The sequence below is a fragment of the Pseudomonas sp. PDM24 genome, from assembly GCF_019218905.1.
Taxonomy (GTDB): domain Bacteria; phylum Pseudomonadota; class Gammaproteobacteria; order Pseudomonadales; family Pseudomonadaceae; genus Aquipseudomonas.
In genome coordinates this window covers 1-57,410 of sequence record NZ_JAHUWR010000003.1, presented here as the reverse complement: position 1 = coordinate 57,410, position 57,410 = coordinate 1, and the positions used below count along the sequence as shown (strand labels likewise).

The window sequence follows — 57,410 nt, the reverse complement described above, 5'->3', positions numbered from 1 at the left end:
TTCCACCACACGGTCGAGCTGCCCGGCGGGTAATAATTGGGAATCCAATAGAAGTTCCATTGCAGGACGCGGTCCAGGGCATGGGCGTAGCGCAGCATGTCAGCCTGGGTGGTGGCGCGAACCAGGCCGTTGACCAGCGTATCGACCGCCGGGTTCTTCAGCACCATGTAGTTGTTGGAACCGGGATCGTTGGCCGCCGCCGAGCCGAAATAGTTGTACAGCTCGTTGCCCGGCGAGGTGGTGACCGGGTAGCCGGTGACGATCATGTCGTAATCCCGGGACATCAGGCGGTTGACGTACTGGGACGCGTCGATGCGCCGAATATTCAGGTCGATGCCGATTTGTTTCAGGGTGCGCTTATAAGGCAACAGCAGTCGGTCCATGCCGTTCTGGCTGACCAGGAAAGTGAAGCTCAGCGGTTGGCCTTGGGTGTTGACCAATTGATCGCCATCGGGTTTCCACCCGGCTTGTTCGAGCAAACCCAGGGCTTGCAACTGTTTGTCGCGAATCACGCCGCTGCCGTCGGTTTTCGGTGCTTCGAAGACCTGGGTGAAGACTTCGTCGGGGATCTGCCCGCGCAGCGGTTCGAGAATCGCCCTTTCGCCTGCGTCGGGCAGTTCTCGGGCAGCGAGGTCGGTGTTGGAAAAGTAGCTCTGCTGGCGGATGTACATCTCGCGCATCATCTGCCGGTTGCTCCACTCGAAATCCCAGAGCATGGCCAGGGCCTGACGCACGCGACGGTCCTGGAACATCGGGTTTTGCAGGTTGAACACAAAGCCCTGAGCCGATTGCGGTGCCTCTTTGGCCAGGTGGGCCTTTTGCAGGCGACCGTCGCTCAGGGCCGGGCTTTCGTAGCCGATGGAGTAGGCGGTAGCGGAGAATTCGCGGTTGTAGTCGTAGGCGCCACCTCGCAGGACCTGGCGGGCGACATCGGTATCGCCGAAATACTCGATGCTGAAATGATCGAAGTTGTAGAGGCCACGGCTGACCGGTAAATCCTTGCCCCACCAGTCGGCGTTACGCTCGAAGGTGATGCTGCGCCCGGAGTCGACCTTGCTCACGCGGTACGGCCCGCTGCCCAGTGGCGGCTCGTAACCACCGCCGTTGGCAAAGTCGCGGGTTTTCCACCAGTGCTCGGGAAACACCGGCAAGGTCGCGAGGTCCAGGGGCAGGGTCCGGTTTTCGTTGCTCTTGAAGTCGAACCGAATGGTGAGTGGTGACTCTACTTCGACGCCTTTGACGTCGGCGAACTGCGTGCGATAGCGCAGGCTGCCCTGGGTCATCAGCAGGTCGAAGGTATAGCGCACGTCTTCGGCGGTGATCGGCTTGCCGTCGGCGAAACGGGCCTTCGGATTCAGGTAGAAACGCAGCGACAGTCCGTCGTCGGAACGCTCCATCTGTTGGGCGACCAGGCCGTAAACGGTATAGGGCTCATCCAGCGAACGCTGGGCCAGGGGCGAGTAGATCAAGCCGTCGATCTGCGTGACACCCGTGCCCTTGTCGATGTACGGCAGCATATGGTCGAAATGACCGATTTCCATCGCCGAGCGACGCATCGTGCCGCCCTTGGGCGCGCGCGGGTTGGTGTAGGCGAAATGGCTGAAGCCCGCGGGATACTTCGCCGGTTCACCGTACACGGTCAACGCATGTTGCGGTGCAGCATTCACACCAGCGGCACTTAATAGCAGCGCCACGGCAGTGAACAACAATGTGGGGAAAGCCAGTCGCATTGTCAGCCTTAGAGCCGGGTGGTGGATAACCACAATTTGTACGCTAGCGGCGCGTCCCTCGCCAGCCGTATCACGTAACGAAAACACAACGGCCCACCAAAAGGCGGGCCGTTGTGTAGCAAACTCAAAGCGCTGATCAGTCCTGACGACTGGTCACTTCCAGCAGGTGGTAACCGAACTGGGTCTTGACCGGGCCTTGCACCACGTTAATCGGCGCGCTGAAGACCACGGTGTCGAATTCCTTGACCATCTGGCCCGGGCCGAACGAACCCAGGTCACCGCCCTGACGGCTGGAAGGGCAGGAGGAGTTGGCTTTGGCGACTTCGGCGAAATCGGCGCCAGCCTCGATCTGGGCCTTGAGTTCGTTGCACTTTTCTTCGCTGGAAACCAGGATGTGACGGGCAGTGGCTTTGGCCATGGGAAAATACTCCATTCAATGTTCAATAAAATGCGGAGCCTACCGGATTCAGTGGGCTATTTCTTCCTCAAAGTTCCGTCTCTTTCATGCAGCGTTTTAAAGGCCGGCATTTCGCAAGCGTTCGGCATGTTGCACATACAGGGCAATCGGGTCGATACCCCGGCGGACCTGACCGGTTGTCTGGCCGAGGCTATCCAGATGATCCAGCGAATAATCCGAACGGATCACTTTGCCTAGATGGGAACTGAATCGACCGACCATGCCGTCATTCTGCTCGGCTTCGGTGGTGAAATAGTGGGAGAAGGCCCGCAGAAACCCGTGCAGCGGATTGAGTGCATGGAGTCCCTCATCGAGGATGTCCCCCTGCAAAATGCCGCTCCAGGAATAGTAGCGCACGCCATTGACCTGATCGCGCCCCTTGCCGCCCCAGGTTTTTGGCAACCCTTGCGGGTACTTGTCGTTAAAGGCGCCGACGCCTTCGGTGGTCAGTGCATTGAGCGCGGCAATGGCGTTTTGCGGCAGATGCCGGTTGCCACTGAGCAATGATAGGAAATCGGCGAACAGCGTGGCCACCGCTCCGGCAACGTGTTCCGGCAGGCGTCCGGGGATCAGCGCCTTACGCAGGAAGTCGGCCAGTTCCGAGCCATGATTCGGCCCGCTGACCGATGTCACCGAGGCGACCACCTCGGGTGCCAGCGCTCCTGCATACCGTGCCGCAAGCGCCCCCTGACTGTGACCGATCAGATTGACTTTGCTTGCACCGGTTCCCAGCAGTACCCGATCGATCTGCGCCAACAGTTGCTCGCCGCGGGTTTCATTGCTGTGGGTAGCCGACAGATGCGGGATGAAGACCCTGGCGCCGGCGCTTCTGAGGGCCAGTTTGACGTCATGGAACAATTCCAGGTTGCCGATGCGATCGAAGCCGAAGAGCCCGTGGACCAGCAGGATCGGATAGTGAGTGGTTGCATTCCGTAGCATGTAGATTCCTTTTTCGCAGTAGGTCAGGTGTGTGTTCAAGGGGGGCACTCTAAAGCACACCAGCTGCTCGGCGATGTATGAAAAAGCCGCTATAACCCGATGAAAACGGAATAGAAATAGTACGAAAGTTCGGATGAACATGAGGTCTTGGTCGGAATATCTGGACATCTTTTTAACGATGGTTGAACGCTTTCTCGCAATGACCTACTTGTGAAACGTCATTTTTCCGTGCAAGCCGACGCCTTTGCCCTGCATCACGAATCAGCATCGTGGGGTTCAATAGGCTTCGTTCGATGCCGACTTTCAAGGCGGCATTTATTCCAAGGACTGGAGCGTATGAATGACTATTTATGAAGCGGCAAACCTGAATGTTGTAGAGCAATACATGGCGGCACCTCGGCTGGACCAGGCGGAGAACGCCATGTTGGATCCGTCCGAAAGAAAGGCCATTGTCACTGTTGCGCCTTATCAGGCCATGGCCTGCGGAGACAAGCTGGTCTTGTCCTGGTCAGGTATCGATGCAGAGGGTGTGGCGTATCGGCATGAAGTGTCGCGGTTTGTCAGCGAAGCCCAGGTGGACAGGGTGATTGTCTTTGCTGTGTCGGACGTACACATCGCCGCACTGGACGGCGGGTCGCTCGAGGTTTACTACACGCTGTACAGTGCGCTTCATTGTGAGCCTTTGGAGTCCGGGCGTTTACAGTTGAGCGTCGGTGATGTCCGGCCGGATCTGTTGCCTGTGATTGTGAACGATGCGGTGGGCGGCACACTTGATCCCGACAGGGTCGCCGAGGGCGCCCGCGTTACGATCAGGCCGTATCCCCGGATGGCGGCTGGAGATCGGGTCTTGCTGTCCTGGGCCGGCGGTACACCACAATCAAGCTTCAATGACACATTGAAAATCGAATCCTTTGCAGTGGGTGGCGAACTGTCGTTCTGGGTAAGTCCCGAGTCTATTGCTCCCAACCTTGGTGCAACCATTACGATCAGCTATTGCGTCGAGAAAGAAGGCCAAGAGCCTCGCTTCTCGGAGCCTGCACAGTTGTTGATCGGCCCTCTGGAGCGAGGACCGCTATTGCCTCCCTCTGTGCTGGAGGCCGATGAGGGTTGGCTGGATCTGCAAGATGCGATCGATGGTGTCACCGTCGTGATCGACAATGCCCAGGCAGAAGAGGGTGAGCTGGTTTATCTGAAATGTGACGGGGAGCATTTCAATCATCGCGATGATCGTGAGATCTCAAGGGAAATGGCCGGTCAACCGCTGGTATTTATCGTTCCCTACAGGTTTTGGCGCGAACATCGGGATTTGACGGTCCGGGTAGCCTATTCGGTCGAACGTCTCGACGATGTGAGCCAACAGTCCGAAGTCACGTTGGTGCAAGTGCAGTCGTAACCGGTTTAAGGCAACCGCCTTCCAGTTTTCGCTTGGAGAACTGGAAGGCGGGCACCGGTCACTTCGGCTGTTGGGTGCAACGCTGAGCACGAAGTTGCTCGGCTGCCTGCTGCAACAACTGTTCTGTCCCGGTCCAGCCAAGGCAGCCATCCGTTACTGACACTCCGTAACGCAGCGACGGGCTCAGCGCTTGGCAACCTTCGAACAGATGGCTTTCGATCATCATGCCAATCAACGATCGATCACCCTGCAGGCGCTGTTCAAGCACGTCGTTGAACACCGCTGGCTGACGCAATGGGTCTTTACCGCTGTTGGCGTGGCTGCAATCGACCATGATCCGCGCCGGAATCTTGAGCCGGGTCAAATCGCTGTGCACTTGAGCGATGCTGTCACGGTCGTAGTTCGGCCCGCGATGGCCGCCACGCAATACCAGATGGGTATCGGCGTTGCCTGGTGTCTGGATAATCGCAGGATGTCCCTGGCTATCGACACCGAAATGGCGATGCGGATGGGCGGCCGAGCGCATGGCGTCGCTGGCGACAGCCACACCGCCGTCGGTGCCATTCTTGAACCCTACCGGCATGCTCAGGCCGCTGGCCATTTCCCGGTGGATCTGTGATTCGGTGGTACGGGCGCCAATCGCGACCCAGCTCAGCAGGTCGTCGAAGTAGCCGGCGGCCATCGGTTGCAGCAGTTCGGTGGCAACGGGTAAGCCCAGCTGGAGCATTTCGCGCATTAATTCGCGGGACAGCGTCAAACCGCCGGCCATGTCGTCGCTGCCATCCAGGTGCGGGTCGTAGGCCAAGCCTTTCCATCCCACCGTGGTGCGCGGTTTTTCGACGTAGGCGCGCATCACCAGCAGCATCTCATCGCTGACTTTGGCAGCCAGGCGGGCAAGGTGGGTGGCGTATTCGAGGGCGGAACGGGGATCGTGAATCGAGCACGGACCGACGATGACTAGCAGACGGGAGTCTTCACCGTTGAGGATCGCGCGAACCGCTTGACGGTGGGCGGCGACTTGTTGGGTCAGGGCGTTGCTGAGGGGTAACTGCTGTTTGAGTTGCAATGAGCTGGGCAGACGCAAGGTCAGCGCTTCATTGGCAGGGTTCAAGGTGGACAGCGGCAGAGCAGAGACGGACGAGTTCATATTCGGGCTTCCTGGGCTGGCGGCGGGTTCGTTCCCGCGCGCTCGGCCCTACTGGGGTGTTCGACAATTGGCCGGATTGGCTGCGTGTGTGTGCTTGCCACCTGTGGGTGACCGATCGGAGGCGGCAGGCTGTCCCGAGCGGAGGCTGGTAAATCGCCAGGCGGTAAAACTGTCGTGACGGTAATAAGTGGCGTAGTTCATGTCGTGAATCCTCAAATTGTCTGGTGTGACGCAAAAAATGTTCAGGGCTGAAAAAAACAAAACCCCCGGTCGGGAGGCCGACCGGGGGTTGAGAATTCTCTGGTGGCGACCCGTTTAAAGTGGGCGCCGTGTGGGTATCAGGCGCGCCAGTGGCTAAACCAATACCCAAAATAAAAGCTGACCGAAGCACAAACGTCATTCGCCCGGGCAGCCACAACCGAGCGCGGGGCGCTGGCGGTACGAAGCTGTGAGAGGGCGTTGAGCATGGTCTGTCTCCGATGAATGCGCCGAGCTTACTAGAGGCCGGTACGCGGATTCAATCAGAAAATGCTATCGATGATCATGGGCTTGTCTATCGCTTGAGTACGTCGGGGGTTGTGACACACTTTGCGCTGCGCCCAACAACCACAACGTCACAAGGACGAACCATGACGACACTGACCATTGCCGCCGCTCAATCGATCTCCATCGCCGGTGATCTTGCCGCCAATATGGCTAGGCATCGGCGCTTCATGCAGGTTGCTGCAGAGCAAGGCGTGCAATTGCTGGTGTTTCCGGAACTGTCGCTGACCGGATACGAACGCGGCCTGGCGGCGGAGCTGGCCATAGCGCCAGACGCCGGGGTGCTGCAACCGCTGCGCGATTTCGCGCGGGAAGTCGGTGTGACCAGTGTCGTTGGGATGCCGATTCGTCTGTCGGGCGATTCGCCGGTATTGATCGGAGCTCTGGTATTGGGCGCCGATGGTTCGCTTGGGGTTTACAGCAAGCAGCATCTGCACCCGGGCGAGGAGGTGGCGTTTGCTCCGGGAACGGGCGGTTCGACATTAAAGATAGGTACCGACACCGTCGCGCTGGCGGTCTGCGCCGATTTTTCTCACGCCAGTCACGCGGCAGCCGCGGCACGGCAGGGTGCTGATCTTTATGCCGCGGGCGTGTTGATCACAGAAAACGGTTACGCTCCGGATACCGCACTATTGCAAGGCTATGCTTGCACTCACTCGATGGCGGTTCTGATGGCCAATCATGGTGGCGCAACGGGTGGCTGGGAGTCGGCAGGGCGCAGTGCAATCTGGGCGGCGGACGGGACGTTGATTGTGGCGGCCCCGGGTACGGGGAACCTTATGGTTGTTGCTCGCCGCAATGCTGACGGCTGGAAAGGGCAAATCGTGGCTGTGGCGGAGGCTTGAATGGGTTTCGAATTGCGTCCGGCAACCCCGCGGGACCTGGACTTTGCCCGTGACCTGACTTGTCGAAATATGCTTCGCTACTACATTGAACATGAGCTGTTGTGGCTGGACGAGGCCTTCGATGTCGCCTGGGAGGGGCGGGAAAACTGGCTGATTGTGCGGGAGGACACGGTGATGGGTTACGTCAGCCTGAGCCGTGACGCCAGAGCCTTGTATATCCGCGAATTGCATGTGTCAGCAGCGTACCAGGGGCAGGGCGCCGGTTCCTGGGCGATCGATCAGGTATTCGCCATGGCATGCAAGGAGCGACGTCCGGCATTGCGTCTGACCGTCTTTGAAAATAATCCGGCAAAAAAGCTTTACGAAAGAAAAGGCCTGAAGGTGGTCGGCAAAGACCAGTGTTTCCTGAGAATGCAGCGTGATATCAATGGACTGCATCGCTGAAACACACTGGCGGCAAGCCTCGCAAGAAGATTTGACACTTTTTATATGCTGCTTTCCGCTAGGTCTGCCAGTTGCTTTTTGCTAAGGTGTCCGACAACCCAATAAGACCAATTCGCGAGGTGTCTGCTTGATTAGGGTGCTAGTAGTCGATGACCATGATCTCGTTCGTACAGGCATTACACGAATGCTGGCTGACATCGATGGCCTGCAAGTAGTCGGTCAGGCCGAGTCAGGGGAGGAATCCCTGCTCAAAGCGCGTGAGTTGAAACCCGATGTGGTGCTGATGGACGTCAAGATGCCCGGGATCGGCGGTCTCGAAGCCACGCGCAAATTACTGCGCAGTCATCCGGACATCAAAGTCGTCGCGGTCACCGTGTGCGAAGAAGATCCGTTTCCCACCCGGTTGTTACAGGCAGGTGCCGCAGGTTACCTGACCAAGGGCGCCGGATTGCCGGAAATGGTTCAGGCCATCCGCCTGGTGTTTGCCGGGCAACGCTATATCAGCCCGCAAATTGCCCAGCAACTGGCGATCAAGTCGTTCCAGCCAACCAATGATTCGCCCTTCGATGCCTTGTCGGAGCGGGAAATCCAGATTGCGTTGATGATTGTCGGTTGTCAGAAGGTGCAGATCATTTCCGACAAACTGTGCCTGTCGCCCAAAACAGTGAATACCTACCGTTACCGTATTTTCGAGAAGCTTTCGATCAGCAGCGATGTCGAATTGACGCTGCTGGCGGTTCGTCACGGCATGGTTGATGCCAGCCTCTGAAAATGACTGAAATCTTCGATCCAAGTGCTTTTCTGTCGACAGTCAGTGGTCGGCCGGGCGTCTATCGCATGTTCGACAGCGATGCGCGCCTGCTCTATGTAGGCAAAGCGAAAAATCTCAAGAAGCGTTTGGCGAGTTACTTTCGCAAAGCTGGTCTTGCCCCCAAGACTGCTGCGCTGGTAGGCCGTATTGCCCAAGTCGAAACCACCATCACGGCCAACGAAACCGAGGCCTTGCTGCTTGAGCAGACGCTCATCAAGGAATGGCGTCCGCCGTACAATATCCTGCTGCGCGACGACAAATCCTACCCTTATGTCTTTCTCTCGGATGGCCAGTTCCCACGCTTGAGCATTCATCGCGGGGCGAAAAAGGCCAAGGGCAAATATTTCGGCCCTTATCCCAGCGCGGGTGCGATTCGCGAAAGCCTGAGCCTGCTGCAAAAGGCGTTTTTCGTTCGTCAGTGTGAAGACAGCTTTTACAAGAACCGGGCTCGACCTTGTCTGCAATACCAGATCAAACGCTGCAAGGCGCCGTGTGTGGGGCTGGTGGAGCCCGAGGTGTATGCCGAAGATGTACGCCACTCGGTGATGTTTCTTGAAGGGCGCAGCAACGCTCTGGCGGACGAGTTGTCTGCGGCCATGGAGGAGGCGGCGGTCAACCTCGAATTCGAGCGCGCCGCCGAGCTGCGTGACCAGATCTCATTGCTGCGTCGGGTCCAGGACCAGCAGAGCATGGAAGGCGGGACAGGCGATGTCGATGTGATTGCGGCGTTCGTCAACCCAGGTGGCGCCTGCGTGCACTTGATCAGCGTGCGCGGTGGTCGGGTGTTGGGGAGCAAGAACTTCTTTCCGCAGGTGGGTATTGAGGAAGACGTTTCTGAAGTCATGGCAGCGTTTCTTGGCCAATACTTCATCAGCAGTCCAGAACGGGACTTGCCGAGCGAGCTGATCGTCAACGTGGTTCACGAAGATTTTCCGACCCTGATTGCAGCCATCGAAGAGCTGCGCGGTCGTGAATTGACCATCAGCCATCGAGTACGCGGCACCCGGGCGCGCTGGCAGCAATTGGCGGTCACCAATGCCGAGCAAGCGCTGGGCGCACGTTTGGCTAACCGGCAACACGTTGCGGCCCGTTTCGATGCCTTGGCCGAAGTGCTGAAACTGGACGAGCCACCGCAACGTCTTGAGTGCTACGACATCAGCCATTCCAGCGGCGAGGCCACTGTGGCGTCCTGCGTAGTGTTCGGCCCGGAAGGCCCGATCAAGTCCGACTACCGCCGCTATAACATTGAAGGCGTTACCCCGGGCGATGACTATGCCGCGATGCACCAGGCCTTGACCCGGCGCTTCAGTAAATTGAAGGAAGGCGAGGGCAAGTTGCCGGACATCCTGCTGGTCGACGGTGGCAAAGGCCAGCTATCCATGGCCCGTGACGTGCTTAACGAATTGGCCGTGCCAGACCTGATTCTCTTGGGTGTGGCCAAGGGCGCGACGCGCAAGGCCGGTTTTGAAACCCTGTACCTCAACGACGCGGCCCATGAATTCACCTTGCGCGGCGATTCCCCCGCGCTGCATTTGATCCAGCAGATACGCGACGAAGCGCACCGTTTTGCCATTACGGGGCATCGCGCACGTCGTGGCAAAACTCGCCGCACGTCTACACTTGAGGGCGTTGCAGGTGTCGGACCGACACGTCGGCGCGATTTGTTAAAACATTTTGGTGGATTGCAGGAGCTGTCTCGTGCCAGCATCGAAGAGATCGCCAAAGCACCCGGAATCAGCAAAAAGCTCGCAGAGTTGATTTATGCAAATCTGCACAGCGAGTAGAATGCCCAACTCACCTCGTAGCCAGTTGTGCCGATGAATATCCCTAATCTGATTACCGTTCTACGCGTCCTGCTCATCCCGATCTTCATTTTGCTGTTTTACTTGCCTTACCACTGGAGCTATCTGGCGTCTGCCTCGGTCTTCGCCTTTGCCGCCGCGACCGACTGGCTCGACGGGTATCTTGCCCGTCGTCTGGAACAAAGCACTCCTTTCGGGGCCTTCCTCGATCCTGTTGCAGACAAGCTGATGGTCGCCGTTGCGCTGGTTCTGCTGGTGCAAGAGCATGGCAACCTGTGGCTCACGCTACCGGCCGCCGTTATCATCGGTCGCGAAATTGTTGTCTCGGCACTGCGCGAGTGGATGGCCGAACTCGGTGCCCGCGCCCATGTAGCGGTGTCGAACCTGGGCAAATGGAAAACCGCCGCACAGATGCTGGCGCTGGTGATCCTGCTGGCCAATCCTTCGGACTTCAGCTTCTGGGTTCTGATGGGTTATGCCTTGTTGTTGGTGTCCGCTGGCCTGACGTTGTGGTCCATGGTCCAATACTTGCGGGCTGCCTGGCCGCATCTGAAGACGGACGTGGAAAAGAAATAAACTTTTTTTGAATCAAGGGGTTGACGGGGGATGTGGATTCTATAGAATGCGCCTCACCAAGACGCGGGAATAGCTCAGTTGGTAGAGCACGACCTTGCCAAGGTCGGGGTCGCGAGTTCGAGTCTCGTTTCCCGCTCCAAATATTGCGCTACAGAGTTCCACTGAATTCTGTAAGCGATTGAAATCAGGACCTTCGGGTCCTTTTTTCGTTCCGGCGGGAACCACTGAAATCCAGCACCATCCAGTGCGTTTAAGTCCAGGATTAAGTCCAGGGTTAAGTCCGGGATTCTGATGCGTACGGAGTTGGTTTGCTGCTGGAGCAGTTTGTGTAGCGAGATGAGTGTCCGGTCCTGACTCTGTTCAGGAGTTCGCGATGGCGCTCTCAGAAATGTCGATTCGGCACGCCCAAATCACTAGTATTGACTACATGCTCTGTGGCAGTGACGGCCTCACGCTCAATGTGACGGCCAGCGGTGGTGTACCCTATCCATATGCCCACACAGCAAGACCATGGTAAGGGGGGCATGCTTACGTCTGGCATGGTGGCGTGTGACTATGCTATAAATAAGTCACAAGTTGTCAACCACCTTTGGGGTGCGTAAGCTACAGGAATGAACCATCCACCAATTTCTTCGCCCGGCGCCCGGGGCCCAGCTGATCACGACATTCGAGACCAGATTGTCGCGGCGGCCAATGAGCACTTCAGCCAATACGGTTACAGCAAAACCACGGTTTCCGACTTGGCCAAAGCCATCGGGTTTTCCAAGGCTTACATCTACAAGTTCTTCGATTCCAAGCAAGCGATTGGTGAGGCTATTTGCTCAAGCTGCTTGGCACAAATCGTCGCAGCCGTGGAGCAGGCTATCAGCGAAGAGGGGATTTCTTCGACGGAACGCTTTCGTCGCTTGGTCAAGACGCTTATCACTACGGGCTTGGACCTGTTTTTCAACGACCGCAAGCTCTATGATATCGCTGCATTCGCCGCCTCGGAGCGTTGGCCCAGCTCGCTGGTGTATGACGCACGGATCAAGCAGTTTGTAGTGCAGGTTGTGCGCGAAGGGCGCGAAAGTGGAGAGTTTGAGCGCAAGACTCCCCTGGATGAAACCGTAGAAGCGATACACCTGACCCTTCGGCCTTTCGTCAATCCTCTGTTGCTCCAGCATAGCCTTGATCACGTCGAGGTCGCGCCGACGCTTACCTCGAACCTCATCCTGCGTAGCCTTATGCCCTGAGTGTGGCTGCAGTGATGCAGCCACACCAATCTAAATAACTTTTTTGCATTTGGTTTGCATCTGACCTTCTAGTTTCCATTTGCTCAAATTGTGACTATTGACACAAAAGGTCACATGAATAAATATGGCGCATCGGCTTTTGAGGGATTGCCATGAACATGCGTCGGCATCGACATTTTTCCGATTCCATTCCATTCCGATTCCGTCTTCGAGTACGCGTTCAGTGCACAGGGTGGGCGTTGATATGACGAGCTTTGCTCAGGTGCTGGCGCAATTTGATCCGGGCGTGCCGTTTGTTTCTCCGCCCAATTGGCAGCAGGGCCGGACGATTTTTGGCGGCCTGTCGGCGGCGTTGTCGTTGGAGGCGGTTCTGCGCGAGCGCCCGCAGGGCTTTCCTCCATTCAAGTCGGCGCAAGTGTCATTCATAGGTCCGGTCACGCAGCCCCAGGTGTTCAATACAAGCGTGTTGCGCCAAGGGCGATCCGTGACTTCGGTATCGGTCGACTGCAAGTCGGGCGATGAACTGGCGTTGCGCACGACCTTGCTGTTCGCTCAACCACGAGCCAGCAAAATTACCCATGAGGCGTGGGGATGCCCGTTGGTAGAGGGGCCGTCGCGGTACAGCACGCTGGAGCTGGACAACAGCTTTGCGCCTGCCTGCGCGTTCAACTTCGAGATGCGTCCCGCGGGCGGCTCACTGCCGGTATCCGGTGCGGAAAATCCCGAGTTGCTGATGTGGGTCCGTCACCTCGATGCCCAGGGGGTTGACCCGGCGGTGGCCCTGATCGCCCTCGCTGACAGTCTGCCGCCTGCCGCTATGACGTCCTTTATAGAACCTGCCGCCATCAGCTCGGCTTCCTGGACAATCGATCTGCCGCAGCCCGCCGTGGCCGGCGAATGGTTTCTCATCAGTTCCTTCAGCCAACAGGCCTTGGAGGGCTACTCGTTACAGGATATGGAGATCTGGGACGAAAGCGGTCGGCGGGTGCTTTGGGCGCGCCAGACCGTGGCGATTTTTGCCTAGTACAAAAACAAACTGTTCCACCACCTCTGCAATTGTTCCTCGAGTCCTAATAATGAAAAGAATCTTGCTCAAGACCCCCGTGAGTCTCGCCGTTGCGCTTGCATCATCCCAAGTGTTTGCCAGCGGCTTTGCGCTGAACGAACAAAGCATCAGCGGGATGGGGTCGGGATTCGCCGGCCGCTCCTCCTCGGCTGAAGATGCGAGCACCGTCTTCGGCAATCCGGCGGGCATGTCTCGCTTGAAGAAAGAGCAGGTCAGCCTCGGCGCTGCGACGCTGTTTGCCAAGAGCGATATCAGCCAGACACGCAGCACTTTCGGCGGCCAGGAAGACGGTGACATGGTGCCGACCACCACGGTGCCGATGGGTTACTACGTCAAGCCGGTGGATGAGCACTGGGCCGTCGGCGTTGGCTTTTATGTGCCGTTTGGTCTGATCACCGATTACGGCAGCGACTTTGCCGGGCGTTACTACGGCAACAAAAGCGAAGTGACGACGCTGACCTTCCAGCCCACCGTCAGCTATGCCTTCAACGACAAGGTGTCGATTGGGTTCGGTCCGACCATCAACCGGATCAGCGGTGAGATCTCCGGGATGGTGCCCAATCCTCTGAGCCCCGGCAGCAACGATGGGAAGCTGAAAAGCAACGGCGATGACACGGCGCTCGGCTTCAATGCCGGCATCCTGGTGCAGGCCACGGACCAGACCCGCCTGGGGCTGACTTATCACTCCAAGGTCAGTTATCACCTGGACGCCAAGTCCAAGCTCACTGGCGGGATTTTCAGTGTAGTGGGGGTCAGCGGGCGTAGCTATGACGCGTCGCTGGATGTGGACCTTCCGGAGTCGGTTGATCTCTCGCTCACCCATCAGCTCAATGATGACTGGACCCTTTATCTGGGAAGCACCTGGACACGCTGGAGTCGCTTCAAGGAGCTGACCATTGAGAACTCAGGCTTGCCTGCGCTGCTGAGCGGCGCGCTGGGTACTGTCAGAGAAGAACAGAACTGGCATGACACCTGGGGCCATGCAATCGGCGCGGCGTATAAGCTGAGTGATCAGTGGGTGCTGCGCGCAGGCTTGTCGGTCGATCAGTCGCCGGCCAACAACACCAACCGTGGGCCTCGGATTCCAACTGGTGACCGCACAGTGCTCAGCTTCGGTGCCGGCTGGACGCCGGTACAGGATGTAACGATCGACCTGGCTTATTCCTACTTGCAGGAAGAGAGCGTGCGGGTCAACGAAACCTCTGCGACCCGTGGTGCGTACAGTTCCAAATACCGCAACAGTGCCAGCGGTTTCGGTACCTCAATCAGCTATCGCTTCTAACGCGACATGCCGTGTGCCGGGAGCTTGTGCGGCTCCCGGTCCCTTGCAATATCCCGCTCATGCACCCATGACATTCGCCATCAGACGTTGGTGCAGCCAGCGTGGCGTGGCCCAGGTCAACACCGTGAGCGCCTTGTTGCCGAAACCGGGTACTACACTCATGCGTCCGGCTTGCAGCGCGCGGATGCCGGCGCGAACCACCGGTTGAGGTTGCATCATCACCATTTTCAGCGCTGGGGTAAGTTTCTGACTGGCGCTTTGGACAAACCCGGTGTCGGACAGGCCCGGGCACAGTGCGGTCACGACGACACCATCGCCCTTGAGTTCCTGATGCAGCGCCTCGGAGAAGCGAAGCACGTAGGCCTTAGCCGCTGAATAGACCGCGAAATTCTTCACGCCTTGGTAAGACAGCAGGCTTGCGATGTGCAGGATGTGCCCGCGATGCCGGGGGCGCATGTCTGCGGCGAAGAGACGAGTCATGGTGGTCAGGCCAGCGATGTCTAGATCGATCATTGCCAGGGACTGGTCAAGGGAATGATCCAGGAAAGGGCCCTGCAATCCATGGCCGGCGTTGTTGATGAGCACATCAATCGCAATGCGGCGCCGGGTCAGCCGTTCGTGTAGCTCGATAATCGCCGGGATCGAAGACAGGTCTACCTGCTCGACGATGACCTCAATGCCGAAGCGCTCGCGCAGCTGGGCCGACAGCGCTTCAAGCCTGTCCAGCCTGCGGGCTACTAGAACGAGGGACTTTCCCTGTGCTGCGTATTGCCGGGCGAACTCCTCGCCAAAGCCGCTGGAAGCGCCCGTGATGAGCACCCAGGAATTCTCGTTGATTTTCATGTTGCTGGACTCCGGTTTTAAAGATTGAAAACAACAGTGACGGTGATCGCCCCGTCGCGAGCAGGCTCGCGATTGGGGCCAAGTGAACGGCTGGTGTTCATGTCCGGTCATCGGCTCGCTACAGGCTGTGGTGGCTGCGGCGCTTGCCAGCCGCCACCGAGGGCCTTGAATGCCGCGACCGCTGCGCGCGCCGATTCGGTCCGTGCTTGTGCCCGGGCATCGGATGCCTGGAGCAGCGTCTCGTCGGTGTTGAGGACGTCGATCAGGCTGGCCGTACCTTTCTGATAAGCAATAAAGGACGACTGGCGCGCCTCGCTCAATGACGCTTCGCCTGCGGTGAGCGTGGTGGCCTGGGATTCTCGGTTCACTAGGGCGGAGAACGCGTTCTCGACATCCTCGGTGGCCCGTAGCGCAGATTGACGATAGGCGGCCAGCGCTTCAGCTTCCTGTCCCTTGGCCTGGTCGATCTGGGCGTTGATCCGGCCAAAGTCGAACAGCCTCCAGCGCAGACCCAGCGCGCCCGACGCCTGGCTGGCGCCGCCTGAGAACAGGTGCCCGGCCGATACGGCGGTGGCACTGCCGAGCAACGCACTGAGGGAAAATTTCGGGTAGTACTCGGCAATGGCCTCGCCGATGCGGGCATTGGAGGAAGCGAGGCGGCGCTCGGCGACGATGAGGTCCGGCCGGCGGCGCAATAGGTCAGCCGGCGTCCCCATCCCGGTAATTTGTGGAGGCAGCGGAATGCTGCCGGTCCCGGCCAGTTGCTGGCGATGGGTGCCCGGCGGTGTGCCGAGCATGACATCCAATGCATTCATGGCGGCATCCAGGCCGGTCTGCAGGACTGGCACCGTTGCCTGGACCTGAGCAAGCGCGCCCTCGGTCTGGCGGACCTGATAGCTGGCGGCGAGGCCTTTGCTGTAGAGCAGCTGGACTTTCTCCAGCAAGTCCTGCTGGGTCTTGACCTGGCGGTTCGCAATGTCCAGCCGCGCCTGCAAGCCGCGCAGGGTGATGTAGGTGTCAGCAGTCTGCGCGGCGACGGCCAGTCTCGTGGCGGCGGCACCGGCCTCGGAGGCTTGGTACTCAGCTAGTGCGGCTTCGCGTCCGCGTCGCAGGCCACCAAAGACATCCAGTTCCCAGCTCGCGCCTAGGTCCAGCTCGTAGGCGTTTCCGTACCGATCAAAGCCGGGCGTCGAATCGAGCACCTGGCCCAGCGGCGTCTCGACGGATTGATAGGCGCGTGCGGCCTGGCCACTGATATTTCCCGAGGGCAGCAGGGCGGCATTGGCCGCGCCAAGGCCGGCTCGGGCCTGGGCAACGCGCGCTGATGCCTGGACAAGGTCGAGGTTCTGTTCCAGGGCCTTGGCGATGAAATCGCTCAACACCGGGTCGCCAAAACCCTCCCACCAGGTTGTGAGGCTGGCCTGTGATGCGCCGCTCCTTTGCTCGATAGAAGACTGGCCCAGGAAACGATCCGAAAGCGCAGCGTCCGGGCGCTGGTAGTCCGGACCGACCGCGCAGCCGGCCATCAAGCTGGCGCCTACTAATAAAACAATGGGGCGGAGGGGTGACATCAAGGTTTCCTCGGGATCGACATTGGTGACCATACTATCGTATGGTCACAAGCTGTCAATTGGTGATGAATACTACTGTATGGATCTCAGGCCTCCTGTTTACTGAAGATTATCCGGACATCAAGCTGACTGAAAACAAAATTAGATTGGTGACCGTTGACAGTATTGGTCACGAGCGTAAGAATGGGCTCCCAGTCCTCTGCTCAATAAAGGGAACCTATGCTCCGGCTCCGACCTTTCACCCTGGCCGCTTGCTTGTTGCCTCTCGTCCTTACGGCGTGTGGCGACTCATCCACTGCCATCGATCCGCGCACGCTTGCCCCTTTGGTGAGGGTCGCGCAAGTGCAGGGGGCGTCCGCCAGCGCTCGCTCTTTCACCGGTGTTGTGGCGGCGCGGGTCCAGAGCGACCTGGGCTTTCGCGTTTCCGGCAAGGTGCTGGAGCGGGTGGTGGATGCCGGCCAGACCGTTAAAAAGGGCCAGCCTTTGATGCGCCTGGACCCGATCGACCTGGGATTGCAGGCGCGAGCCCAGCAAGAAGCCGTCACGGCCGCCCGCGCCCGGGCCAAGCAGACTGCGGATGACGAGGCGCGGTATCGCGAGCTGGTGGCCGCCGGGGCGATTTCGGCGTCGGGCTACGACCAGATCAAAGCCGCAGCCGATACCGCCAAGGCCCAACTCAGCGCTGCCGAGGCGCAAGCTGATGTGGCCCGCAATGCATCCGGCTACGCGGTGCTCCTCGCCGACGCCGACGGCGTGGTGATGGACACGCTGGCCGAGCCGGGGCAGGTCGTCAGCCCCGGGCAACCCGTGGTTCGACTGGCGCGAGCCGGGCAGCGCGAAGCCGTCGTGCAACTGCCCGAGACCCTGCGGCCAGCCGTCGGGTCCAGCGCGCAGGCGACGCTGTACGGCAGCACCAGCGGGGCCGTCACCGCGAAACTGAGGTTGCTTTCCGATTCGGCTGACCGGGTGACCCGCACCTTTGAAGCGCGCTATGTGCTGGAAGGCGCCCTGGCCAACGCACCGCTGGGCTCGACCGTCACACTGCGTATCGCCGAAGGCGCGACCCAGGGGCAGGTGGTGCAGGTGCCGATTGCTGCGTTGTACGACCCGGGCAATGGCACCGGCGTGTGGGCCATCGACGGCGAACCGGCAAAAGTCACCTGGCGTGCGGTGCAGGTCCTGGGCTTGAGCGACGACGCTGCGCGCGTCACAGGTCGCCTCAACGTCGGCGAACAGATCATCGGCCTGGGCGCACATCTGCTGCGTGAAGGCGAGTCAGTCAGGCTGCTTCCACAAAACGATGTGAAGGTCGCCGGGAGCCGCCAATGAGCCTCAATCTTTCGGCCCTCGCTGTACGCGAGCGCTCCATCACGGTGTTTCTGATTTTTCTGATTGCTGTCGCCGGGACCTTGGCCTTCTTCAAGCTGGGCCGCGCGGAGGATCCGCCGTTCACGGTCAAACAACTGACCGTCATCACGGCCTGGCCGGGCGCGACGGCGCAGGAGATGCAGGACCAGGTGGCCGAGCCCCTGGAGAAACGCCTGCAAGAATTGAAATGGTATGACCGCACGGAAACCTACACCCGTCCCGGTCTGGCTTTCACCATGGTCTCGCTGCTGGACCGCACGCCGCCTTCCCAGGTGCAGGAAGAGTTTTATCAGGCGCGCAAGAAGCTTGACGACGAAGCCACTAAGTTGCCGGCGGGTGTGATCGGGCCATTGGTCAACGACGAGTACTCGGACGTGACATTCGCGCTTTTTGCCCTCAAGGCCAAGGGCGAGCCGCAGCGGTTGTTGGTGCGTGATGCCGAGGTCTTGCGCCAGCGCCTGTTGCACGTGGCAGGGGTGAAAAAGGTCAACATCATCGGCGAGCAGGCCGAGCGCATTTTCATCTCTTTTTCCCACGACCGGCTGGCGACCCTGGGCGTTTCCCCTCAGGACATTTTCGCCGCACTGAACAGCCAGAACGTGCTCACACCCGCCGGTTCCATCGAAACCAATGGACCACAGGTCTTCCTGCGGGTGGACGGCGCCTTCGACAAGTTGGAGAAGATCCGAGACACGCCGCTGGCCATCCAGGGCCGCACCTTGAAGCTCTCGGACGTGGCGACGGTTGAGCGCGGCTATGAGGATCCGGCCACCTTCCTGGTGCGCAACAACGGCGAAGAGGCGTTGTTGCTGGGCGTGATCATGCGCGAAGGCTGGAACGGCCTTGACCTGGGCAAGGCGCTCGATGCAGAAACAAGCAAGATCAATGAAGGCATGCCGCTGGGCATGACACTGACCAAAGTGACTGACCAAGCGGTGAACATCAATTCGGCGGTTGACGAGTTTATGATCAAGTTCTTCGTCGCCTTGCTGGTGGTGATGGTCGTCTGCTTTATCAGCATGGGCTGGCATGTCGGGATCGTGGTCGCGGCGGCTGTGCCGTTGACCCTGGCCATCGTGTTTGTGGTAATGGCAGCCACCGGGAAAAACTTTGACCGGATCACCCTGGGTTCGTTGATCCTGGCCCTCGGGCTGCTGGTGGACGACGCCATCATCGCCATTGAAATGATGGTGGTGAAAATGGAGGAGGGCTACGACCGGATCAAGGCCTCCGCGTATGCCTGGAGCCACACGGCCGCACCGATGCTGTCCGGTACGCTGGTGACGGCGATCGGCTTCATGCCCAACGGCTTCGCCCAGTCCACCGCCGGCGAGTACACCAGCAACATGTTCTGGATCGTCGGCATCGCCCTGATCGCCTCTTGGGTGGTCGCGGTGGCATTCACCCCTTACCTGGGGGTGAAAATGTTGCCGAACATCAAGAAGGTCGAAGGCGGGCATGCCGCCATCTACGACACTCCGCGCTACAACCGCTTCCGTCGGATCCTGACGCGGGTGATCGCGCGCAAATGGCTGGTGGCCGGCACGGTTATCACGTTGTTTGTCGTGGCCATCCTGGGCATGGGCCTGGTGAAGAAACAGTTCTTCCCCACCTCGGATCGCCCCGAGGTGATGATTGAAGTGCAGATGCCCTATGGCACCTCCATCGAGCAGACCAGCGCCACCACCGCCAAGGTCGAGGCGTGGCTGCAAAAACAGGCGGAAGCCAAAATCATCACGGCTTACATCGGGCAGGGCGCGCCGCGCTTTTTCCTGGCAATCGCGCCGGAACTGCCGGATCCATCGTTTGCCAAGATCGTCGTGCTGACAGATAACCAGGAAGCACGGGAAACCCTCAAGCTCCGTCTGCGCGAAGCGGTCGCCGAAGGGCTCGCTCCGGAGGCCCGGGTCAGGGCAACGCAGATCGTCTTCGGTCCGTATTCACCATTCCCGGTGGCTTACCGAGTGATGGGGCCTGACCCGTCGAAACTGCGGGAGATCGCAGCTCGCGTACAGGACGTCATGCAAGCCAGCCCGATGATGAGGACCGTCAATACCGACTGGGGCTCGCTGACGCCGACGCTGCATTTCAATCTGGATCAGGACCGCTTGCAGGCGGTAGGGCTGACCTCCAGTGCCGTTGCCCAGCAACTGCAATTCCTGCTGGCCGGGGTGCCGATCACGGCGGTTCGCGAGGACATCCGTTCGGTGCAGGTGGTGGGACGCGCCGCCGGCGATATCCGCCTTGATCCGGGCCGGATCGAAGGTTTTACCCTGGTGGGTGCGGCGGGGCAGCGTATCCCCTTGTCCCAGGTCGGCGAGGTGGACGTGCGCATGGAGGATCCGATCCTTCGCCGGCGTGACCGGACTGCGACCATAACGGTGCGCGGCGACATCGCCGAAGGCCTGCAACCGCCGGATGTATCGACAGCCGTCATCAAGCAGCTGCAACCGATCATCGACACGTTGCCCGATGGCTATCGGATCGAGCAGGCGGGGGCCATCGAGGAATCCGGCAAAGCCGGCCAGGCCATCGTGCCACTGGTGCCGATCATGGTGGCCCTGACGCTGCTGATCATCATCGTCCAGGTGCGTTCGATCTCGGCCATGATCATGGTCTTCTTCACCGCGCCGCTGGGGTTGATCGGCGTGGTGCCGACGCTGCTGATTTTCCATCAGCCGTTCGGTATCAATGCCCTGGTGGGGCTGATCGCGCTGTCGGGGATTCTGATGCGCAACACGCTGATCCTGATAGGGCAGATCCATCAGAACGCAGCGGAGGGGCTGGACCCGTTCCACGCTGTCATCGAAGCCACCGTGCAACGGGCGCGTCCGGTGCTGCTGACGGCCCTGGCGGCGATCCTGGCGTTTATCCCGCTGACCCATTCGGTTTTCTGGGGAACGCTGGCCTACACCCTGATCGGCGGCACGTTTGTCGGAACCATCATGACGCTGGTGTTCCTGCCGGCGATGTATTCCATCTGGTTCAAGATCCGTCCGGTCAAGGCCGTGCAAACTGAAACAGTAGAGCTGGCATAAGCGATCGATCACTTGCCGCTCCAGTGAGCGTCTACAGAAATGAAGAGGTTTTCCATGAGTACTCCAGCAGGTCAAACGCGCATCGTAGTCACGGGCGTCGGCGTCGTCGGTCACCTGGGTTGTGGCGTAGAGGAAGTCTGGAAACGGCTGCTGGCCGGACGTTCCGGCATTCGTAGCCTGCCCGAAGTATTCGCCGAGGGCACCGGCGTCGCGGTCGGCGGCCAGGTGCCGACGCTGGAAGACGATGCCGTTGCCGGAGCGCTTCATCGCCCCCAAGGACCGCAAGAAATTGGATCGCTTCATCGAGTTCGCCTTGGTGGCGGCGCAAGAGGCCCTGGATCAGGCAGGCTGGCATCCGACTGAGGTCAAATCCTTTTGGCCCCGTGAGCTGCAAGGGAAGATCGAGTTGGCGCAGCTGAATTTGCAGCCGGGCCGTGAGCATCCATTGTTCATCTGCGCCCGGCAGCGCGATCAATCCCGAGTCTGGACCTCGGCGCTGTTTCTTACGTTGTAAACGCTGATGCCCCGCGACGTTTTCCTCGAACGTTCGGCGACTGCTTGATAACGCTTGAGCAGTCGCCTTCGGGCTAAAGCGCCTTGCCGAAGCGGAATGAAGCGCCATAAGCCGAGTCGGGTAAATGGCTGCTGCCATCTTCCCTTAACCTGGACCTGAAGGTACCGCTTTGCGGCTGGGTCCTGTAGAGGCCGCGCTTCTGTAATTCGGGAATGATCAACTCCACGAAATCTTCAAGTGTGCCAGGGCTGATCAACGGATTGATCATGTAGCCGCTGGTGCCGGAAATGCGTGCGTGTTCTTCGATCCGGTCGGCTACCTGTTGTGGGGTACCCACCAGGATCAGGTCGCTGCCGCGGGTGACTTTGGCAAAACGTTGCTTCACATCCCCGGCGGTCAACGGCTTACCACTGCCATCGGGGTGCATGACATAGGACGTCAGCCCTTCGGTGTGGGTCGACAATGCATCGCTGTCGGCATAACGACTGATATCGATGCCCGTGTCGCCCGCATAACTGACCAGTTGCGCCTGAAGATGGTAGTTGCTTTGCAATGCGTCATATTTGCGCTGGGCTTCAATTTCGGTTTTGGCGGTGACGATGCGCAATACGGTCAGGGACTTCACATCCTCACGCTGGCGACCGAGAGCCTGGGCCTTGGCCCATATGTCCTCCAGGCCCTGACGGATTTCCTGAGGGTTGGATTTGGCAATGAAGATCAGCTCGGCGTGCTTGGCGGCGAACTCGCGACCGCGACCCGACCAGCCGGCCTGGATCAGTAGCGGTGTGCGCTGCGGCGACGGTGAGGTGAGGTGCGGCCCGGCGACTCGATAGTGCTCGCCCACGTGGTTAATCGGCCGTACCCGATCACCCCGGGCATACAGCTGATGAGCTTTGTCCGCGACCACCGCATCGTCGGCCCAACTGCCTTCCCACAGCTTGTACACCACATCGAGAAATTCTTCGGCGCGTTCGTAGCGGTCATCGTGTTTGATCATCTGTTCAAGGCCGAAGTTACGCGCGGCGCTGGACAGATAAGAGGTCACGATGTTCCACCCCACCCGGCCATTGGTGAGGTGGTCCAGGGTGCTGAAACGCCGAGCGTGGGAGAAGGGGTGTTCATAGCTGGTGGTAACCGTGACGCCGAACGCAAGGTTTTCGGTGACCGCGGCCAAGGCGGGAATGATCATCAACGGATCATTGGCCGGAGCTTCCACAGCCCATTTCATCGCGGCATCGGCATTGCCACCAAAGACGTCGTAGAAACCCAGCACGTCGCCGAAGAACAGCATGTCGAGGTTGGCCTGGTCGGCAATGCGCGCCAGGTTCGACCAGTAGCCCAACGAGTTGATTGCCAGGCGCTCGTCAGCCGGATGCGTCCAGAGACTCGGCGCACCTCCACAGCCCACACTGGCTTGTTCGTAGAGTGCAAACAACAGAGGTTTTGGATCGGACATCATGGCTCCTGAACAAATTTGAAGGGGCGTTTCTGTATCAACTTCAGCTCATAGATTGAAACGCACTATAAAAACAAAATGTAATTATTTAATGGAATAAGAGCCTTGTATCAGGCTATATGGAACTTAAGCCTCAGGCGCCATCCTTACCGGGCTCGGCATCGCTCAGAATGAATGTTCGAAATACCTGCGATCTTTTGTTCTTGCTCTACGCGCCAGGAGTCAGAACGCGTATTGCAGGCGGGTGTAGTAGTAACCGCCGGTGAAGCCGAAGGGTGAATAACTGCCCCAGTTATCGCCGAACGAAGAGTTGCTTACGCCGATATGGCCGGGGTACTTGTCGAACAGGTTCTGCGCGCCGACGGCGACGGTCAGTTGTTTGTTGAGCGCATAGGCCACGTCGAGGTCGGTGATCCATTTGGCCGAATACTCGCGATCCAGGCTTGGATCGCTTGAGCTGTTGACCTCGGTGTAGGTGCCATAACGGGTCAGCCACAGATTGACGTCGAAGTCGCTGATCGCCCAGTCGGCGGAGAAGATCATCTTGCTGCTGGGGGAGGTTTTGGTAATCAGTGCTCGCGATTGGCGTCCGAGCAGCTGGAAGTCGCCCAGGGCGGTCAGTTGTGACGGTGTGTCGTTGACGCTGAGGATTTTCGTGTGGTTGTAGTTCAGTGCCGCAGTCCATCTCACCGAGCCGAACTGGTTCAGGTTCTGCCGGTAATTGCCGACTACATCGACCCCGGACGTCCGGGTGTTGGCGCCGTTGGTGAAGTACTGCGCGCCGGCCGTGGCCGGCACATGGACGCGGGTCATGCGAGCTTGATGGCTCCGCCTTGGATATCGTCCCGCGCCATTCGCAAGTCATTGGCGTCTTGGTTGAGCCGATGAATGAGGTTGAGTAATCGTTGGCGCAACACCTCGTCTTGGAGCTGCTCAGTAGCACGCATCACATCAAGCGCCGCTGCCTCATTGTTGGTGGCAACAGCGTCGAGTAGTTTGCGCATGCTTCTTGATGGCCGATTCATCTCCAACCCTCCTAGGTTTCGGTGACGCGAATCATATGGCCGAAATGTTTCGTTAGTGTTTCAGTTGCACGAACTTGGTTTTGAATCACCGGCTCCGGTCGTACCACATCAACTTCGTCGCAAGTATCGCGTATCAGAGGCCACGATGGCGTACCAGCAGGACACGTCCTGGCCTTGAACCAACGGCAAGCGCAAACAGAATCAATGCGATGGAGGCCCAGCCTGAGGCGCTGGGGCGTTGGCCTAAAATGAGAATGGAGCTGACGATGCCAAACACGGGAATCAGCAGCGACAGCGGCGCCACCCGCGATGCAGGGTACTCACGCAATAGCAGGTTCCATCCCCAGTAGCAGAAGAGCGTGGCGCCGTAGACCTGGAAAACTAGTGAAAATGTCGTAACCGCATTCAAATGCGAAGGCAAGGCTACAAATGGAGCCGCGCCATGCAACAGCCAAGTCATCAGAAATAGCGGAATGGGTGGAAACAAGCTGGCCCACACCACGAAGGCGAAAATCTGGTGCACCTTCGATACTTTGATCACGACATTGCCAATGCTCCATGCCACAGCGCTAACGATCACTAATGCGAAACCGATCATGGTGGCCTCACCGGGACTGCCCAGCAGGATGCCAACCAGCCCTATCGCAGCCAGCACGATGCCGAATAATTGAGGCATTGATAGGCTTTCACGGAACAACAGCACACCCCAGCCGAGCGTGAAGAATGCGCTGAACTGGATTAGCAGCGAGGCACTACCGGGTGGCACACCCAATGCGATACCCAGGTTGATCAAGGCCCACATTGCTACGCCGAAGATCAATCCATAGGCCGCAAGCCAACGGAAGGCAACTTGCGGACGCTTCACGAAAAACACCCAGGGTAAGGCGGCCAGCGTGAAGCGAATCGCAGTCAACAGCAGGGGATCAATATCGGTAAGATCGAGTTTTGTAATGGGGAAGTTCAATCCCCAAACGGCCGTCACCAAGACGGCAAGCAACAAGTGTTTTTTCTGCATGGTTCGCGTGTCTTTCCCTGAATAGTGAGTTTTAAATGCTCTGTACCTCTGGGAATATGCAAGAAATCGGAATGGCCTGCTTTCAGGCGGGGGCCAAATATCATTAAAATCAGGCCATGCAAACAACAGCGCTAGATCCCTACCAAAACATACCGCGCGATGCTGTCGTGACCGTAAGCGACTATGCAGACGGTGAGCTGTTCCCGTCGCACATCCATCAGCGTGGACAATTCGCTTATGCCGCACGCGGTGTCATCACTATATTCACCGACGAAGGCAACTGGGTCGTTCCGCCCCTGCGCGGCATATGGGTACCGTCCCAGCGACCTCACGCTATGCAAATGCGTGGCCCTGTCACGATGCTCAACACCTATATCCGCAAACAGGCTGCGCAGCGCCTGGGGCTACCGGCTCATTGCCAGGTTTTCGATGTATCGCCGCTACTGCGGCAACTGTTGGAGAAGGCCATCGATATTCCCGCGCGCTATGACAAAAATGGACGCGATGGCTATCTGATGGGTTTGTTGCTGCACGAGATTGCCGGGATGCCTGCGCTATCGCTCAATGCGCCATTACCGACTGAACCTCGTCTTGCTCGGGTATGCCGCGATTTTTTGGCCCACCCTTCGCTGGAGATCGGCATCGACGACATGGCGCAGCGCACCGGAATGAGCCGCCGCACCTTTACCCGCCACTTTCGACTGCAAGCTGGCATCAGCTATATCGAATGGAGACAACAAGCTTGTCTGCTTGCGGCAGTTGTTCGACTTGGAAGCGGCCAGTCTGTTACGCAGGTCGCAATAGAGTTGGGGTATAGCAGCTCAAGTGCATTCGCAACGGTATTCAAGCGTGTACTGGGTGAAGTGCCCAGTCGATATGTCTCAGAACAAAAGGTGTCGGTGTCCAAATTCGACCAGAAATAAAGCGCACCGCCATCACCTTAGTGCTCAAATCTGGAAGGTGTATTGGCCGGACGCTTACTGAAATCCAGCGCCATCCAGTGCTTTTAAGTCCTGAATTGAGTCTCGAATGAGAGTCTTGAATTCGGACAAGCACTGTCGCCGTGATGAGGCGCGTGCTTTGGTTGCTCAGGGCGGATAGTCCGTTCAGCCAGCGCCCGATAGCCAGCCTTCGCCACAGCCCAAGTCAAGTGGGGGTGGGGGGACCCCACTTGCTCGCGAAAACTGCAATGCCCGCGATACAGATCCTGACCAGATATCAATCCAACTGATGCCGATAAGGCAAGTCCGGCCCGGTCTTGCCGCAGGTCAGGGCGGCGGCGCTGACGGCGAAGGTGAGCATCGCGTCGATCTGTTCGCGACTCAAGCGCTGCAAACCCTCCACCGAATCCAGCTGCTGTTCGGTCAGCCAGGCGATCAACGCCGCTTGGAAGGTGTCGCCGGCGCCCACGGTATCAGCCATCACCACCGCGCAGGCCGGCGCCGACCAACTGCCATGGCTGCGGCTGAATACCGTTGCTCCCTGGCCGCCACGGGTGAGGAATACCAGTTGGCAGCGGTGTTCCAGCCAGCCATGGATCACGCTCTGCGGATCACGCTCGGGGTAGAGCAGGTTCAGGTCCTCGTCGCTGACCTTGATCAGGTCGGCATGCTCGACCAGAGTGTTGATGCGTTCGCGCCACAGTTCGATATTCGGTTCTGGGTTGAGTCGCACGTTGGGGTCGAGGCTGATCAGGCGTTTGCCGCTTTCCCGGCGGACCAGGGCCAGCAGGGTGTCGGCAATCGGCTGCACCACCAGCGAGAACGAGCCGATATGCAACCCACGCACCTCAGCGCCTAACTCAGGTAAATGCCCCGGCAACAGCTGGCGATCGGCACAGCCTTCGCCTCGGAAGCTGTAATGCGGCGAGCCGTCGGCACCGACGGCGACCATCGCCAGGGTGGTCGGTGCGTCGAAGTCCTGCAGGTAGTCTGGGCGCACGCCTTCCTCCTGCAGCACTTGCTGTAAACGCCGGCCGAGGTAGTCGCTGGACAGCCCGGCGAACAGCGCCACGTCGATGCCCAGACGGCGCAAGCCGACGGCGACGTTGAACGGCGAACCACCGGCAATTGCTTTGTAATTCACTTTTGAAGCTTGAGCGTTGACGTCGTTTTCACTGAAGAAATCGAACAGCGCTTCACCACATACCAGATACATAGTCATTCGCTCTTTAAAGGTTCGCTACAAGTTGTTAATAGCGTTCGTAGGCCTGTTAGCGTTAAAAAGCTAGCCAAGCAAAGCGCTTGGTTAACGGCGTGATTCTTTCTCAAAAGAGAGGAAGTGGGATCTTAATTTGTGATCGTGAAGTCAGCGATATTGCTGGCCGAAATCACAATGTCGGCATTCGGAAGGTCGTTGCGATGAACTTTTTCATAGGAAGTAGACTCATCGAAACCCAATGATCGCCATCGATCAAGCAGGCGCGCTTCCAGGGTTTTGCGGTCAGCCTGCAGCATTATGGTGGCGTCAAAACAGTCTCTTAAGGACGACCATGGGGCGAGGTCTAATAGAAGGTAGTTTCCTTCCACGATGAGATATTTCACGTCAGAGGAAATCAATTGTCCTGCAGCACGGGATATCTCCAGGATTCGATCGAATACCGGAACGGCAACCGCTGGTTCGTTGTTCGCACGAAGCCGTAGCAGCAGACTCCTGAAGCCACCCACATCGAATGTATCAGGTGAGCCCTTACGATCTAAAAGGCTCAAGGATCCAAGAACCGCATCATCGTAATGAAAGCCATCTCCGGGAACAACAGCTGCGCTCCCCGGCATAACGCTATTAAGAGCCTCTACCAAGGCCTGAGAGACGGTGGACTTACCGGCACCAGGCGGCCCCGCTAGCGCAACGACAATTCGATTCCCAGACAGGGCCTTAACGTAGTTAAGTAGCTCTGTACTTACTATTGTGTTTGTTTTGGTAAACATGCCAAATCTCTCCTCAGCAGCCGTCGCTCAGGTTTCCCGTAGGTTCGCCCCTCTAGGGGTTTTCATGCCGTTCGGCCGCTGCGAGCAACTCGCAGCAGCCATTCCCCGCATTAAAGAGGTGGGACCCCTATGTCATTTGACTCAATCGCTCAGTGGTCAGCTTGCCAGCCTTTGTACTCCATGACGTTGGCTCGTGTTACCAGTGAGGGTTGGAGCAGTACCGTTGTGCGTTCCAGCGATTTGCCATTCAGCAGGTCGTTGCCCATCGTGACGGCCTGTTGTGCCTGGCCCCAAGGGGACTGAGAGGCGGATGCCTGGATCTGTGTATCGCTTTTGAGCGCAGTCTCTATATCGGGAGCCCCATCCACCGATGCGATAATGATGCCTTTGCGCTTGAGTTGTTTTGCTGCCAGGTCTGCACCTATGGCCTGGGGATCATTGATCGCGAACACCGCGTCGACTTTTGCAAAGCGGGTCAAGTCGCCTTGCATCACGCTGTAGCCACCTTCGCGCGAGCCTTTGGCATCCTGATTATCAGACAGTACTTTGATATCGGGTGCCTGCGCGAATACACTCTTACAGCCATTGACTCGGTCCAAGACTGCTGAGGTCTGCGTACCATTCTGGATAATAACGTTACCCTTGCCACCCAGCTTCTCAGAGATGTACTGACATACAATCCTGCCGGCTTCGACGTTATCGGTCTGTACCGTGGCGTTGGCACCTTGCACCATGACATCTACGCCCACAACCACTATGCCTGCCTTCCTTGCTTTAGCAATCGCAGGCGCGATTGCTACAGGGTCGACGGCGTTGACAAGAATCAAGTCTACGCCCGAAGAAATGAAGTTATCGATTTGAGTGAACTGCTTATTCAAATCGTAATCTGCCGACACTGAGATAAATTTTGCGGCGGGATTGATATGCAGTGCCTCGGCTTTGGCGCCATCTACCATCGCTACAAAGTAAGGATTACCCAGCGAGCCAACAGTTATCCCGACGGATTTCAACTCTCGCGCTTGAGCGCTGCTAAATGCCAGTAGTGTACAAACAGCGGTAAATATTATTTTTTTCATGAGCACTGTCTCTTGTTATTGGAGTGTGGGGGTTATATATGATTCAGGTTCGTGCACCTGACTGCCGAAAGCGATCGAGGGCTACCGCGCCGATGATGACAACACCTTTGATAATGTATTGCCAGATATCCGAAACTCCCAGCAATATCAGGCCATTGGAAAGTGTAGCGATAATCAGGGCGCCAATTAGCGTGCCGACGATAGTGCCGACGCCTCCTGTAAAGCGCGTGCCTCCCAGAATAACGGCGGCGATAGCGTCGAGTTCATAAGACTGTCCCATTTGCAGTCCGTTAGCAGCCATCAGTCGAGCGGAAGTCATGATAGCCCCCACACCCGCCAACAAACCGGATAGGGCATAAGCAAATAACAGGACTTTCCAGACTTTGATTCCCGACAACCGTGCGGCCTCAGGATTGCCGCCCACTGCGTAAATCTGTACGCCTAACACCGTACGTCGAAGAATAAGCCACGAAAGAGTAACCACGACTACCGCGATTACAACCAGCCATGGCACCCCGAACAACGTATCGTTTCCAATGTAAGCAAAGGACAGGTCGGGATTGAAGACCGTTTTGTCTTCGCCGATGAGGCGTGCGATTCCACGCATCGCAGTCAATCCGCCTAGCGTGACGATAAATGCCGGTAGCTTTCCAAAAGCGACCAATACACCATTGACGAGCCCTAGTAGCAGTCCGACTCCAAGCCCCGCAGCGATGGCCAGGGGAGCAAACCCCGGAACTTGCGATACCAATAGCGCCACTACTGCGGAAACAGCCAGAATCGAACCAACCGAAAGGTCGATTCCTCCGGTCAAAATCACAAAAGTCAGACCTGACGCCAATACCACATTGATAGAGGCTTGCTGACTGATGATCGAGAAATTCTGAACCGAGAAAAAGCTCTCGCTCATCAGGCCAAAGCCCACACAAAGGAGTAACAGTACGGGCAGCATGCCCGCCACTCTCATCAGTTGGCGCATTTTATCCTGGGTGGAAGCTCCGGCGATGCTTCGTACACCAGGCGTGGTGAGGTCACTTGCTACTTTGCTTTGCAGTGGGGAAGTCATTGGACTAAGTCTCCGTTGGCTAGAGTCAACCTGTCGCTGCCTGTGGCAGACGCGATAATGGCTTCAGGTGTGATATCAAGACCGCTGTGGCCACCGAGTTCGGTGACAAGTTTACCTTCACACATGACCAATACACGGTCGGCAATTCCAACGATCTCTGGTAGTTCACTTGAAATTATCACTACGCAAACGCCGGATGCTGCTAATGCATTGATGATTTTATATATTTCTGATTTAGCCCCAATGTCGACACCCGATGTAGGCTCGTCGAGGAACAATACTCTGGGCTTCATCTCCAGCAGACGAGCCAACAAAACTTTTTGCTGGTTACCTCCGGACAGTGCTCCAACATTGATATCTGAAGACGCTTTGATATTGAGTGCCTGGATTGCTTGTTCGGTACGTCCAGTTCCGGCCGTTCGGTCCACAAACCCCGCAAATCGAGCATCACTTCCCACAACACATACATTGATATTGTCGTGGACACTCATGTCGAGAAAAAGGCCCAGTGCTTTGCGGTCTTCTGTCAGATAGACGATGCCTGCGTTACCTGCATCGCGAGGAGAGCGTATGACTACAACTTCGCCGTCCATCTCAATCTTTCCGCCTGAGTACGCATCGATGCCTGCGATTAATCGGGCAAGTTCGGTTCTTCCAGAACCCACCAGTCCTGCAATCCCGAGAATTTCGCCGGCATACAGATCGAAACTGCAATCCTGAATTTTGAAGTCATCTGTAAGATTGTGAACACGTAGTATCGGTTGCTCGTAAGAGCACAAAGGACGCTCATGGGCGTAGAAGCCGGAAACATCGCGGCCAACCATCATCCGGACCAGGGTTTCAGCTGACAGCGTGACGCGATCCAGCGAACCAACGTAATGACCGTCCCGGAGCACCGAAACAAAGTCGGACAATGCGTATATCTCGGCCATTCGATGGCTGATATAGATGATCGCGACGCCATCATCACGTAGCTGGCGAATCAATGTAAAAAGACTTTCGGTCTCTTTTGTGGATAGCGGCGTTGTAGGCTCGTCCATCACCAGGATTCGCGTATCGGCATGAATTGCACGCGCGATTTCAACAAGTTGTTGGTCCGCAATCGACAAAGTGCCGACCAGTGCGTGCGGATCAAATGTGACGCCAAGCCGCTTTAGTACTACGAGCGCACCTTCGGTCATTGCCTTGCGGTTTATAACTCCACATCGTCGAATCTCTCTACCCAGGTAGATGTTCTCCACCACGCTCATATTCGCGCACAAGCTGAGCTCTTGATAGATGACGGATATGCCATGGCGCTTCGCATCGTTCACGCCATAGTTTCGAATATCACATCCGTCGATTCGTATAGTGCCACTGTCGGCGACATAGGCCCCCGATAGTATTTTCATCAGAGTGGATTTTCCGGCGCCGTTTTCGCCCATTAGCGCGTGGATTTGTCCAGGGAAAATACTGAGGTCAATGTCATGCAGGACGCGCACCCCATTGAATGATTTCGAGATGGAATGCATTTCCAATAGGGCAGGAGGGGGGCTTTCAGATCCAGTGCTCAGCATAGCTGTTAACTCCTTATCTACCGATTTGAGAAGCAGTTGAAACCTCTCATCGGTGTTCTTGTTCGAGCAACATAGTCGAAAGGAAAGCGCTTGCGCAAGCGCTTTCCTTTTCGTTCGAGGAATTCTCCAAAAAGCACTTCCATGTCCATCCCCTAGGGAAGCCCCGACCAAAGAGGACATGAATAGGATGTTAGAAAAGCGCTTGCGCAAGCGCTTTCGTCTCGGCTATGCTTTTTTCAACAAGCGCTGCTGCGTCCATTAATTGGTTCGCAGGACGATCGCTACGATAATAAAAAGGAGTGCCCGGCTATGCTGCATGGCGGATTCCAGCATCTCGATTCACAGACTTCAGATGTGCTGCGCACCTCGCTGGGTCTTTCACGAAATTGCGGGTTCGTCCCGGCATCAATTCCGAGAGCCATCGACGCATTTTCTCGCCGTGAGCTTTACAATAGGTAGCAACTGGACATGAGTTCAGCGCTATCCATCAAATCACGTGAGAAAGGAGTGATACACAGTGGGCGCAAAGATGAGCGATGTCGCGAGAGCCGCGAACGTATCAATGTCTACGGTATCTCATGTACTCAACGGTACTCGTAAAGTACATCCTGACACCGTCCGTAGTGTGAATCAGGCTGTAGAGTCCGTAGGCTATATTCGAAACTCACTCGCTCGGTCTCTGGCTCGTTCCTCTTCAGGTTCGGGTGCTATCGGCGTGGCGATTGCTACGCTTTCAAACTATTATTTCAGTGAAACAGTACGTGCCATCGAAGCGGCATGCGCGAAAAGCGGTTTGATGATGATACTGGTCAATACGCAAAGAGATCCGGAACAGGAACTTAAAGCGGTCAAGGCACTGCATGAGCGACGTGTTGACGGGATTGTACTCGCCTCGGAATATGATCCGGAGAATCGAGTATTTAATTATTTAAAAGCCAACAAAATACCCACGGTTCTCATCGATCGACTTCTCTCGACGTCTTTCGATCAGGTAGGGGTAGAGAATAAGCACTCATCTCAAGAGTTGATTGCACATTTGATTAAGCTGGGTCATCGGCGTATCGGGATGGTATCCGGACGATTGACTCAGTCTTCTTCTCATGAGCGAATTGACGGCTACCGTGCGGCTTTAGCTGACGCTGGAATTGAGTACGAAGATCAATTGGTTTGCTGTGGTGAATCGGCGATTGCGCCGGCAATGGAAGCCACGCGCCGTTTGCTATCGCTAGAGCACCCGCCCACCGCAATAATGACTGCAAACAACTTGATGACCATTGGTGCAATGCAGGCTCTTCGTGAAGCGGGGCTTGAGGTGCCAAAGGATATCGCGCTTGTTGGCTTTGACGATTTCGACTGGGCGGATGCTTTTAGCCCAAGACTGACAGTTGTAGCGCAACCTCTCGAGGAGCTCGGAGCCCAGGCTGTGAAGCTTTTATTGAAGCGTATCAAGCAACCTGAGGGTAGACGTCAGACTATTAGATTGAAACCCTCTTTAATCCAGCGAGATTCTTGCGGCGCTCCAAAATGACTGTACTCAGGGTTTCGTCCTGAGGATCTAGCGGTGCAGACGTGAATTATTTGATGTTTGTCCACGTCTCGCCGTCTGGATAATTTTGAAACTAAATGACTGGCACCTGGTTTCCACTTGTCGTGCACGGATATGTATGTTTGCAGTGTTTTCTGCTTGAGTGCCCCCACGTTCGGTTTTGTTTTCTTCAGGTTTCAATGATTTCGTTATAGAGATAGACATTTATTTGAATCGCGATGGAGAACGCTGGCCCTCGCGGGAGTAAATCCGATAATGGGTCGTAACTGAACAATGCAGGGCTTATTCCTGTGATGGCGCTTCTGCGTTTGCAGAATTACAAAAAACGCCCACATTTGAATGGCAAGAAAAGAGTTGATTGAGACGGCACAAGCCGTATTGGCGAAGAAGGGCTGAGCATGAATAACTACAACAAAACGAATGATGTGACTGCACTGCCGGCATGGCGCAATCTGCTCGACCATCGGGAGAGCATGAAAAATTTTAGTATGCGCGATGCCTTTCGAGATAACAGTAAACGCTTTCAAGACTTTTCCTTGGCGGGCTGCGGGCTTTTTTTGGATTACTCTAAAAACCTCATCACTCACGAAACGCGTTCATTGCTTGTAAACCTTGCTCGCGAGGCAGGCGTGGAACAGGCCGCGCGTGCCATGTTCAGTGGAGAGAAAATCAACTGCTCCGAAGGGCGCCCAGTGCTGCATACGGCGCTGCGGCGACCAGTGGGGGACGCTTTGATGGTCGATGGTCGCAACTTGATGCGCGATGTGCATGGAGCCCTGGCGCAGATGACTGACGTTGTGAGTCGTATCCATAACCATCTGTGGCGTGGTTACAACGACAAGGTCATCACCGATGTCGTAAACATTGGTATTGGTGGCTCATTTCTGGGCCCGGAGCTTGTCTCTGAGGCGCTGGCGCCTTTTGCTCGGCATGGGGTGCGGTGCCATTATCTAGCTAATATCGACGGCAGCGAGTTCCGAGAGGTTACAGCCGAACTGAACGTAGAAACAACGCTGTTCATCATCTCCAGCAAAACCTTCGGTACTCTTGAAACCTTGAAGAATGCACAAGCTTCTCGTAGCTGGTACTTGGCTAAGGGCGGGACGGAAGAGAAGCTATATCGCCATTTCATTGCTGTGACCAGTAATCGCCAGGCAGCGCTGGATTTCGGCATCCGTGAAGCAAACATTTTTCCTATGTGGGACTGGGTCGGTGGCCGTTACTCACTATGGTCTGCAATTGGCCTGCCGATTGCGCTGGCCATTGGCATCGCTAACTTCAAGGAACTGCTATCCGGCGCGTACGCTATGGATCAGCATTTCCTGAACGAACCATTGGAACAGAACCTTCCTGTTCTTTTAGCGGTACTCGGCGTTTGGTATCACAATTTTTGGGGGGCGCAAAGCTATGCTTTCTTGCCCTATGACCATTACCTGCGCAACTTCGTTAAGCATCTGCAGCAGATGGACATGGAGTCAAATGGCAAAAGTGTTCGTCATGATGGCACGTCAGTGTCCTGCACCACGGGCCCGGTAATCTGGGGCGGCGTTGGGTGTAACGGACAGCACGCTTACCACCAGTTGCTGCATCAGGGAACGCCTCTGATTCCAGCTGACTTCATTGTGCCTGTGGTCAGCCACAATCCAGTGGCTGATCATCAGGAATGGCTGTATGCCAATTGCTTGTCTCAAAGCCAAGCGCTGATGTGGGGCAAAACCCGCAGTGAAGCTGAGGCAGAGCTAAAAGCCAAAGGCCTTTCATCCAGTGAGATTGAACGACTGGCACCGCATAAAGTGATCCCCGGTAACCGGCCAAGCAATACAGTTGCTCTTGAGATCATCAATCCACATAGCCTTGGTGCGCTGATCGCCCTTTATGAGCACAAGGTCTTTGTCCAGGGCGTAATTTGGGGAGTCAATTCGTTTGATCAATGGGGCGTGGAACTGGGCAAGGAGCTAAGTAACAACGTCCATAGCCTCCTGACTCGCTATGACGCGCAACCGGCTGATGATTCCTCGACGCAGGGTCTTATAGATTTCTTCCGAGGACGTCATCGGGGGTAGAGCCTCATAAGATTGGACGGGACTAATTCCTTATCGTTGCACTGGCAATGCCTGGATTTTTCTCATGCTTTTGGGTTCAGCGGTGCCTTTTCTATTCGATTTAACTTGGTATTTCCCTTTCTGAAACAGGTGCGTGGGAGTTAACCGCGTACTTTGATTAAAAGCGTGCTGTTCGCGTCGGCCTTATCCAATAAATATAACAAACAAAAGGTGTTATGAATGAACGTTAAAACTCTCAGCGCAGTTCTGGGTGCGTCCTTTGCTGTCGGCTTTTTGCCCGTTGACGCGTATTCAACAGACTTCAGTGGTTATTTCAGAACCGGAGTTGGAGATTCGACTCAAGGAGGGAAACAGTCGTGTTTTCAGCTACCGGGCGCGCAATCCAAATACCGTCTTGGCAACGAATGTGAGCAATATCTGGAGCTGGATTTGCGCCAGGATCTGCTTTCACTTGACGACGGCTCGGTGGTCAGCGTGGAAGGCATGGCACAGTTTTATAACGAGTATGGCCATGAACCAAAATTTGACGGGGAGCACGGCTATACGCGGATGAGTCAGCTCTACGCTGAGTGGAGCAAGATGCCGGCATTGAATGGCGGTTCTTTCTGGGCGGGCCGTCGTTACTACAACCGAAACGACATCAATATTTCCGACTACTTCTACTGGAACCAAAGCTCAACAGGCTTTGGGTTCGACCAGGTCGCATTGGGAGATCTGAAATACAGCTACGTGTTCTCACGCAAGGACAATGTCTTCCAAAAGGATTTTGTTACCCGTCATGATGTGACCGTCAGCGGATTCAACACAAATCCCAGTGGCGAGGTTCAACTGGGCGTCAGTTATCTGGACAAGCCGAGCCGCGAGAATGCTCATCAGGGCTGGTCGGTGGTTGCCCAGCACAAGCAGGTCGCGTTTCTTGGCGGAGTCAACAAGTTCGCTGTTCAATACGGCCGAGGGCCGGGCACCGCATTGGGCTACACCGGTGATACCACGTTGGATGAGAGCAACAAGAGCTGGCGGCTCGTGGAGTTTTTCGACTGGCAAATGACTCATGCTTTTAGTGGTCAAGTTGAATTGGTCTATCAAAAAGACACGCGCCCTGATGGTGATGATCAGAACTGGTTATCCATTGGTGTTCGGCCAATTTATGCGTTCACGGACCAGTTCAAGTTGATCACCGAAGTTGGGCGCGACCAGGTTGAAGCTGCAGACGGTACCCGAAAACTCACTAAGTACACCATCGCGCCTACCTGGTCACCGAAGGGCCCGGGATTCTGGGACAGGCCGGAATTTCGTCTGTATTACACCTACGCTACCTGGAACAAGGCTGCGCAACGCGCCGCCAGCTTGCAATCTCCGGGATCGGCGTTGTCTGATACCGGTGCGTTTGGTACAGACCTGCAAGGCTCCAACGTAGGTGTTCAGATCGAGTATTGGTGGAAATAAATCCTGAAATGACAGGGCTGACAATCAGCCCGGATCTGCTTCAACAACGGCGGATAGCGAGGGCAATCCAACGCTTCCTCTCAAACAGGAAGGGAGTGGTGAACCGCGAGAGGAAGTGAGCGAGTCAGAGGGTGCTGAACGTTGTGACGTTCAGCACCATAGTCGCTCGAACATTGAAATCCTATTCGAGTTGGAATGTGAAATAGGGCGTTGCGTTAGATGGAAATATACGAAATGCGCACCCGTCTCTTTGAGAGTGCGCTTGCCGTCGGCCAGGCACCGGGTGGGCAGGTCAGCTTGTTGCATGGCGGTATCGAGCGTATCCAGAGCCGCGCCCAGGGACGTTGGTTCCTGGGCGTAGCGACGAGCCAGGGGCCAGACGCCAGACGCGTTGCTGGCCCGTGCTTCGTCGCTGGCCGATCAGGTGCAGGTGCTGGGGCGTGATGTCGGCTTACTTCGATCCAGCGCCGATCTGCCAGACGTAGGGCGGTTCGGTGCTGTTGATTTCCCAGTCGCCGATAATGCGTTCCTTGTAGATGAGGGGGTTGTGCGAGGCCGCGGTGCGGGCGTTGCGCCAGTGACGATCGAAGGCCTTGCCGGTGCTGGTGGCCGAGGCGCTGAGGGCGTTGAACAGGTCACTGGTGGCGCGCAGCACAAGGTCGGCGATCACCACTTGGGCCTGGGCCGATTCCAGTTCGGCGGCGATGTTGGCCTCGCGTTCGGCGACTTCGTCATGGGCAAAGCGGCTTTCGTACGCCACCTGCAAGGCGGTCGCCGCGCGCAGGGTGGTGGCGTGTGCGGCGTAGACCTGCGCCGATGCCTTGCCCACCACTTGCTGCACCTGGACGTCCTGGCTGACGTGGCTGGCATTGCCGGTGCTGAAGATGCGCGTGCGCTTGCGCACTTCTTCCGTGATGTCGTGCACCGCGGCACGGCCGGCACCGGTCTGAACCGCCAACAGCACCAGTTGATAGAAGGCCGTCTGGTACTTGAAGCGGGTGGCGAAGTCGAGCAGGTTTTCAGGCTCCACCACGGCGTTTTCGAATACCGAGGTGCCGCTACCGGTGGTGCGCTGGCCAAAGCCATCCCAATCGTCACTCTGCGAGATGCCCGGTTGTTGCACGCGGACGGCGGCAATCACGTCGGCACCGTTGTCATCGCGCTGGGCATAGAGGTCGATCCAATCGGCGAAGATGCTACCGGTGCTGTAGTACTTGGTGCCGTTGACTACCCAGTTTTCGCCCAGACGCGAGACGCGAGTGCCGACCTGGCCGATCTTGACGCTGCCGATTTCGGTCCAGGCATTGCCCACCAGATCACCCTCGACAAAACGCTTGAACCAGGTGTCCTGTGGTGCGTCAGCCTGGGCATTGAGGCGGTCTTCGACAAAGGCAAAGTGACCGCGCAACGCCTGTGGCAAATTGGAGTCCGCTTCGGCCAATTCGATCAGTAACTCAAACAGCTGGGGCAGGGAAGCGCCGGCGCCACCGTACTGGATCGGCACACGCACGGCGCCAAAGCCGGCTTCCTTCAGCCATTTCACTTGTTCAAAGGGCAGGCTGCGGCTTTGCTCGCGCTCCAGTGCGCCGGCGGCGATGCGTGCAAAGATCGGCCGGAAGCGCTCGGCCAGGGCCAGGTAGTCGGTACCGGTGAAGAGGGGGTGTGGCAGGTGTTGTTGCTGGACTGTCATGGTGCAGCTCCTTATGGAAGGCAAGAGAAGCAACAGAGCGGTCGATCTGCTGCGTACTGCTGTCAGTGCACAGGTCGTGCCTGGCGCTGTAAAAAGCCGTTTTACAGGGCGTGCGGGGTGTCGACGGCGCTCACTCCTGTCGCCTGCCGGGCAACTTGTTGAAGCGCTGACCGCCCGACAACAGCGGCCCGGGCGGGACTTCGTGCCAAACGCCACGAGACAACTGTTGTGAGCGCAACAGTTGATCAACAGCCTGTCCGTTGGACGACACTGCGGCGTTTTACGAAAACTGTATAACTAATTGATTTATATTGAATTATTGAAGTGGCACGGTTGCTGCTCTAGTCCTTGTGCAGGTGCCGCGGTGGCCTCTGCCACCACGAGGACGGGCAATGGGCAATACACTGAAAGTGGTCGCGGTATCCGGGAGCGTGCAGCGGCCTACGCGCACCCTGGTGTTGCTCAAGGCGCTGATCGCCGGTCTTGCGCAACAACTGCCGATCGAACTGCACCTGATCGAGTTGTCCGAGGTCGGCCCGCAGTTTGCCGGGGTGCTGCGCCGTGAAGACTTGCCCGCTGCGGTCGAGGCCGATCTGCAGGCCATTGAAACGGCCAACCTGCTGATTGCTGCCAGCCCGGTATACCGCGCCTCGTACACTGGACTGTTCAAGCACCTGTTCGATTTCGTCCATCACCAGGCGTTGAACAACGTGCCGGTGTTGCTGGCCGCCACCGGTGGCTCGGACCGTCACGCCCTGATCATCGATCACCAGTTGCGCCCGCTGTTCGGCTTTTTCCAGGCCCTGAGCTTGCCCATCGGTGTGTATGCCGCCGAAGCCGATTTCACCGATTACCAGATCACCAGCCCGCAGTTGCTCGAACGCATCGAGCGCGCTGTCGAGTCGGCGGTACTGAGCCTCAATCCGACTGTTCAACCGGACACCAGCGCAGCCTGACGTCCCGGGTCAACCCTCATTTCAACGAATCATGGAGTACATGCAATGAGCCAGAACAACATCAAGTTTGCCTACTGGGTTCCCAACGTCAGCGGCGGCCTTGTGGTCAGCAAGATCGAACAGCGCACTAGCTGGGACATCGATTACAACCGCAAGCTGGCGCAAATCGCCGAAAAGGCCGGCTTCGAATACGCTTTGTCACAGATCCGCTTCACTGCCGGTTATGGCGCCGAAAACCAACACGAATCGGTGACCATCAGCCACGCACTGTTGGCCGCCACCGAGAAGCTCAAGGTGATCGCGGCCATCCTGCCTGGCCCATGGAGTCCGGTGCTGGCGGCCAAGCAGCTGGCCACCATCGACCAGTTCACCAACGGTCGCGTCGCGGTGAATATCGTGTCGGGCTGGTTCAAGGGCGAATTCCGCGCCATTGGCGAACCATGGCTGGACCACGATGAGCGCTATCGTCGCTCGGAAGAATTCATCCAGGCGCTGAAGGGCATTTGGACCCAGGACAACTTCAGTTTTCATGGCGATTTCTACCGCTTCCACGACTACACCCTCAAACCCAAGCCACTGCAGCAACCGCACCCGGAAATCTTCCAGGGTGGCAGCTCGCGCGCGGCGCGGGACATGGCTTCGCGGGTCTCCGATTGGTATTTCACCAACGGCAACACTGTCGAAGGCATCAAGGCCCAGGTCGACGACATTCGGGCCAAGGCCGCGATCAATGGCCACTCGGTGAAAGTTGGGGTGAACGCCTTTGTCATCGCCCGTGAAACCGAGGCTGAGGCCCGCGCGGTGTTGCAGGAAATTATCGCCAAGGCCGACCCCGAGGCCGTCAACGGTTTCGGCAGCGAGGCGAAGAACGCCGGTGCCTCCAGCCCGGAAGGCGAAGGCAACTGGGCCAAGTCCACCTTCGAAGACTTGGTGCAGTACAACGATGGTTTCAAGACCAACCTGATCGGTACACCTCAGCAGATTGCCGAACGCATCGTCGCACTCAAGGCGGTGGGCGTGGACCTGGTGCTCAGTGGCTTCCTGCACTTTCAGGAGGAGGTGGAGTACTTCGGCCGCAAGGTGTTGCCGCTGGTGCGTGAGCTGGAGCGCGAGGCTGTGGCGACCAAAGCTGCGGCACTGGTGTAAGGGACGGGAAAGGTCATGCCGACATTCATCGATAACCCGCAACCCGTCGCGGGTACCTTGCCGCAGTGGCTGCAACATCAGGCACGTCAGCAAGGGACGGGCATCGCCCTGCGCCATAAGCGCCTGGGGGTGTGGCAGGTGCTTACCTGGCGCCAACTGGCCACTGAGGTTCAACGCCTGTCCACGGCCTTGCAGGCGCGTGGTTTTGTGCCTGGTGCGACTTTGGTGATTGTCAGCCGCCCGCGGCCGGAGGCATTGATCGCTGCCCTGGCGGCACAGTGGTTGGGCGGCGTGGCCGCGCTGTTGGATCCGCTGGAGGCTGCGGCCGCACAGGTGCCGCTGTTGCGTGAGCTGCACAGTGAATGGGTGTTCGCCGAAGGCCATGAGGAGATTCAGCGCCTGCGCGCCGCCGGACTGGCGCCCAGGCTGCTGATGTACGCCGACGGCCGCGGCCTGGCTGAGGTGAGTCAGGCCGGTGACACCCTGGCGTTCGCACAACTGCTGCAGCAGGGTAGCGATCACCGGCTGGAACCCCAGGCCCGAGCCGAGCGCACAGCCTTTGCCTTCTACCGTTTGGGCGCGGGGCAGCGCCTCGAGCAGCAGCGCATCAGCCACGCCGAGTTGCTACTGGAAGGCCGGCGCCTGGTGCACAGCGAGCAGCTGGGGCGGCAGGACGAAGCCCTGGCGGCGCGAGCGTTTGCCGCGGGTGGTCAAGCGCGTTATTTGCTGGCGCCTTGGTTGATTGCCGGCTTTCGCCTGAATTTTCCGGAGAACCTGTCGACTCGCGACCAGGACCGTCGTGAGTTGGGCCCGACGCTGGTGGCCGGCACCCGGGAAACCTACCAGCGCCTGCATACCCAGGTCCTGGCCCGCTTGCCGGAGCCAGGCAGCTGGCGCCGGCGAATGGTGGATTGGGCGCTGGTGGCGCACCCCGGTGCGCTGCAACGGCACCTGGGATACTGGCTGATCCGCCGGCCGTTGCGCGACGTCCTCGGCTTTTCCCGCACCCGCGCGCCGTTGTTGGTGGGCGAGGCACTGGCACCGCCAACCCTGGCGTTTTTCCAGGCCTTGGCGATTGAGGTACGCACCTGGCCGGATCCGGCACAGTGGCACCGCCCCGCGCCGTGGCCAGCTCCGCTGGTCAACGGCTGGATCGAAGACAGCACGCAACCGGCCTGACAAGGACATGATTCATGGCACAAACACAGGCGACAAAGGTTGAACATCTGCTAGTGCTGGAAAACATCGGTTTGTCGTTCAAGGGCGTCAAGGCGGTGACCGACATCAGCTTTGCTGTGGCAGCCGGGGAGATTTGCGCCTTGATCGGCCCCAACGGTGCGGGAAAAAGCTCACTGCTGAATGTGATCAACGGCGTGTACCAGGCCCAGCAGGGACGCATACGCTTTGCCGGAGAAGAGCACCGGCACATGCGCCCGCATGATGTGGCGGTGCGCGGTATTGCCCGCACCTTTCAGAATATCGCCTTGTTCAAAGGCATGAGTGTGCTCGACAACGTGCTCACCGGACGCACCCTCAAGCGTCGCAGCAGCTGGATTGAGCAGGCCCTGCGCATCGGCCGCGCTGCGGGCGAAGACGACCGCCAGCGGGAGGCGGCCGAACGGGTCATCGATTTTCTGCACATCCAACAGTGGCGCGACACCCTTGTCGGCAAGCTGCCCTATGGCTTGCAGAAACGGGTGGAACTGGCCCGTGCCCTGGCCTCCGAACCGCGCTTGCTGTTGCTGGACGAACCGATGGCCGGGATGAACGCCGAAGAGAAGCAGCAGATGAGCCGGTTCATCGTCGACATCAACCGTGAGCTGGGTACCACCGTGGTGTTGATCGAGCACGACATTGGCGTGGTCATGGGCATTAGCGATCACGTTGTGGTACTCGACTACGGCCTCAAGATCGGCGACGGCCCGCCCGATGAGGTGCGGCAAAACCCCGAGGTGATTGCCGCTTATCTCGGCACGCGCCACTAACCCCCGAGTCGACAGCGCCGCCAGCTATCGGGTGGCAGGGGACTCTTTGCCCGCAAAACAGGAAGGCTCATGGAATTTTTCTTCGAGGTGCTGATCGGCGGGCTCTTGGCCGGGGTGATGTACGCCCTGGTGGCCATCGGTTTTGTCCTGATCTACAAGGCGTCCGGCGTCTTCAACTTCGCCCAGGGCGCGATGGTGCTGTTTTCGGCGCTGACCTTTGTCAGCCTGCTGGAGCGCGGGGTGGCGTTTTGGCTGGCGTTTGTCATCAGCCTGTCGGCGATGGTGCTGCTGGCGGTGGCGGTGGAGCGGGTGGTGTTGCGCCCGCTGGTCAACCGTTCACCGATCACCTTGTTCATGGCGACCCTCGGCTTGTCCTACGTGATCGAAGGGTTCGCCCAAGTGCTGTGGGGCGCCCAGGTACATGGCCTGGAACTGGGCATCAGTGACGAGCCCCTGGAACTGGGCGGCATGCTGCTGTCGCCGTTCGACATTTTTGCAGCCGTGACTGCCGCGTTGCTGGTGTTGGCACTTTCGCTGCTGTTTAACAAAACCCGTATCGGTTTGTCGTTGCGTGCCGTGGCCGATGACCCGCTGGCGGCGTTGGCCGTGGGCATCCGTCTGCAACGGGTCTGGGTGTTGGTGTGGGCGGTGGCCGGGTTTGTCGGTCTGGTGGCCGGCCTGCTCTGGGGCGCGCGGCTGGGGGTGCAGTTTTCGCTGTCGCTGGTGGTGCTCAAGGCCTTGCCGGTGCTGATCATCGGCGGCTTTACCTCGATCAGTGGCGCGATTGTCGGCGGGTTGATCATCGGCGCCTCGGAGAAGGTTGCCGAGGTATACCTGGGCCCCGTCATCGGCGGTGGTATCGAGAACTGGTTTCCCTATGTGCTGGCGTTGCTGTTCCTGCTGGTGCGGCCGGCCGGGTTATTTGGTGAACGCGCAATCGAGCGGGTTTAAGGAGAGGCGTGATGTTTTATCAGGAAGCCGGTCAGTTCAGTACTCGCTATGCCCAGGACCGCCGGGTATTTTGCCTGCGCCAGGACCGTTACGGCTTGGTCGGCTTGCTGCTGTTGGCCTTTGTCGGTGTGCCGTATCTGGGTAACGACTATTGGTTCAGCGCCATTCTGATTCCGTTTCTGGTGCTGTCACTGGCCGGGTTGGGGCTGAACCTGCTGACCGGCTACGCCGGGCAGTTGTCGCTGGGCTCGGCGGCCTTCATGGCGGTGGGCGCCTTTGCCACTTACAACGTTGAGCTGCGGGTGCCGGGCTCGCCGTTGTTGTTCAGCATGGCCCTGGGCGGGGGAGTGGCAGCGCTGGTGGCGGTGCTGTTCGGTCTGCCCAGCCTGCGGATCAAGGGTTTCTATCTGCTGGTGTCGACCCTCGCCGCGCAGTTTTTTGTGACCTGGGCGCTGACCCGCTTCAGCTGGTTTTCCAATAACAGCGCTTCGGGGGTGATCAGCGCACCGCGCCTGGAGATTCTTGGTGTGGATCTGAACTCGCCGGTGGGGCGTTACCTGCTGACTCTGGGCGTGGTGGTGGCGTTGTTCTGGCTGGGCAAGAACCTGGTGCGCAGCGAGCTAGGGCGTAACTGGATGGCGGTGCGTGACATGGACACCGCTGCTGCGGTGATGGGCATTGCGTTGTTCAAGACAAAGCTGCTGGCGTTTGCCATCAGCGGGTTCTTTCTCGGGGTGGCCGGGGCGCTTTGGGCCTTCACCTACCTGGGGACCGTGGAGCCCCACGGTTTTGACCTGAATCGATCTTTCCAGATCCTCTTTATCATCATTATCGGCGGCCTGGGCAGCATCCTCGGCAACTTCCTCGGCGCGGCGTTCATCGTGTTGTTTCCGGTGCTGCTGTCGAACCTGGTGGCCTTGTTGCCGGCCGGGCTGATCGATGCCGGACAGATAGAAAACCTGCAGAAGATGGTATTTGGCGCCCTGATCATTGTGTTCCTGATCAAGGAGCCGGAGGGCCTGGCGCGCCTCTGGCAGAAGTTCCGCGAGCGCGCTCGGTTGTGGCCGCTGCGCTACTGAGCGACTCGGCGTAAGTGCCGATTGCTCTGAATCCCTTTGGTTGACCCTTCACTTGATTACTTGATAAGGAAAACATTGATGTTGAAACGATCTCTACTAAGTAGCCTCGCCCTGGCTGTCAGCCTGAGCACTGCCACGTTGACCGCGCAGGCGGATAACGAACAGTACTTCCCGCTGCAGAGCTATCGGGTCGGTCCTTATGCCGCCGGTGGTACCGGGTTTTTTGGTGGTTTTATCGACTACCTCAAATACGTCAATGCCAATGGCGGGGTCAACGGCGTCAAGCTGACCTGGAGTGAGTGCGAAACCGAGTACGTGGTCGAGAAGGGCGTGGAGTGCTACGAGCGTCTGAAAAAAGGCCTCAATGGTGCGCCGGCTGCCGCCACTAACCCGCTGTCGGTGGGCATCGCCTATGCCACCCTTGAGCGTTCGACCGCGGACAAACTGCCGCTGATCACCATCAACCACGGCCGCACCGACTCCACTGACGGCAGCGTTTTCCCCTACGCCTTTCCCTTGCAGCTGAACCCGTACTCCGAAGTCTCGGCGATCATCAACTACATCGGCCAGCAGGCCGGGGGGCTGGACCAGCTCAAGGGCAAGAAGATCGTCACCCTGTATCACGGCTCGCCCTACGGCAAGGAAACCAATGAGGTGTTGCAGACCCTGGCCGACAAGTACGGGTTCAAGCTGACCCTGCTGGAAGTGCCCCATCCGGGTAACGAGCAGCAGTCGCAATGGCTCAACATTCGCCGGGAAAAACCCGACTGGGTGATTCTGCGCGGCTGGGGCGTGATGAACCCGGTGGCGTTGAAAACCGCGCAGAAAGTCGGCTTCCCGGTGGATCACATCATCGGCAACATCTGGAGCAACTCCGAGGACGATGCCGCCCCGGCCGGTGCCGCCGCCAAAGGCTTTATTGCGATCACCACGCACCCCTCGGGCACCGATTTCCCGGTCTTGCAAGGCATCCAGCAGCAGGTGGTGGCCAAGGGCAATGGTGACCTGGCTGATCCGAAACGCTTTGGCACCGTGTATTACAACCTGGGGGTGGTGAACGGCATTCTCAACGTTGAGGCCGTGCGCATTGCCCAGGAAAAATTCGGCAAGCAGCCGCTCACCGGCGAGCAGGTGCGCTGGGGCTTCGAGCACCTCAAGCTGGACGATGCCCGCCTCAAGGAGCTGGGTGCACTGGGCCTGGTGCAACCCTTGCAGCTGTCATGCTCGGACCATGAAGGGGGCGGTGCGGTGCGCTTCCAGCGGTGGGATGGCAGCCAGTGGAAACTGATCAGTGACTGGGTGCAGGCCGACCGTGCCTTGCTCAGACCGATCATCGAAGCCTCGTCGCACCAGTACGCCAAGGAAAAGGGCATCACACCGCGCGATTGCAGTCAGGACAGCTGAGATGTGAATCGGGAGGCGTCCCGGTTTTTTTGGGGGAGAGCAACATGAACCAAGTACCGATCTTGCAGATCGACGCGATTGAAGTCCTGTACGAACAGGCAATCCTCGCCGTGCGCGGGGTATCCCTGGCGGTGCCGCAAGGACAGATCGTGGTGTTGCTGGGGGCCAACGGTGCTGGCAAAAGCACCACCTTGAAGGCCGCCGCCAATCTGGTGAGGGCCGAGCGGGGCGAGGTGGTGCAGGGGCGGATTATTTATCGAGGCGAGGATGTCACCCGCAGCACGCCCCATAGCCTGGTTGCCAGCGGCCTGGTGCAGGTACTGGAAGGCCGGCATTGCTTTGCCCAACTGACAGTGGAGGAAAACCTGCTGACGGGTGCATTTGCGCGTCAGGTGTCCCGCGGGCAACTGAAGGCCGATCTGGAACGTATCTACAGCCAGTTTCCGCGCCTCAAGCTGCGGCGCAAAAGCCTGGCCGGCTACACCTCCGGCGGTGAACAGCAGATGGTTGCGCTCGGGCGGGCGCTGATGGCCCGGCCACAGCTGGTGTTGCTGGACGAACCTTCGATGGGCCTGGCACCGCAGATCGTCGAGGAGATCTTCGAGATCATCCATCAGCTCAATCGGCGCGACGGCGTGAGCTTCCTGATTGCCGAGCAGAACATCAACCTGGCTCTGCGTTACGCCCAGTACGGCTACGTGCTGGAAAGCGGCCGGGTCGTCAGCGAAGGCACGACCGGGCAGTTGGCCGCGCGCAGTGATATTCAGGACTTCTATCTGGGGGGCGGGACAGCGGGTAAAGGAGCAGCGGCTTGACCGCTAGCACCAGTCAGATCGACAGGTTGACCACTTTGACCGTCCGGGCGTCTTGTGCCGGGCGGCGTTTGTTCACCACCAGCTCACCAACCTTGATCAGCATCGCGCGGGTGATGTTGCGACTCAGCCCCAGCAGGCTGGCGGTGTGTACCTGGTTGTAGTGGCTGAAGCGATAGGCCGCGCGCAGCAGCGCTTCCTCGACCCGCTCGTGGAGGGCGCCGCTTTCTTCCTCGAACAGCTTCTGGAAGGCTTGCTGCAGCAGGGCGTCGGCACTGTCGTCCTGGACGGTATTGCTGGCGTCCTGGCGTTCGATACGCAGGTTGGACAGGTGCAGGTCCTGGACACGGATCAGATTGTTACGGCAGATCAACAGGGTGTGGTGAATGACGTTTTCCAGCTCGCGAATATTGCCCGGCCATGAGTAATTCACCAGCTTCTGTTCGGCTTCGGTATCCAGCACCACTTCGCCATAACCCAGCCGACGACTGTACTCGGCGATAAAGTGGCGGATCAGCGGCAGGATGTCGCCCGGTCGCTCGCGCAGCGGGCTGAGCTCCAGGCTGACCACGTTCAGCCGGTAATAGAGGTCTTCGCGAAAGTGCCCGGCGTTGATGGCTTTTTCCAGCTGCACGTTGGTCGCAGCCAGCACCCGTACATCGATGGGGATGCTTTTGCGTGAACCCAGGCGAACCACTTCACGCTCCTGCAGCACCCGCAGCAACTTGACCTGGATCGGCATCGGCAAGTCACCGATCTCGTCGAGGAACAGCGTGCCGCCGTTGGCTTCCTCGAACCAGCCGGCCTTGGCGCTCAGGGCGCCGGTGAAGGCGCCTTTTTCGTGGCCGAACAGTTCGGCCTCCACCAGGCTTTCGGAAAACGCGCCGCAGTTGACCGCGATAAACGGCTTGTTGCGACGGGCGCTGAGGTTGTGCAGATGACGGGCCACCAGTTCCTTGCCGGTCCCGGTTTCGCCGATGATCAACACGCTGGCGTCACTGGGCGCGACCTGTTGCAGGTGCGCCAGCAGCGCCTGTGATTTCGGGTCTTCGAAGACTTGCGCAGTGGCGCGTATCGAGGTGGCCAGGGCTGGTGAGGGCGGCAGCGTGAGTAGTTGCATGGTGGGGCCTATGAGTAAAAGGACGGAGTGGGTAGCGTCTTGTTGAGCGCCCAGTCACCCAGTTCATGGAGCTTGTAGTCCACGGGGTCGTGCAGGGTCTGGGTGCGCAGGTTGCGCCAGTGACGATCAAGGCGCAGCGCGGCATGGGTGGCGCGGGCGCCAGTCACTTCAAACAGGCTGCTGGTCAGGTCCAGGCCGGTGCGGGTGGCGGCGACCTTGGCGGTGGCAATGGCCAAGGCCAGTTGGCCACGCTCCTCGGCGCCGAGCCGGTGCTCCTTGCTCCAGGCTTGGTCGAGCAGGGCGTTGGCGCGTTCAGTGAGCAGGCGCACGCTTTCCAGCCCGACCCAGAATTCGCCATAATGGCGCAGGACATAGGGGTCCTGATTGGCCTGGCTGACGTTGGCCTTGAACCAGGGGCGCGTTTCCTTGAGGGTGTAATTGCGGGCCTCTTCGAACGCGCCCTCGGCAATGCCGAGGAAGATATTGACGAAGGTCAGTTGGGCGATCAGCGGGCGCAGGCAGGCAAAGGGCGTGCTCAGCGGGCCGGGATCTAGCAGCAGTTCATTCTCTTCCACGCGCACCCGTTCGAAGGTGGCGCTGCCGCTGTCGGTCTGCCGTTGGCCGATGTTGTCCCAGTCGCCGTGCAAGGTGATGCCGGTGCGATGACTGGGAATGGCGGCGATCAACAGCTTGCCGCTGGTGGATTCATCCAGCGCCGAGGCAATCAGCATTTCCGAATCGGAGGCGCCGGAGCAGAAACTCTTGCGCCCGGAAAACTCGCGATAGCCTGCAAATTTTTTTGACAAGGTGCGGGTGTCCAACGGGTTAAGGGCATTACCCCAGAACCAGTTGTTGCGCGCGGTCTGTTCGAACCAGGGCTGCCACTGTTCGGGCCGGGAAAACAGCCGTACCGTGGCCAGCATCAAATGCTGGAAGCCGAACACATGGGCGATCGAGCTGTCGACCCTGGCGAACTCGCGCACCACTTCCAGGGTGTCGCTCCAGCTGGCGCCAAGGCCACCGTATTGCTGGTCAATTTTCATCGCCAGCAGACCGCAGCGGCGCAACTCGTCGCGCTCGGCTTTCGGCGTGCCGCCCAGATGGTCGCGTTCGGCGGCGGTTCGGGAAAACTCGGCGGCGAGCGTCCGGGCGATCTGCAGCGGGGTTTCAAGTCTGGATATATGGAGAGCGGTCACAGGCTGTTCCTCAGGCTGTTTTCCGCAAGTCGGCGGCATTGGCGGTGAACAGCGGTGCGGCCCGTTCGACTGCCAGGCGGATGCGTGTTTTCAGCGCTTCGCTGCTGATCTGGTAATTCGTGAAATCGGCCTCCGAGGCATACACGCCAAGGGGCAGGGTCACCGACTGGAAGAAGCTGAACAGCGGGCGCAACTGATGATCGATTACCAGCGCATGCCGGTCGCTGCCACCGGTGGCGGCCAGCAACACCGGGGTGTCGATCAATGCGTCCTGGCCAATCAGGTCGAACAGGTGCTTAAACTGGCCCGGGTAGGCGCCACGGTAGACAGGTGCGGCCACAACCAGCAGGTCCGCCGACTCAATCGCACTCAACTCGTACTCAACGGTTTCCGGCAGCTCCTGACGGGACATGGCGCTGCCCAGTGGGCGGACAATGTCGCCCAGTTCGATGATGCGGCTTTCGATTGGCAGGTACTGGCTCAGCTCGGCAACGATGGCCTGGACCAGCACCAGGGTACGCGACGGACGATAGGTTCCACCGGAAACGGCGACGACTTTAAGTGGGGTGCTCATGGGGTCTGTTCCTGTTCGAGTTGCGGGATGTGCAGCCATCAGAGCAAGAGTTGTTCCAGGGTTAAAATAACTATTAAAAACAATAAGATGGATTAACATGTTATCTCGGCTGCTGTTGCCCGGGCAGCTAACTGTTGAGCGACTGTTGCCTGAGCAACAATGGCGCTTCTGTTTACCGGGCAACACTGCCGCATCCATGAATTAAATGTAAACGATCTAAAAAACATCCAGTAAATACTTTTTGGTTATTAGCTTAAGGCTTTGTCTGGTCGCCAGTGCCGGGTGAGTCGCCTTTGGCTGGCCTTGGCAGGCCGATATCAGCGGGGAACGCCCCTCGCTGCGGCAAAGTGTTGCTCAGCCAATAGCGGTTCAGCATCACTGTTGGGCGGGCAACAGTGCAGTCGACCCAGGCGTACGGCATTCACCTTCCACCGTCGCCGCTCAGATAGCTGTGTACGGTGCCTGCGGTGACACCCACTACCCGGGTAAGTCTGAGTCCGGCCGCCCGACCACCAACCAGTACATGCGGCCTCATGCGCTCGATCAGTCATTCTGGATCTGCTCAAAATCGAAGGAATCGGGATCGGTATCGAAGTAGCCCAGGTTACCGAGCCAAAACTCTGCGAACGCAATTGTGGTGGTTTGAATCGCCACTCTTGGCGGAGGGCGAATAAATCAGGGCCGCGAACCTAGACTCGTATACACGGGGCTCCCTGACTCTTAATTCAAGTTGTGGTTTTTTGGGGGATTGTTAGGTGACTAACTACTGAAAGCCATTGGAGAGAGTACGTGGGTCAATTCGGCGTCGACGTCTACAATTGGGGATTGATCACGTCGACCGCCCTGAGTTTGGTTTTCGTTCCGCGATCTGTTTACCTGACACCGAGCCGCCAAGGGGGACGCAACGTCTCCTCGGCGGCCAACGTTCAGTCAGTCACAGACCCCTGCGGTATCCTCCCGGCGAAACTGTCCACCAGGCTCGCCACCACCATCTCTCCCATCCGCGTGCGGGTCTGCAGCGTCGCACTGGCGCGATGGGGCTGCAGTACCACGTTCTCGTTGCCGAACAGTGTCTCGGGGACGTTCGGTTCATCGACAAACACATCCAGTGCCGCCCCCGCGATCTCTCCAGCGGCCAGTGCCGTCACCAGATCGACCTCGTTGACCAGCTTGCCCCGCGCCACGTTGATCAGATACCCGTCCTTGCCCAGCGCCTGCAGCACATCGGCATTGATGATGGCTTCAGTCTTGTCGGCAGCAGCCGCGAGAATCAGCGCATCACTGTGGCTGGCCAGCTGCTTCAGATCGGCGATGAAAGTGTGGTTCACATCGCTCATCGGCTGCAGATCGGTGTAGCTGATCGGGCAGCCGAACGCCGCGGCCCGGGTCGCCACTGCTCGGCCGACCCGGCCCATGCCGACGATCCCGATGCGCATGCCCGATACCTGACGCGCCAACGGCAACGGTGCCAACGGTGTCGGGTTATGGGGCCATTGCCCCGAACGCACGTAACGATCACTGGTGCATAGACCCCGGCACACGGCAATCAATAATCCGATGGCCAGGTCGGCGACATCTTCGGTCAGCGCCCCGATGGTCGCGGTCACGCGGATCCCGCGATCCCTGGCGTAAGCCAGGTCCACCGCATCCGTGCCCACGCCGTTGACCGCCACCACTTCCAGTTTCGGTAGCTGCGCCATCAGCGCCTGACTGATACCGGTATGCCCGCCGGTGATCACCCCGCGAATGTTCGCGCCGTGTGCCTGCAAATAAGCCTGCTTGTCGGCCTGCTGGAAGTAGCGTCTGACGGTAAACAGTTCATCGAGCCGCGCGTTGATTTCAGGGATCAGGATCGGGCTGAGCTGCAAGACTTCTGGTTTCATGTAAACCTCGCGTAACGGAATAAAAAAGCCGGTTTAACCGCGACCGGCAAACGGCATGGCACTGGCCATGACGGTCATGTTCAGGACGTTCGCCTCCAGCGGCAGGCCGGCGATGTAGCGCACGGCGTCGGCCACATGCTTGACGTCCACCATCGGCTCCACGGCGATGGTGCCGTTGGCCTGGCGCACGCCTTTGGTCATGCGCACCGACATCTCGGTCAGGGCGTTGCCGATGTCGATCTGGCTGCAGGCGATGTTGAATTCGCGCCCGTCCAGGGCCAGGGATTTGGTCAGCCCCAGCACCGCGTGTTTGCTGGCGGTGTAGGCGCTGCTGAAGGGGCGTGGGGTATGCGCCGAGATCGAGCCGTTATTGATGATGCGTCCACCCTGTGGCTGTTGCCGGCGCATCAGCCTGAAGGCACCACGGGCGCAGAGGAAAACGCCGTTGAGGTTGGTGTCGATCACGTTTCGCCACTGCTCGAACGTCAGCTCATCGAGCGGCACTGCCGGGGCGTTGACCCCGGCGTTGTTGAACACCACATCGAGTCGCCCGTATACCTCGGTGAGGGTGGCAAACAGCGCATCGACACTGGCCGGGTCGCGCACATCAGTCGGCACCGCCAACGCTTCGTGTCCTTCGCTGAGCGCCAATTCGACCAAGGCCTGCAACGGCTCCGGCCGACGTCCGGCCACTACCAGGGTGAATCCGTCGGCCATCAGCGACAGGGCCACGGCGCGGCCGATTCCGCTACCGGCGCCGGTGACCAGGGCCACTTTCAAAGGACTGTTCATGTTGTTATCTCCTTTCTCAATTCACGAGGGCGTGAGCCGGGTTCAAGGTCGTGGACCGACGCGCATTTCCAGTTGGCCGATGCCGTCGATCCCGGCGTTGATGATGTCGCCCGGTTGCAGCACATCGACGCCTGCCGGGCTGCCAGTCATGATCAGGTCACCGGCCCGCAGCGCTACCGACTGTGAGATGCGGCTGATGATTTCACTGACCGACCAGATCTGGCTGTCGAGGCTGTCGCGCTGGCGCTCTTCGCCGTTGACGTTCAGCCACAACTCACCATCGGGATGTCCTGCCCGCGTGACCGGCACGATGGCGGTCATTGGCGCGGCACCGTCGAACACCTTGGCACCTTCCCACGGCAAACCATTGCTTTTGGCCGCGCGCTGGACATCACGACGGGTCAGATCAAGGCCGGCGGCATAGCCCCACACATAGGCCAGCGCCTGACTCTGCGGAATATTGGCGCCGCCTTCACCGATGGCCACGACCAATTCGATTTCGTGGACAAACTCTTCGGTCAAGGGCGGGAAAGTCACTTCACCCGCCGCATCCACCACGTTGCTCGCCGGTTTCATGAAGAACACTGGCGGCTGGCGGGACTGGCCTTGGGTGTCTGGCCAAGGGTAGTTGCGGCCGACACAAAATACCCGGGCAACGGGAAAGCGCTGCTGGCTGCCAGCAACCGGCAAGGTCACGGGCAGATCCGGGGTAAACACATACTCGGTCATCGTCATTTTTGTAGTCGTCCTGTTAGAAGCGTCAGCGTACGGCGGCAATCTTTTGCGAAGTTGGACGAAAGCCGCCTTGTGTTGGAGAAAAACGTTTTTTTTGACTCAGCGCGCCTTGAGTTCGATGCGATACAAGCGACCGAGCAGCAACGAATAGGACAAGGTACCGACCAGCGCCACGCCGCCGATGAACCAGAAGGCGTAGGCAAACGAGCCTGTCGCGTGGACGATGCCGCCAATCACAATCGGAGTGACGATCCCGCCGATGTTGGCGGCCAGGCTGGTGACTCCGCCGGTCAGGCCGATCAATTCCTTGGGCGCAACTTCCGACACCGCCGCCCACGACGACGAAGCGATTCCCTGGGCGAAGAAGGCTATGGTCAGCACGGCAATGCAGATCACATTCGAGTCGGTGAAATTCACCAACACAATCGACATCCCCAGCATCGATCCGACCACCAAAGGCAACTTGCGAGCGAAGGACATTGAGTAACCGCGGCGTATCAGCAAGTCGGAGACGATACCGGCCAGCAGAATGCCGACCGTTGCACCCACGAACGGCAGCACGGCGAAGATCCCGGCCTTGATCATGGTCAGCTTGCGTTCTTCGATCAGGTACGTCGGGAACCAGGTCAGGAAAAAGTACAACGCCGAGGTGCTGGCGAACTTGCCGATGCAAATCGCCCAGATCTGCCGATAACTGAACAGCTCGGCGATCTGCCGCCAGTTGAACCGGGTGCGTTCCTGGCTGCTCTTGACCAGTCCACCTCCGGCTTCGATGTACTTCAGTTCTTCCTGGCTGACGTTCTTGCAGCTCAGCGGATCGCGGTACACGTAGAGCCAGATCACACCGAACACAATGCCGAGTATCCCGGTGCTGTAGAAAACATGGCGCCAGTCATAGGTCGTGGCCAGCCATAACAGCACGCCGGTAAACAGAGCCGTGCCCAGATATTGGCCGCACACGTAAATGCTGCTGGCCAGGCCCCGTTCGCGGGCCGGGAACCATACCGTCACCGCACGGCTGTTGGCAGGAAACGCTGGAGCCTCCATGGCGCCGACCGCCAGGCGCAGCCCGAACAGCGAAGCGAATCCTGTGGCAAAGCCCTGGCACACGGTGACCGTCGACCAACTGATCAGCGATACCCCGTAGGTGAAGCGGGAACCGAAGCGATCGGCAATAAACCCCGCAGGCACCAGGGCGAGGGCGTAAGTCCAGGCAAACGCGGAAAAAATCAGGCCCATTTCGATCTTGTCCAGGCCCAGGTCCTTGGCGAGGAACGGTGCGGCAATCGAGATGTTTACGCGGTCGATGTAATTGATGATGGTCGCAATCAGCAGCAATGACAGCATGAACCAGCGCCGACGCGTCGGCAGTCGCTGAGGCAACAGGGCGTCCCGGGCGCCGGCGCTCACCGACGGCGCGGTGGACGGGGAGGTTTGCGAGTTCGACATGAGTAGACCTTTTTATTGTTAGAAGAATCGAGATGTTCGCGCGCAGCCGAAGCCGTGCCCGCAGTGCCGGGGCAGAGCAATCGCTACTTGAATGAGAGGCGCGGACAGCCGCTGTCAGGCGCTCAAATACGCCTTCGGACTGGCTCGATCGGGGGAGGGTTGGCGAGAGGGAAAAACAGGTTCATCACGTGCGCACCTTTTGATTGTTTTTGGAAGGTTCGGGCTGCATTGGCTATCACAGTGGTCGTACAACTTCTCAAAATCAACGGAGGCGTTAGATCGTTTTTTCTTCTAAAAAAGGCGATGAATACAGGTGTCCAAGAAAAAACAAATCAGCGTATTTCCTTGGTTATGCTTTATTTTGTTTATAAGTTGATGTTTTTAAATGATTAATTATCTTTGTGTGCATGTAGATTTTTTGGACAGGCGACACATCACACACGGATACAATTAATTCTCTATATTGCATTGTCATCCTATGACGTGTTGAAGCCCGCGGTGTCTGCCTTCACAATTACCGCAGTCGCCGCCTGCATCGCGGCGCGACGACAATCTGTCCATGTACCTGTAGAGGATCCTCAGGCGATGTCGTCACCGAGTCGAGTGCCCACTTACGTCATGCAGCAACGCAGCGAATTGACGGACTTTTACATCCGCGACAAAAAGGGCCGGCACGCCGAAACCAGTCCGCATCGCCATGAGTATTTCCAGATCCAGGTTAACCTCGGTGGCGATACCGTGCAGCACATCGGCAACGTCGAACGTCCGTTTCCGCGCAATACGCTGGCCTTCATCCTGCCGCATCGTGTGCACGTGATTCCGCATCCGGCCGACAGCAATTTCATGGTGATCAATTTTTCCCAGACCTTCCTGCTACCGCACTTGCAGTGTGACCCGATGGATCTGGAGGAAGTCTCGATTCTCCTGGCGCCGGAGTTGTCGCCGTTTCGCTTTCAGGAGCATCTGGATTTCATTCTGGCCGATGAAGATTTCAGTAAAGTCTGTGCCCTGATCGAGCAGATGCGAGTCCTGGATGAGAACCGTCAATTTGGCACTCGCGAGATGCTCAAGGGGTTGTTGCTGCAACTGGTGGGGAGCGTTTGTGCCTTGTATGCCGAGCCGCTCAAACGACTGGCCGAAGAGAATGCCGCCGAAGTAAGCCGGCGCGACGCGCTGAGCAGGATGTCCGAATACTTGCGCAAGAATATTGCCGACCCCGATCTCAACCTGATCAAGGTGGCTGCTGCGACCTACCTGTCACCGACGTATCTGACACACTGGTTGCGCAAGGAAATCGGCAAGACTTTCACTGAGCTGGTGCTCGAACGCAGGATGCACGCGGCACGCAATTATTTGCTCAATGGGACACGACCGGTGGGGGAGGTGGCGAGGTTGTGCGGTTTCGCTGACGAAGCTTATTTCTCCCGACGCTTTCGCCAGATACATGGCCAGCCTCCCGGGCAATTCAGACGTCAGCAACTCAATCCCGATACTCCGCAGGCACCGTCCAACACGTGATCGACCGTTGTAGGTGATGTGGCGGTAGATACGAGGTCGATTTGGGCGCACCGGATTGGCCAAAATTGGAGCAGGTACTCAGGCGCTAGATTGGTATTGCATCCATCCAGTCCAGTTTGTCGTTACGCGAGGTCAAGACCAGTAGCCGTCAAAGACCAAAAAATAGGCCCTGAGAAAATTCTTCGCCATCGCTTAATACGTTCAGCCATTAAAAAAAGCAGCCCTTTGGCACCGATAACATCGTTTCTCGGGCGTACCGTTTTTCAATATATTGGTCGCCAGATCTGGTGAATGACGAAACACTCACCACCCTCAGTGCGAGTAGTCTGTGACGAATATTCTGCGTTGCAGGGTGGCAGTGGCGGCGAGTCAATAAAAAGACTCGCATCGTCAGCTTCCCTCCGCGGCCTCGTCAAACTTCAACCGGGCCGTTTCAACCTCAGGCAATTTGTCGAGCGTCCATTTATGCAATTCGCGAAATGGCTGCTGCAGTGTTAGACCAAGTGGGGTGATCTCATACTGCACTGCCACGGGCGAGAACGAAATGATCTGGCGCGAGACGAGACCATTTCGTTCCAACCGCCGCAGGGACTGTGTAAGTGCCTTCTGAGTGACGCCCTCCAGGCGACGCCTGATGGCATTGAAGCGATGCGGCCCATCATCAAGCACCGCCAGAACCATCATCGACCACTTGTCTGCGATTTGGTCGAACAGCGCCCGGCTTGGGCAGTCTGACGAAAAACATTGCGGCTTTAATTCCAGCATCGAAGTTTCCTCATGTATACCTAGGCGACTCTAGGTGCCTAATTGACATTAGGTCTACAAAATATACTTATGTGACTTCCAAAAGCAAATGGAGTCCATCCAATGTCAAAGCTTGATACCAGCGTTTTATTTCGTCCTCTTTCCATCCGCTCGCTTGAACTGAAAAACCGGATTGTCATGGCGCCGATGACGCGTCTGTTCTCACCCGAAGGCATCCCGGGTGAAGCGAGCGCTGCCTATTACCGGCGGCGGGCAGAGGGAGGTGTCGGGCTGATTTTGTCGGAAGGCACCGTGATTGATCGCCCAGCATCACGCAATGATTCCGGCATCCCTTTTTTTCACGGCGAAGCGGCGCTGGCGGGGTGGAAAAACGTGATCGATGCGGTCCACAACGCTGGCGGGCGCATGGCACCGCAGATCTGGCACACCGGTGCCACGCGTTACATCAACAACTGGGAGCCAGATGCGCCAGTGGAAAGCCCGTCGGGCCTTGATTCGCCAGGTGACCTGCGTGGTGTGGCGATGAGTGAAGAGGACATTGCCGACACGGTAGCAGCGTTCGCCAAGGCCGCAGCGGA

At 58.2% G+C, this 57,410-nt stretch carries 48 protein-coding genes, 1 tRNA gene and 3 pseudogenes (1 of these 52 running past the window's edge); 28 read left to right on the top strand and 24 right to left on the bottom strand.

Annotated features, from left to right (window positions below; all coding sequences use genetic code 11):
* The 3 genes from KW837_RS11970 to KW837_RS11960 form a co-directional block, all read right to left on the bottom strand.
* Positions 1-1,730 carry the 5' portion of an extracellular solute-binding protein gene (locus KW837_RS11970; protein ID WP_218395921.1) on the bottom strand. It extends 139 nt beyond the left edge of the window, so 1,730 of the gene's 1,869 nt are visible here — the first part of the coding sequence; the start codon lies at positions 1,728-1,730; its stop codon lies off the left edge, out of view.
* Positions 1,731-1,866: 136 nt separating this feature from the next.
* The gene (locus tag KW837_RS11965; RefSeq protein WP_007898306.1) at positions 1,867-2,148 is read right to left on the bottom strand and encodes a peptidylprolyl isomerase; all 282 of its coding nucleotides are present in this window, start codon (positions 2,146-2,148) and stop codon (positions 1,867-1,869) included.
* A gap of 96 nt (positions 2,149-2,244) precedes the next feature.
* Positions 2,245-3,126, bottom strand: a complete 882-nt coding sequence (locus tag KW837_RS11960) for a triacylglycerol lipase (RefSeq protein ID WP_192343762.1) — start codon at positions 3,124-3,126, stop codon at positions 2,245-2,247.
* 340 nt (positions 3,127-3,466) lie between these two features.
* Between KW837_RS11960 and KW837_RS11955 the strand changes: the two genes are divergently transcribed.
* On the top strand, positions 3,467-4,519 hold the full coding sequence (locus KW837_RS11955) for a hypothetical protein (RefSeq protein ID WP_218395919.1): 1,053 nt from the start codon (positions 3,467-3,469) through the stop codon (positions 4,517-4,519).
* Between the two features lie 58 nt (positions 4,520-4,577).
* Here KW837_RS11955 and KW837_RS11950 read toward each other — a convergent pair whose 3' ends face one another.
* Entirely contained in the window at positions 4,578-5,666 is a 1,089-nt protein-coding gene (locus KW837_RS11950; RefSeq protein WP_218395917.1) for a 3-deoxy-7-phosphoheptulonate synthase, read from the bottom strand.
* A gap of 629 nt (positions 5,667-6,295) precedes the next feature.
* Between KW837_RS11950 and KW837_RS11945 the strand changes: the two genes are divergently transcribed.
* The 9 genes from KW837_RS11945 to KW837_RS11905 all read left to right on the top strand — a co-directional run bounded on the left by KW837_RS11945 (position 6,296) and on the right by KW837_RS11905 (position 14,267).
* Positions 6,296-7,054, top strand: a complete 759-nt coding sequence (locus KW837_RS11945; RefSeq protein ID WP_218395915.1) for a carbon-nitrogen hydrolase family protein — start codon at positions 6,296-6,298, stop codon at positions 7,052-7,054.
* On the top strand, positions 7,055-7,498 hold the full coding sequence (locus tag KW837_RS11940; protein WP_218395913.1) for an N-acetyltransferase: 444 nt from the start codon (positions 7,055-7,057) through the stop codon (positions 7,496-7,498).
* A gap of 127 nt (positions 7,499-7,625) precedes the next feature.
* Positions 7,626-8,267, top strand: a complete 642-nt coding sequence (gene uvrY, locus KW837_RS11935; protein ID WP_008015884.1) for a UvrY/SirA/GacA family response regulator transcription factor — start codon at positions 7,626-7,628, stop codon at positions 8,265-8,267.
* Positions 8,268-8,269: 2 nt separating this feature from the next.
* A complete protein-coding gene (gene uvrC, locus KW837_RS11930) occupies positions 8,270-10,093 on the top strand; it encodes an excinuclease ABC subunit UvrC (RefSeq protein ID WP_038982984.1) in 1,824 nt (607 codons plus the stop codon).
* A 33-nt stretch (positions 10,094-10,126) separates the two neighbouring features.
* Positions 10,127-10,687: a CDP-diacylglycerol--glycerol-3-phosphate 3-phosphatidyltransferase gene (pgsA, locus tag KW837_RS11925; RefSeq protein WP_008066866.1), complete on the top strand. Its 561-nt coding sequence runs from the start codon at positions 10,127-10,129 to the stop codon at positions 10,685-10,687.
* A gap of 63 nt (positions 10,688-10,750) precedes the next feature.
* Positions 10,751-10,826 (top strand) — tRNA-Gly (locus tag KW837_RS11920).
* Positions 10,827-11,298: 472 nt separating this feature from the next.
* Positions 11,299-11,919 (top strand): TetR/AcrR family transcriptional regulator, encoded by a 621-nt coding sequence (locus KW837_RS11915; protein WP_123494982.1) that lies wholly within the window; start codon positions 11,299-11,301, stop codon positions 11,917-11,919.
* Positions 11,920-12,163: 244 nt separating this feature from the next.
* Entirely contained in the window at positions 12,164-12,943 is a 780-nt protein-coding gene (locus KW837_RS11910) for a thioesterase family protein (RefSeq protein WP_218395911.1), read from the top strand.
* Between the two features lie 52 nt (positions 12,944-12,995).
* Entirely contained in the window at positions 12,996-14,267 is a 1,272-nt protein-coding gene (locus KW837_RS11905; RefSeq protein WP_218395909.1) for an OmpP1/FadL family transporter, read from the top strand.
* A gap of 57 nt (positions 14,268-14,324) precedes the next feature.
* On the opposite strand, the gene KW837_RS11900 is transcribed toward KW837_RS11905, so the two are convergent.
* Together KW837_RS11900 and KW837_RS11895 are read right to left on the bottom strand one after the other, a co-directional pair.
* A complete protein-coding gene (locus KW837_RS11900) occupies positions 14,325-15,110 on the bottom strand; it encodes an SDR family oxidoreductase (RefSeq protein WP_218395906.1) in 786 nt (261 codons plus the stop codon).
* Between the two features lie 107 nt (positions 15,111-15,217).
* A complete protein-coding gene (locus KW837_RS11895) occupies positions 15,218-16,681 on the bottom strand; it encodes an efflux transporter outer membrane subunit (RefSeq protein ID WP_218396724.1) in 1,464 nt (487 codons plus the stop codon).
* A 219-nt stretch (positions 16,682-16,900) separates the two neighbouring features.
* Between KW837_RS11895 and KW837_RS11890 the strand changes: the two genes are divergently transcribed.
* From KW837_RS11890 to KW837_RS11880, 3 genes and pseudogenes are all read left to right on the top strand, one after another.
* A complete protein-coding gene (locus KW837_RS11890) occupies positions 16,901-18,010 on the top strand; it encodes an efflux RND transporter periplasmic adaptor subunit (RefSeq protein WP_192343770.1) in 1,110 nt (369 codons plus the stop codon).
* The gene (locus KW837_RS11885) at positions 18,007-21,087 is read left to right on the top strand and encodes an efflux RND transporter permease subunit (RefSeq protein ID WP_218395904.1); all 3,081 of its coding nucleotides are present in this window, start codon (positions 18,007-18,009) and stop codon (positions 21,085-21,087) included. The genes KW837_RS11890 and KW837_RS11885 overlap by 4 nt, the downstream gene beginning before the upstream one ends.
* A gap of 54 nt (positions 21,088-21,141) precedes the next feature.
* Positions 21,142-21,451, top strand: a pseudogene (locus tag KW837_RS11880) (beta-ketoacyl synthase N-terminal-like domain-containing protein); the annotation flags it as partial.
* A 223-nt stretch (positions 21,452-21,674) separates the two neighbouring features.
* On the opposite strand, the gene KW837_RS11875 reads toward KW837_RS11880, so the two are convergent.
* The 4 genes and pseudogenes from KW837_RS11875 to KW837_RS11860 all read right to left on the bottom strand — a co-directional run bounded on the left by KW837_RS11875 (position 21,675) and on the right by KW837_RS11860 (position 25,097).
* A complete protein-coding gene (locus KW837_RS11875; protein WP_008073806.1) occupies positions 21,675-23,057 on the bottom strand; it encodes an LLM class flavin-dependent oxidoreductase in 1,383 nt (460 codons plus the stop codon).
* Between the two features lie 222 nt (positions 23,058-23,279).
* Positions 23,280-23,858, bottom strand: a pseudogene (locus KW837_RS11870) (TonB-dependent receptor domain-containing protein); the annotation flags it as partial.
* A gap of 8 nt (positions 23,859-23,866) precedes the next feature.
* Positions 23,867-24,082, bottom strand: coding sequence for a hypothetical protein (locus tag KW837_RS11865; RefSeq protein WP_123494975.1), 216 nt, complete (start codon positions 24,080-24,082; stop codon positions 23,867-23,869).
* 133 nt (positions 24,083-24,215) lie between these two features.
* On the bottom strand, positions 24,216-25,097 hold the full coding sequence (locus KW837_RS11860) for an EamA family transporter (protein ID WP_218395902.1): 882 nt from the start codon (positions 25,095-25,097) through the stop codon (positions 24,216-24,218).
* Positions 25,098-25,213: 116 nt separating this feature from the next.
* Here KW837_RS11860 and KW837_RS11855 point away from each other — a divergent pair, with 116 nt between their 5' ends.
* Positions 25,214-26,020: a helix-turn-helix domain-containing protein gene (locus KW837_RS11855; RefSeq protein WP_218395899.1), complete on the top strand. Its 807-nt coding sequence runs from the start codon at positions 25,214-25,216 to the stop codon at positions 26,018-26,020.
* 295 nt (positions 26,021-26,315) lie between these two features.
* Here the strand turns inward: KW837_RS11855 and KW837_RS11850 are convergent, their stop codons facing one another.
* The 5 genes from KW837_RS11850 to KW837_RS11830 all read right to left on the bottom strand — a co-directional run bounded on the left by KW837_RS11850 (position 26,316) and on the right by KW837_RS11830 (position 31,722).
* Positions 26,316-27,254, bottom strand: coding sequence for a carbohydrate kinase (locus KW837_RS11850; protein ID WP_218395896.1), 939 nt, complete (start codon positions 27,252-27,254; stop codon positions 26,316-26,318).
* Positions 27,255-27,385: 131 nt separating this feature from the next.
* Positions 27,386-28,024: a nucleoside/nucleotide kinase family protein gene (locus tag KW837_RS11845; protein ID WP_218395893.1), complete on the bottom strand. Its 639-nt coding sequence runs from the start codon at positions 28,022-28,024 to the stop codon at positions 27,386-27,388.
* A 149-nt stretch (positions 28,025-28,173) separates the two neighbouring features.
* Positions 28,174-29,100, bottom strand: a complete 927-nt coding sequence (locus tag KW837_RS11840) for an ABC transporter substrate-binding protein (protein ID WP_218395891.1) — start codon at positions 29,098-29,100, stop codon at positions 28,174-28,176.
* A 43-nt stretch (positions 29,101-29,143) separates the two neighbouring features.
* Entirely contained in the window at positions 29,144-30,166 is a 1,023-nt protein-coding gene (locus KW837_RS11835) for a ribose ABC transporter permease (protein WP_218395888.1), read from the bottom strand.
* Positions 30,163-31,722, bottom strand: coding sequence for a sugar ABC transporter ATP-binding protein (locus KW837_RS11830; RefSeq protein WP_218395886.1), 1,560 nt, complete (start codon positions 31,720-31,722; stop codon positions 30,163-30,165). The genes KW837_RS11835 and KW837_RS11830 overlap by 4 nt, the downstream gene beginning before the upstream one ends.
* A 517-nt stretch (positions 31,723-32,239) precedes the next feature.
* On the opposite strand from KW837_RS11830, the gene KW837_RS11825 reads away from it, so the two are divergent.
* The 4 genes from KW837_RS11825 (at position 32,240) to KW837_RS11810 (ending at position 37,221) form a co-directional block, all read left to right on the top strand.
* Positions 32,240-33,250 carry a LacI family DNA-binding transcriptional regulator gene (locus KW837_RS11825; protein WP_008073818.1) on the top strand — a complete coding sequence of 337 codons (1,011 nt, stop codon included), beginning with the start codon at positions 32,240-32,242 and terminating at the stop codon, positions 33,248-33,250.
* A 416-nt stretch (positions 33,251-33,666) separates the two neighbouring features.
* The gene (gene pgi, locus KW837_RS11820; RefSeq protein WP_218395883.1) at positions 33,667-35,331 is read left to right on the top strand and encodes a glucose-6-phosphate isomerase; all 1,665 of its coding nucleotides are present in this window, start codon (positions 33,667-33,669) and stop codon (positions 35,329-35,331) included.
* A gap of 219 nt (positions 35,332-35,550) precedes the next feature.
* On the top strand, positions 35,551-36,777 hold the full coding sequence (locus KW837_RS11815; protein WP_218395881.1) for a carbohydrate porin: 1,227 nt from the start codon (positions 35,551-35,553) through the stop codon (positions 36,775-36,777).
* A 234-nt stretch (positions 36,778-37,011) separates the two neighbouring features.
* Positions 37,012-37,221 carry an NIL domain-containing protein gene (locus KW837_RS11810; protein ID WP_218395879.1) on the top strand — a complete coding sequence of 70 codons (210 nt, stop codon included), beginning with the start codon at positions 37,012-37,014 and terminating at the stop codon, positions 37,219-37,221.
* A 7-nt stretch (positions 37,222-37,228) separates the two neighbouring features.
* On the opposite strand, the gene KW837_RS11805 is transcribed toward KW837_RS11810, so the two are convergent.
* Positions 37,229-38,467, bottom strand: a complete 1,239-nt coding sequence (locus tag KW837_RS11805; RefSeq protein ID WP_218395877.1) for an acyl-CoA dehydrogenase family protein — start codon at positions 38,465-38,467, stop codon at positions 37,229-37,231.
* 392 nt (positions 38,468-38,859) lie between these two features.
* On the opposite strand from KW837_RS11805, the gene msuE (KW837_RS11800) reads away from it, so the two are divergent.
* From msuE (KW837_RS11800) to KW837_RS11765, 8 genes are all read left to right on the top strand, one after another.
* A complete protein-coding gene (msuE, locus tag KW837_RS11800) occupies positions 38,860-39,423 on the top strand; it encodes an FMN reductase (RefSeq protein WP_008073822.1) in 564 nt (187 codons plus the stop codon).
* A gap of 45 nt (positions 39,424-39,468) precedes the next feature.
* Positions 39,469-40,569, top strand: a complete 1,101-nt coding sequence (gene sfnG, locus KW837_RS11795; RefSeq protein ID WP_008073823.1) for a dimethylsulfone monooxygenase SfnG — start codon at positions 39,469-39,471, stop codon at positions 40,567-40,569.
* Positions 40,570-40,584: 15 nt separating this feature from the next.
* On the top strand, positions 40,585-41,748 hold the full coding sequence (locus KW837_RS11790; RefSeq protein WP_218395876.1) for an AMP-binding protein: 1,164 nt from the start codon (positions 40,585-40,587) through the stop codon (positions 41,746-41,748).
* A 14-nt stretch (positions 41,749-41,762) separates the two neighbouring features.
* Positions 41,763-42,554 carry an ABC transporter ATP-binding protein gene (locus KW837_RS11785; protein ID WP_218395874.1) on the top strand — a complete coding sequence of 264 codons (792 nt, stop codon included), beginning with the start codon at positions 41,763-41,765 and terminating at the stop codon, positions 42,552-42,554.
* Between the two features lie 69 nt (positions 42,555-42,623).
* Positions 42,624-43,505 carry a branched-chain amino acid ABC transporter permease gene (locus KW837_RS11780; protein WP_218395872.1) on the top strand — a complete coding sequence of 294 codons (882 nt, stop codon included), beginning with the start codon at positions 42,624-42,626 and terminating at the stop codon, positions 43,503-43,505.
* An 11-nt stretch (positions 43,506-43,516) separates the two neighbouring features.
* Complete coding sequence (locus tag KW837_RS11775; RefSeq protein ID WP_218395871.1) at positions 43,517-44,584, top strand: branched-chain amino acid ABC transporter permease; 1,068 nt, start codon at positions 43,517-43,519, stop codon at positions 44,582-44,584.
* Between the two features lie 78 nt (positions 44,585-44,662).
* Positions 44,663-45,988 carry an ABC transporter substrate-binding protein gene (locus KW837_RS11770; RefSeq protein ID WP_008073831.1) on the top strand — a complete coding sequence of 442 codons (1,326 nt, stop codon included), beginning with the start codon at positions 44,663-44,665 and terminating at the stop codon, positions 45,986-45,988.
* Positions 45,989-46,032: 44 nt separating this feature from the next.
* Complete coding sequence (locus KW837_RS11765; RefSeq protein WP_218395869.1) at positions 46,033-46,803, top strand: ABC transporter ATP-binding protein; 771 nt, start codon at positions 46,033-46,035, stop codon at positions 46,801-46,803.
* 13 nt (positions 46,804-46,816) lie between these two features.
* On the opposite strand, the gene KW837_RS11760 is transcribed toward KW837_RS11765, so the two are convergent.
* The 7 genes from KW837_RS11760 to KW837_RS11730 form a co-directional block, all read right to left on the bottom strand.
* The gene (locus KW837_RS11760; protein WP_008073833.1) at positions 46,817-47,920 is read right to left on the bottom strand and encodes a sigma-54-dependent Fis family transcriptional regulator; all 1,104 of its coding nucleotides are present in this window, start codon (positions 47,918-47,920) and stop codon (positions 46,817-46,819) included.
* A gap of 8 nt (positions 47,921-47,928) precedes the next feature.
* Positions 47,929-49,116, bottom strand: a complete 1,188-nt coding sequence (locus KW837_RS11755) for an acyl-CoA dehydrogenase family protein (RefSeq protein ID WP_218395868.1) — start codon at positions 49,114-49,116, stop codon at positions 47,929-47,931.
* A gap of 10 nt (positions 49,117-49,126) precedes the next feature.
* The gene (gene msuE, locus KW837_RS11750; RefSeq protein ID WP_008073835.1) at positions 49,127-49,690 is read right to left on the bottom strand and encodes an FMN reductase; all 564 of its coding nucleotides are present in this window, start codon (positions 49,688-49,690) and stop codon (positions 49,127-49,129) included.
* Positions 49,691-50,616: 926 nt separating this feature from the next.
* Positions 50,617-51,573: a 2-hydroxyacid dehydrogenase gene (locus KW837_RS11745; RefSeq protein WP_218395867.1), complete on the bottom strand. Its 957-nt coding sequence runs from the start codon at positions 51,571-51,573 to the stop codon at positions 50,617-50,619.
* A 33-nt stretch (positions 51,574-51,606) separates the two neighbouring features.
* Positions 51,607-52,365: an SDR family oxidoreductase gene (locus KW837_RS11740; RefSeq protein ID WP_218395866.1), complete on the bottom strand. Its 759-nt coding sequence runs from the start codon at positions 52,363-52,365 to the stop codon at positions 51,607-51,609.
* A 42-nt stretch (positions 52,366-52,407) separates the two neighbouring features.
* A complete protein-coding gene (locus KW837_RS11735; RefSeq protein WP_218395865.1) occupies positions 52,408-53,100 on the bottom strand; it encodes a fumarylacetoacetate hydrolase family protein in 693 nt (230 codons plus the stop codon).
* 99 nt (positions 53,101-53,199) lie between these two features.
* Positions 53,200-54,549, bottom strand: coding sequence for an MFS transporter (locus tag KW837_RS11730; protein WP_218395864.1), 1,350 nt, complete (start codon positions 54,547-54,549; stop codon positions 53,200-53,202).
* Between the two features lie 585 nt (positions 54,550-55,134).
* Between KW837_RS11730 and KW837_RS11725 the strand changes: the two genes are divergently transcribed.
* Positions 55,135-56,067, top strand: a complete 933-nt coding sequence (locus tag KW837_RS11725) for an AraC family transcriptional regulator (RefSeq protein ID WP_218395863.1) — start codon at positions 55,135-55,137, stop codon at positions 56,065-56,067.
* A gap of 390 nt (positions 56,068-56,457) precedes the next feature.
* Here the strand turns inward: KW837_RS11725 and KW837_RS11720 are convergent, their stop codons facing one another.
* Positions 56,458-56,832, bottom strand: coding sequence for a helix-turn-helix domain-containing protein (locus KW837_RS11720; RefSeq protein WP_218395861.1), 375 nt, complete (start codon positions 56,830-56,832; stop codon positions 56,458-56,460).
* Between the two features lie 102 nt (positions 56,833-56,934).
* Here KW837_RS11720 and KW837_RS11715 point away from each other — a divergent pair.
* Positions 56,935-57,410 (top strand): annotated as a pseudogene (locus KW837_RS11715) (12-oxophytodienoate reductase); the annotation flags it as partial.

What these genes read in the sequence shown, in the direction of transcription:
- KW837_RS11835 (WP_218395888.1), bottom strand. Translation starts at nt 30,166, where the DNA reads ATGACTTCCCCACTGCAAAGCAAAGTAGCAAGTGACCTCACCACGCCT.
- KW837_RS11960 (WP_192343762.1), bottom strand. Translation starts at nt 3,126, where the DNA reads ATGCTACGGAATGCAACCACTCACTATCCGATCCTGCTGGTCCACGGG.
- KW837_RS11885 (WP_218395904.1), top strand. Translation starts at nt 18,007, where the DNA reads ATGAGCCTCAATCTTTCGGCCCTCGCTGTACGCGAGCGCTCCATCACG.
- KW837_RS11840 (WP_218395891.1), bottom strand. Translation starts at nt 29,100, where the DNA reads ATGAAAAAAATAATATTTACCGCTGTTTGTACACTACTGGCATTTAGC.
- msuE (WP_008073835.1), bottom strand. Translation starts at nt 49,690, where the DNA reads ATGAGCACCCCACTTAAAGTCGTCGCCGTTTCCGGTGGAACCTATCGT.
- KW837_RS11735 (WP_218395865.1), bottom strand. Translation starts at nt 53,100, where the DNA reads ATGACGATGACCGAGTATGTGTTTACCCCGGATCTGCCCGTGACCTTG.
- KW837_RS11905 (WP_218395909.1), top strand. Translation starts at nt 12,996, where the DNA reads ATGAAAAGAATCTTGCTCAAGACCCCCGTGAGTCTCGCCGTTGCGCTT.
- KW837_RS11845 (WP_218395893.1), bottom strand. Translation starts at nt 28,024, where the DNA reads ATGTTTACCAAAACAAACACAATAGTAAGTACAGAGCTACTTAACTAC.
- pgsA (WP_008066866.1), top strand. Translation starts at nt 10,127, where the DNA reads ATGAATATCCCTAATCTGATTACCGTTCTACGCGTCCTGCTCATCCCG.
- KW837_RS11780 (WP_218395872.1), top strand. Translation starts at nt 42,624, where the DNA reads ATGGAATTTTTCTTCGAGGTGCTGATCGGCGGGCTCTTGGCCGGGGTG.
- KW837_RS11815 (WP_218395881.1), top strand. Translation starts at nt 35,551, where the DNA reads ATGAACGTTAAAACTCTCAGCGCAGTTCTGGGTGCGTCCTTTGCTGTC.
- KW837_RS11855 (WP_218395899.1), top strand. Translation starts at nt 25,214, where the DNA reads ATGCAAACAACAGCGCTAGATCCCTACCAAAACATACCGCGCGATGCT.
- KW837_RS11830 (WP_218395886.1), bottom strand. Translation starts at nt 31,722, where the DNA reads ATGCTGAGCACTGGATCTGAAAGCCCCCCTCCTGCCCTATTGGAAATG.
- KW837_RS11915 (WP_123494982.1), top strand. Translation starts at nt 11,299, where the DNA reads ATGAACCATCCACCAATTTCTTCGCCCGGCGCCCGGGGCCCAGCTGAT.
- KW837_RS11865 (WP_123494975.1), bottom strand. Translation starts at nt 24,082, where the DNA reads ATGAATCGGCCATCAAGAAGCATGCGCAAACTACTCGACGCTGTTGCC.
- KW837_RS11895 (WP_218396724.1), bottom strand. Translation starts at nt 16,681, where the DNA reads ATGTCACCCCTCCGCCCCATTGTTTTATTAGTAGGCGCCAGCTTGATG.
- uvrC (WP_038982984.1), top strand. Translation starts at nt 8,270, where the DNA reads ATGACTGAAATCTTCGATCCAAGTGCTTTTCTGTCGACAGTCAGTGGT.
- KW837_RS11955 (WP_218395919.1), top strand. Translation starts at nt 3,467, where the DNA reads ATGACTATTTATGAAGCGGCAAACCTGAATGTTGTAGAGCAATACATG.
- KW837_RS11910 (WP_218395911.1), top strand. Translation starts at nt 12,164, where the DNA reads ATGACGAGCTTTGCTCAGGTGCTGGCGCAATTTGATCCGGGCGTGCCG.
- pgi (WP_218395883.1), top strand. Translation starts at nt 33,667, where the DNA reads ATGAATAACTACAACAAAACGAATGATGTGACTGCACTGCCGGCATGG.
- KW837_RS11725 (WP_218395863.1), top strand. Translation starts at nt 55,135, where the DNA reads ATGTCGTCACCGAGTCGAGTGCCCACTTACGTCATGCAGCAACGCAGC.
- KW837_RS11805 (WP_218395877.1), bottom strand. Translation starts at nt 38,467, where the DNA reads ATGACAGTCCAGCAACAACACCTGCCACACCCCCTCTTCACCGGTACC.
- KW837_RS11810 (WP_218395879.1), top strand. Translation starts at nt 37,012, where the DNA reads ATGCGCACCCGTCTCTTTGAGAGTGCGCTTGCCGTCGGCCAGGCACCG.
- KW837_RS11785 (WP_218395874.1), top strand. Translation starts at nt 41,763, where the DNA reads ATGGCACAAACACAGGCGACAAAGGTTGAACATCTGCTAGTGCTGGAA.
- KW837_RS11745 (WP_218395867.1), bottom strand. Translation starts at nt 51,573, where the DNA reads ATGAAACCAGAAGTCTTGCAGCTCAGCCCGATCCTGATCCCTGAAATC.
- KW837_RS11900 (WP_218395906.1), bottom strand. Translation starts at nt 15,110, where the DNA reads ATGAAAATCAACGAGAATTCCTGGGTGCTCATCACGGGCGCTTCCAGC.
- KW837_RS11940 (WP_218395913.1), top strand. Translation starts at nt 7,055, where the DNA reads ATGGGTTTCGAATTGCGTCCGGCAACCCCGCGGGACCTGGACTTTGCC.
- KW837_RS11950 (WP_218395917.1), bottom strand. Translation starts at nt 5,666, where the DNA reads ATGAACTCGTCCGTCTCTGCTCTGCCGCTGTCCACCTTGAACCCTGCC.
- KW837_RS11850 (WP_218395896.1), bottom strand. Translation starts at nt 27,254, where the DNA reads ATGTATCTGGTATGTGGTGAAGCGCTGTTCGATTTCTTCAGTGAAAAC.
- KW837_RS11890 (WP_192343770.1), top strand. Translation starts at nt 16,901, where the DNA reads ATGCTCCGGCTCCGACCTTTCACCCTGGCCGCTTGCTTGTTGCCTCTC.
- KW837_RS11875 (WP_008073806.1), bottom strand. Translation starts at nt 23,057, where the DNA reads ATGTCCGATCCAAAACCTCTGTTGTTTGCACTCTACGAACAAGCCAGT.
- KW837_RS11765 (WP_218395869.1), top strand. Translation starts at nt 46,033, where the DNA reads ATGAACCAAGTACCGATCTTGCAGATCGACGCGATTGAAGTCCTGTAC.
- KW837_RS11730 (WP_218395864.1), bottom strand. Translation starts at nt 54,549, where the DNA reads ATGTCGAACTCGCAAACCTCCCCGTCCACCGCGCCGTCGGTGAGCGCC.
- KW837_RS11860 (WP_218395902.1), bottom strand. Translation starts at nt 25,097, where the DNA reads ATGCAGAAAAAACACTTGTTGCTTGCCGTCTTGGTGACGGCCGTTTGG.
- KW837_RS11945 (WP_218395915.1), top strand. Translation starts at nt 6,296, where the DNA reads ATGACGACACTGACCATTGCCGCCGCTCAATCGATCTCCATCGCCGGT.
- sfnG (WP_008073823.1), top strand. Translation starts at nt 39,469, where the DNA reads ATGAGCCAGAACAACATCAAGTTTGCCTACTGGGTTCCCAACGTCAGC.
- KW837_RS11770 (WP_008073831.1), top strand. Translation starts at nt 44,663, where the DNA reads ATGTTGAAACGATCTCTACTAAGTAGCCTCGCCCTGGCTGTCAGCCTG.
- msuE (WP_008073822.1), top strand. Translation starts at nt 38,860, where the DNA reads ATGGGCAATACACTGAAAGTGGTCGCGGTATCCGGGAGCGTGCAGCGG.
- KW837_RS11740 (WP_218395866.1), bottom strand. Translation starts at nt 52,365, where the DNA reads ATGAACAGTCCTTTGAAAGTGGCCCTGGTCACCGGCGCCGGTAGCGGA.
- KW837_RS11760 (WP_008073833.1), bottom strand. Translation starts at nt 47,920, where the DNA reads ATGCAACTACTCACGCTGCCGCCCTCACCAGCCCTGGCCACCTCGATA.
- KW837_RS11790 (WP_218395876.1), top strand. Translation starts at nt 40,585, where the DNA reads ATGCCGACATTCATCGATAACCCGCAACCCGTCGCGGGTACCTTGCCG.
- KW837_RS11720 (WP_218395861.1), bottom strand. Translation starts at nt 56,832, where the DNA reads ATGCTGGAATTAAAGCCGCAATGTTTTTCGTCAGACTGCCCAAGCCGG.
- KW837_RS11775 (WP_218395871.1), top strand. Translation starts at nt 43,517, where the DNA reads ATGTTTTATCAGGAAGCCGGTCAGTTCAGTACTCGCTATGCCCAGGAC.
- KW837_RS11965 (WP_007898306.1), bottom strand. Translation starts at nt 2,148, where the DNA reads ATGGCCAAAGCCACTGCCCGTCACATCCTGGTTTCCAGCGAAGAAAAG.